The sequence below is a fragment of the Streptomyces sp. NPDC054842 genome (assembly GCF_053611025.1).
In genome coordinates, this window is sequence record NZ_JBSGZN010000005.1 from 1 (window position 1) to 57,671 (window position 57,671).

45 protein-coding genes, 2 tRNA genes and 1 pseudogene are annotated in these 57,671 nt (G+C 71.3%); 6 read left to right on the forward strand and 42 right to left on the reverse strand.

Going from position 1 to position 57,671, the window contains the following annotated elements:
* The 3 genes from ACWGIS_RS05470 to leuS form a co-directional block, all read right to left on the reverse strand.
* Nucleotides 1–846, reverse strand: coding sequence for a DegV family protein (locus tag ACWGIS_RS05470; protein ID WP_453361099.1), 846 nt, complete (start codon nucleotides 844–846; stop codon nucleotides 1–3).
* A gap of 72 nt (nucleotides 847–918) precedes the next feature.
* A complete protein-coding gene (locus ACWGIS_RS05475; protein ID WP_453361264.1) occupies nucleotides 919–1,647 on the reverse strand; it encodes a hypothetical protein in 729 nt (242 codons plus the stop codon).
* 152 nt (nucleotides 1,648–1,799) lie between these two features.
* Nucleotides 1,800–4,712 (reverse strand): leucine--tRNA ligase, encoded by a 2,913-nt coding sequence (leuS, locus tag ACWGIS_RS05480; RefSeq protein WP_453361100.1) that lies wholly within the window; start codon nucleotides 4,710–4,712, stop codon nucleotides 1,800–1,802.
* A 415-nt stretch (nucleotides 4,713–5,127) separates the two neighbouring features.
* Between leuS and ACWGIS_RS05485 the strand changes: the two genes are divergently transcribed.
* Both ACWGIS_RS05485 and ACWGIS_RS05490 read left to right on the forward strand, forming a co-directional pair.
* Nucleotides 5,128–6,426, forward strand: a complete 1,299-nt coding sequence (locus tag ACWGIS_RS05485) for a cytochrome b/b6 domain-containing protein (RefSeq protein WP_453361101.1) — start codon at nucleotides 5,128–5,130, stop codon at nucleotides 6,424–6,426.
* Entirely contained in the window at nucleotides 6,427–8,046 is a 1,620-nt protein-coding gene (locus ACWGIS_RS05490; protein WP_453361102.1) for an NADH-ubiquinone oxidoreductase-F iron-sulfur binding region domain-containing protein, read from the forward strand.
* 48 nt (nucleotides 8,047–8,094) lie between these two features.
* Here ACWGIS_RS05490 and ACWGIS_RS05495 read toward each other — a convergent pair.
* Nucleotides 8,095–8,167: transfer RNA gene (locus ACWGIS_RS05495), tRNA-Ala, on the reverse strand.
* A 113-nt stretch (nucleotides 8,168–8,280) separates the two neighbouring features.
* On the opposite strand from ACWGIS_RS05495, the pseudogene ACWGIS_RS05500 reads away from it, so the two are divergent.
* Nucleotides 8,281–9,606, forward strand: a pseudogene (locus ACWGIS_RS05500) (glycosyltransferase 87 family protein); the annotation flags it as partial.
* Here the strand turns inward: ACWGIS_RS05500 and ACWGIS_RS05505 are convergent.
* From ACWGIS_RS05505 to ACWGIS_RS05515, 3 genes are all read right to left on the reverse strand, one after another.
* Entirely contained in the window at nucleotides 9,500–9,733 is a 234-nt protein-coding gene (locus tag ACWGIS_RS05505) for a DEAD/DEAH box helicase family protein (protein WP_121403099.1), read from the reverse strand. The pseudogene ACWGIS_RS05500 and the gene ACWGIS_RS05505 sit on opposite strands and share 107 nt — an antisense overlap.
* A gap of 3 nt (nucleotides 9,734–9,736) precedes the next feature.
* Entirely contained in the window at nucleotides 9,737–9,910 is a 174-nt protein-coding gene (locus ACWGIS_RS05510) for a hypothetical protein (RefSeq protein ID WP_355779248.1), read from the reverse strand.
* Nucleotides 9,911–9,979: 69 nt separating this feature from the next.
* Nucleotides 9,980–11,449, reverse strand: coding sequence for an MFS transporter (locus tag ACWGIS_RS05515; protein WP_453361103.1), 1,470 nt, complete (start codon nucleotides 11,447–11,449; stop codon nucleotides 9,980–9,982).
* A gap of 117 nt (nucleotides 11,450–11,566) precedes the next feature.
* Between ACWGIS_RS05515 and ACWGIS_RS05520 the strand changes: the two genes are divergently transcribed.
* On the forward strand, nucleotides 11,567–12,457 hold the full coding sequence (locus ACWGIS_RS05520) for a helix-turn-helix transcriptional regulator (protein WP_453361104.1): 891 nt from the start codon (nucleotides 11,567–11,569) through the stop codon (nucleotides 12,455–12,457).
* Between the two features lie 101 nt (nucleotides 12,458–12,558).
* Here ACWGIS_RS05520 and ACWGIS_RS05525 read toward each other — a convergent pair.
* The 7 genes from ACWGIS_RS05525 to ACWGIS_RS05555 form a co-directional block, all read right to left on the reverse strand.
* Nucleotides 12,559–12,631 (reverse strand) — tRNA-Ala (locus ACWGIS_RS05525).
* A 106-nt stretch (nucleotides 12,632–12,737) separates the two neighbouring features.
* Entirely contained in the window at nucleotides 12,738–13,409 is a 672-nt protein-coding gene (locus ACWGIS_RS05530) for a histidine phosphatase family protein (protein ID WP_453361105.1), read from the reverse strand.
* Nucleotides 13,406–13,849: a ribosome silencing factor gene (gene rsfS / locus ACWGIS_RS05535; protein WP_453361106.1), complete on the reverse strand. Its 444-nt coding sequence runs from the start codon at nucleotides 13,847–13,849 to the stop codon at nucleotides 13,406–13,408. The genes ACWGIS_RS05530 and rsfS overlap by 4 nt, the downstream gene beginning before the upstream one ends.
* 174 nt (nucleotides 13,850–14,023) lie before the next feature.
* On the reverse strand, nucleotides 14,024–15,805 hold the full coding sequence (locus ACWGIS_RS05540; protein WP_453361107.1) for a LytR C-terminal domain-containing protein: 1,782 nt from the start codon (nucleotides 15,803–15,805) through the stop codon (nucleotides 14,024–14,026).
* Nucleotides 15,806–15,821: 16 nt separating this feature from the next.
* Entirely contained in the window at nucleotides 15,822–16,520 is a 699-nt protein-coding gene (nadD, locus tag ACWGIS_RS05545; RefSeq protein WP_453361108.1) for a nicotinate-nucleotide adenylyltransferase, read from the reverse strand.
* A gap of 79 nt (nucleotides 16,521–16,599) precedes the next feature.
* On the reverse strand, nucleotides 16,600–16,764 hold the full coding sequence (locus tag ACWGIS_RS05550; protein WP_192583393.1) for a hypothetical protein: 165 nt from the start codon (nucleotides 16,762–16,764) through the stop codon (nucleotides 16,600–16,602).
* A gap of 207 nt (nucleotides 16,765–16,971) precedes the next feature.
* Nucleotides 16,972–17,133 (reverse strand): hypothetical protein, encoded by a 162-nt coding sequence (locus ACWGIS_RS05555; RefSeq protein ID WP_355779266.1) that lies wholly within the window; start codon nucleotides 17,131–17,133, stop codon nucleotides 16,972–16,974.
* A 100-nt stretch (nucleotides 17,134–17,233) separates the two neighbouring features.
* On the opposite strand from ACWGIS_RS05555, the gene ACWGIS_RS05560 reads away from it, so the two are divergent.
* Nucleotides 17,234–18,361, forward strand: coding sequence for a M48 family metallopeptidase (locus ACWGIS_RS05560; RefSeq protein ID WP_453361109.1), 1,128 nt, complete (start codon nucleotides 17,234–17,236; stop codon nucleotides 18,359–18,361).
* A gap of 65 nt (nucleotides 18,362–18,426) precedes the next feature.
* On the opposite strand, the gene ACWGIS_RS05565 is transcribed toward ACWGIS_RS05560, so the two are convergent.
* The 5 genes from ACWGIS_RS05565 to proB form a co-directional block, all read right to left on the reverse strand.
* A complete protein-coding gene (locus ACWGIS_RS05565) occupies nucleotides 18,427–19,497 on the reverse strand; it encodes an SCO2583 family membrane protein (RefSeq protein ID WP_453361110.1) in 1,071 nt (356 codons plus the stop codon).
* Between the two features lie 76 nt (nucleotides 19,498–19,573).
* A complete protein-coding gene (locus ACWGIS_RS05570; protein WP_453361111.1) occupies nucleotides 19,574–20,167 on the reverse strand; it encodes an SCO2584 family spore wall biosynthesis protein in 594 nt (197 codons plus the stop codon).
* 86 nt (nucleotides 20,168–20,253) lie between these two features.
* Entirely contained in the window at nucleotides 20,254–21,540 is a 1,287-nt protein-coding gene (locus ACWGIS_RS05575) for a glutamate-5-semialdehyde dehydrogenase (protein ID WP_453361112.1), read from the reverse strand.
* Nucleotides 21,541–21,613: 73 nt separating this feature from the next.
* Complete coding sequence (locus ACWGIS_RS05580; RefSeq protein WP_453361265.1) at nucleotides 21,614–22,072, reverse strand: hypothetical protein; 459 nt, start codon at nucleotides 22,070–22,072, stop codon at nucleotides 21,614–21,616.
* A 177-nt stretch (nucleotides 22,073–22,249) separates the two neighbouring features.
* Complete coding sequence (proB, locus tag ACWGIS_RS05585) at nucleotides 22,250–23,356, reverse strand: glutamate 5-kinase (RefSeq protein ID WP_453361113.1); 1,107 nt, start codon at nucleotides 23,354–23,356, stop codon at nucleotides 22,250–22,252.
* Between the two features lie 289 nt (nucleotides 23,357–23,645).
* Between proB and ACWGIS_RS05590 the strand changes: the two genes are divergently transcribed.
* Nucleotides 23,646–25,751, forward strand: coding sequence for a hypothetical protein (locus ACWGIS_RS05590; RefSeq protein WP_453361114.1), 2,106 nt, complete (start codon nucleotides 23,646–23,648; stop codon nucleotides 25,749–25,751).
* A gap of 333 nt (nucleotides 25,752–26,084) precedes the next feature.
* Here the strand turns inward: ACWGIS_RS05590 and ACWGIS_RS05595 are convergent, their stop codons facing one another.
* The 23 genes from ACWGIS_RS05595 to ACWGIS_RS05705 form a co-directional block, all read right to left on the reverse strand.
* On the reverse strand, nucleotides 26,085–26,345 hold the full coding sequence (locus ACWGIS_RS05595) for a hypothetical protein (protein WP_453361115.1): 261 nt from the start codon (nucleotides 26,343–26,345) through the stop codon (nucleotides 26,085–26,087).
* Nucleotides 26,346–26,484: 139 nt separating this feature from the next.
* Complete coding sequence (gene obgE, locus ACWGIS_RS05600) at nucleotides 26,485–27,921, reverse strand: GTPase ObgE (RefSeq protein ID WP_453361116.1); 1,437 nt, start codon at nucleotides 27,919–27,921, stop codon at nucleotides 26,485–26,487.
* 151 nt (nucleotides 27,922–28,072) lie between these two features.
* Complete coding sequence (gene rpmA / locus ACWGIS_RS05605; RefSeq protein WP_006374707.1) at nucleotides 28,073–28,327, reverse strand: 50S ribosomal protein L27; 255 nt, start codon at nucleotides 28,325–28,327, stop codon at nucleotides 28,073–28,075.
* A 14-nt stretch (nucleotides 28,328–28,341) separates the two neighbouring features.
* Nucleotides 28,342–28,662, reverse strand: a complete 321-nt coding sequence (gene rplU, locus ACWGIS_RS05610) for a 50S ribosomal protein L21 (protein WP_119102267.1) — start codon at nucleotides 28,660–28,662, stop codon at nucleotides 28,342–28,344.
* Nucleotides 28,663–28,860: 198 nt separating this feature from the next.
* On the reverse strand, nucleotides 28,861–30,213 hold the full coding sequence (locus ACWGIS_RS05615) for a phospholipase D-like domain-containing protein (protein ID WP_453361117.1): 1,353 nt from the start codon (nucleotides 30,211–30,213) through the stop codon (nucleotides 28,861–28,863).
* Between the two features lie 298 nt (nucleotides 30,214–30,511).
* Nucleotides 30,512–34,681 carry an Rne/Rng family ribonuclease gene (locus ACWGIS_RS05620; RefSeq protein ID WP_453361118.1) on the reverse strand — a complete coding sequence of 1,390 codons (4,170 nt, stop codon included), beginning with the start codon at nucleotides 34,679–34,681 and terminating at the stop codon, nucleotides 30,512–30,514.
* Nucleotides 34,682–34,926: 245 nt separating this feature from the next.
* Nucleotides 34,927–35,760, reverse strand: coding sequence for a TIGR03936 family radical SAM-associated protein (locus tag ACWGIS_RS05625; protein ID WP_453361119.1), 834 nt, complete (start codon nucleotides 35,758–35,760; stop codon nucleotides 34,927–34,929).
* Between the two features lie 48 nt (nucleotides 35,761–35,808).
* Entirely contained in the window at nucleotides 35,809–37,119 is a 1,311-nt protein-coding gene (locus tag ACWGIS_RS05630; RefSeq protein ID WP_453361120.1) for a hypothetical protein, read from the reverse strand.
* A 131-nt stretch (nucleotides 37,120–37,250) separates the two neighbouring features.
* Nucleotides 37,251–37,736: a hypothetical protein gene (locus tag ACWGIS_RS05635; RefSeq protein WP_453361121.1), complete on the reverse strand. Its 486-nt coding sequence runs from the start codon at nucleotides 37,734–37,736 to the stop codon at nucleotides 37,251–37,253.
* 88 nt (nucleotides 37,737–37,824) lie between these two features.
* Nucleotides 37,825–39,675 carry an alpha/beta hydrolase gene (locus tag ACWGIS_RS05640; protein ID WP_453361122.1) on the reverse strand — a complete coding sequence of 617 codons (1,851 nt, stop codon included), beginning with the start codon at nucleotides 39,673–39,675 and terminating at the stop codon, nucleotides 37,825–37,827.
* A 9-nt stretch (nucleotides 39,676–39,684) separates the two neighbouring features.
* Nucleotides 39,685–40,146, reverse strand: a complete 462-nt coding sequence (locus tag ACWGIS_RS05645; protein ID WP_453361123.1) for a hypothetical protein — start codon at nucleotides 40,144–40,146, stop codon at nucleotides 39,685–39,687.
* A 442-nt stretch (nucleotides 40,147–40,588) separates the two neighbouring features.
* Nucleotides 40,589–41,116, reverse strand: a complete 528-nt coding sequence (locus ACWGIS_RS05650; RefSeq protein ID WP_453361124.1) for a lamin tail domain-containing protein — start codon at nucleotides 41,114–41,116, stop codon at nucleotides 40,589–40,591.
* 476 nt (nucleotides 41,117–41,592) lie between these two features.
* On the reverse strand, nucleotides 41,593–43,554 hold the full coding sequence (locus ACWGIS_RS05655; protein ID WP_453361125.1) for a TIGR03960 family B12-binding radical SAM protein: 1,962 nt from the start codon (nucleotides 43,552–43,554) through the stop codon (nucleotides 41,593–41,595).
* Between the two features lie 98 nt (nucleotides 43,555–43,652).
* Nucleotides 43,653–45,176, reverse strand: coding sequence for a CYTH and CHAD domain-containing protein (locus ACWGIS_RS05660; RefSeq protein ID WP_453361126.1), 1,524 nt, complete (start codon nucleotides 45,174–45,176; stop codon nucleotides 43,653–43,655).
* A gap of 104 nt (nucleotides 45,177–45,280) precedes the next feature.
* On the reverse strand, nucleotides 45,281–46,480 hold the full coding sequence (rodA, locus tag ACWGIS_RS05665; protein ID WP_453361127.1) for a rod shape-determining protein RodA: 1,200 nt from the start codon (nucleotides 46,478–46,480) through the stop codon (nucleotides 45,281–45,283).
* A 31-nt stretch (nucleotides 46,481–46,511) separates the two neighbouring features.
* Complete coding sequence (gene mrdA, locus ACWGIS_RS05670; protein ID WP_453361128.1) at nucleotides 46,512–48,776, reverse strand: penicillin-binding protein 2; 2,265 nt, start codon at nucleotides 48,774–48,776, stop codon at nucleotides 46,512–46,514.
* 119 nt (nucleotides 48,777–48,895) lie between these two features.
* On the reverse strand, nucleotides 48,896–49,564 hold the full coding sequence (gene mreD, locus ACWGIS_RS05675) for a rod shape-determining protein MreD (protein WP_453361129.1): 669 nt from the start codon (nucleotides 49,562–49,564) through the stop codon (nucleotides 48,896–48,898).
* A gap of 12 nt (nucleotides 49,565–49,576) precedes the next feature.
* The gene (mreC, locus tag ACWGIS_RS05680) at nucleotides 49,577–50,515 is read right to left on the reverse strand and encodes a rod shape-determining protein MreC (RefSeq protein ID WP_453361130.1); all 939 of its coding nucleotides are present in this window, start codon (nucleotides 50,513–50,515) and stop codon (nucleotides 49,577–49,579) included.
* Nucleotides 50,516–50,669: 154 nt separating this feature from the next.
* Nucleotides 50,670–51,689, reverse strand: coding sequence for a rod shape-determining protein (locus tag ACWGIS_RS05685; protein ID WP_037747701.1), 1,020 nt, complete (start codon nucleotides 51,687–51,689; stop codon nucleotides 50,670–50,672).
* A gap of 363 nt (nucleotides 51,690–52,052) precedes the next feature.
* Nucleotides 52,053–52,466: a nucleoside-diphosphate kinase gene (ndk, locus tag ACWGIS_RS05690; protein ID WP_453361131.1), complete on the reverse strand. Its 414-nt coding sequence runs from the start codon at nucleotides 52,464–52,466 to the stop codon at nucleotides 52,053–52,055.
* Nucleotides 52,467–52,757: 291 nt separating this feature from the next.
* Nucleotides 52,758–53,114, reverse strand: a complete 357-nt coding sequence (locus ACWGIS_RS05695; protein ID WP_453361132.1) for a DUF4233 domain-containing protein — start codon at nucleotides 53,112–53,114, stop codon at nucleotides 52,758–52,760.
* A gap of 3 nt (nucleotides 53,115–53,117) precedes the next feature.
* Nucleotides 53,118–54,638 carry a bifunctional tetrahydrofolate synthase/dihydrofolate synthase gene (gene folC / locus ACWGIS_RS05700; protein WP_453361133.1) on the reverse strand — a complete coding sequence of 507 codons (1,521 nt, stop codon included), beginning with the start codon at nucleotides 54,636–54,638 and terminating at the stop codon, nucleotides 53,118–53,120.
* A 270-nt stretch (nucleotides 54,639–54,908) separates the two neighbouring features.
* Nucleotides 54,909–57,539: a valine--tRNA ligase gene (locus ACWGIS_RS05705; RefSeq protein WP_453361134.1), complete on the reverse strand. Its 2,631-nt coding sequence runs from the start codon at nucleotides 57,537–57,539 to the stop codon at nucleotides 54,909–54,911.
* Between the last annotated feature and the right edge of the window lie 132 nt (nucleotides 57,540–57,671).

The window sequence follows — 57,671 nt, forward strand, 5'->3', positions numbered from 1 at the left end:
TCACCGAGGAGAGACAACCGCCCCCAGCAACCCGGGTCCCGTATGCGCCCCGATGACCGCTCCGACCTCGCTGACATGGAGGTCCGCGAGGCCCGGCACCCGTGTCCGCAGGCGGTCTGCCAGCGCCGACGCGCGGTCGGGGGCGGCGAGATGGTGGACCGCGATGTCCACCTGCGCGGCTCCGGCGCAGTCGGCCACGATCTCCTCGAGGCGGGCGATGGCCTTGGACGCGGTCCGCACCTTCTCCAGGAGTTCGATGCGCCCACCGTCCAGCTGGAGCAGCGGCTTCACCGCGAGGGCGGAGCCCAGCAGGGCCTGGGCGGCGCCGATCCGGCCACCTCGGCGCAGATAGTCGAGGGTGTCGACGTAGAAGAAGGCGGAGGTTCCCGCGGCCCGTTTCTCCGCCGCCGTCACCGCGTCGTCGACGGTGCCGCCCGCCTCGGCGGACGCGGCGGCGGTCAGGGCGCAGAAGCCGAGGGCCATCGCGACCATGCCGGTGTCCACCACGCGCACGGGCACCGGCGCCTCACGGGCCGCGAGGACGGCGGCGTCGTAGGTGCCGGAGAACTCGGCGGACAGATGGAGCGAGACGATGCCCCGGGCGCCCGACTCGGCGACCTTGCGGTAGGTCTCGGCGAAGACCTCGGGGCTGGGCCGGGACGTGGTGACCGACCGGCGCTTCTGCAGGGCCTGGGCGAGGGAGCGGGCCGAGATCTCGGTGCCCTCTTCGAGGGCCCGGTCGCCGAGGACGACGGTGAGGGGCACCGCCGTGATGCCGTGGCGCTCCATCGTCCCTGGCGGCAGGTAGGCCGTTGAATCGGTGACGATCGCGACATGGCGGGACATGAGCTGGAGGTTACCTGCCGGGGCGGACGAACGGCAGTCCGGCCCCGGGGGCCGTGGGCCGGGCCGACGTGATCAAGTGGTGCTCTCGGGGCGGGGCTTCTTCTGCCAGGGATAGACGGGCCGCGGTGCGGGTGGGGTGATGGCGGAGCGGGTGGGCTCCTCGTCCGCGCGGGCCTCGGGTGTCTCGGGCCAGGTCTGCCGGCCTGACGTCGCGTCCTCGGGCGTCGCCTGGGGCCAGCTGGAGGTTGCGGTCGGCTCTGTCGTCCAGTGCCGCAGCGCGCCCGCCTCCATGTCTATCTGCGTGCTCAGCGAGTCCAGGTCGTCGTCGGCGAAGCGGCGGGCCCGGTCGCGGGCCGCCCAGCGCAGGGCGTCGGCCGACCGCGTGATCTGCTCGGTGCGCTCGCGGAGCCCGGGCAGACGGGAGACGAGCGTGCCCCGGTCGGGTTCGGTTTCCAGCCGCTTGAGCTCGCCGTCCAGTTCGTGTCCGTGTCCGCTGAGCCGCTCGAAGAGGGCCAGCGACTCCTTGAGGGACTCGTCGTGCGTCACGCCCGCGTGCAGGGCGTCCTGGGTGGCGCGCATCGACGTCCGCAGCTTCAGCCGGAGCTGGGCCAGCTCGCCCGTGGGGCCCGGCTGGGCGAGGGTCCTGGCGCGCAGGGTGGTGTCCTCCACGGTGCGGCGCGCCTGGGTCAGTGTGCGGTCCACGCCCCGCTTGGCGGCGCCGACCACCTTCACGGTGGCGTACGCGCCGAGGACCACGAACAACAGGAAGAGCAGTGCCATCACTGCGACCACGGCTTCCACCACGCTCCTCCTCCGTCCGGCCCCGGCGGCTGCCGCGGCTCTTCAACGGTAAACGCCACGGGCAGGTCCGGAGTTCCAGCGGAACCCCGAACCTGCCCGTAGGGGACTACCCCGACGGCCGGACACGGACGTGCCCGGCCGGCGTCCTGCGACTACGCCGGGACGATGTTCACCAGCTTCGGCGCCCGCACGATGACCTTGCGGATGCCTGCGCCGTCCAGGGCGGCGACGACCCGCTCGTCGGCCAGCGCCACCTTCTCCAGCTCCTCGTCGGAGATCGCCGGGGAGACCTCCAGGCGCGCCTTGACCTTGCCCTTGATCTGCACCACGCAGGTCACGGCCTCGTCCACGACGTACGCGGGGTCGGCGACCGGGAAGTCCTGGTGGACGACCGAGCCGGTGCGGCCCAGCTTGCGCCACAGTTCCTCGGCGATGTGCGGGGCCAGCGGGGCGACCAGCAGCACCAGGGACTCGGCGACCGTGCGCGCCAGCGGACCGCCCGCCTTGGTCAGGTGGTTGTTCAGCTCGGTGACCTTGGCGATGGCCGTGTTGAAGCGCAGGCCCTCCAGGTCCTGGCGGACGCCGTCGATGGCCTTGTGCAGGGCACGCAGCGTGGCCTCGTCCGGCTCGGTGTCGACGACCGTGACCTCGCCCGTGGTCTCGTCGACGACGTTGCGCCACAGCCGCTGCAGCAGGCGGAACTGGCCCACCACCGCGCGCGTGTCCCACGGCCGCGACACGTCCAGGGGGCCCATCGCCATCTCGTACAGGCGCAGCGTGTCCGCCCCGTACTCGGCGCAGATCTCGTCCGGGGTCACCGCGTTCTTCAGGGACTTGCCCATCTTGCCCAGCAGCCGGGAGACCTTCTCGCCCTCGAAGTAGTAGGCGCCGTCGCGCTCCTCCACCTCGGTGGCCGGCACGGCGATCCCGCGCGCGTCCCGGTAGACGTACGCCTGGATCATGCCCTGGTTGAACAGCTTGTGGAACGGCTCGGCGGAGGAGATGTGGCCCAGGTCGTACAGGACCTTCGACCAGAAGCGGGCGTACAGCAGGTGCAGCACGGCGTGCTCGGCGCCGCCCACGTACAGGTCGACCCCGCCGTGCGGCCGGCCCTCCCGGGGGCCCATCCAGTACTGCTCGATCTCGGGGTCGACCAGCTTGCGGTCGTTGTGCGGGTCCAGGTAGCGCAGCTCGTACCAGCAGGAACCGGCCCAGTTGGGCATGGTGTTGGTCTCGCGGCGGTACTTCTTCGGCCCGTCGCCCAGGTCCAGGGTGACGTTGACCCAGTCCTCGTTGCGGGACAGCGGGGTCTCCGGGGAGGTGTCCGCGTCGTCCGGGTCGAAGGTGCGCGGCGAGTAGTCCTCGACCTCGGGCAGCTCCAGCGGCAGCATCGACTCGGGCAGCGGGTGGGCGATGCCGTCCTCGTCGTAGACGATCGGGAAGGGCTCGCCCCAGTAGCGCTGGCGGCTGAACAGCCAGTCGCGCAGCCGGAAGTTGACGGTGCCCTCGCCGATGCCCTTGCCGGACAGCCACTCGGTGATGCGCGCCTTGGCCTCGGTGACGCCCAGGCCGTCCAGGGAGACGTCCTCGCCCGCGGAGTTGACGATCTTCGCGTCGTACGAGGCGAAGGCGTCGTCCCACGTCGAGGGGTCGGTGCCCCGGTCGTCCGAGGGCTCGACGACGCAGCGCATCGGCAGTTCGAAGGCGCGCGCGAACGCGAAGTCGCGGCTGTCGTGCGCCGGTACGGCCATGATCGCGCCGGTGCCGTAGCCCATCAGGACGTAGTCGGCGATGAAGACCGGGATGCGCTCGCCGCTGACCGGGTTGGTCGCGTACACGCCGGTGAAGACGCCGGTCTTGTCCTTGGCCTCGGCCTGCCGCTCGACGTCGGACTTGGAGGCCGCCTGCGCGCGGTAGGCGGCGACGGCCTCGGCGGGGGTGGCGTGGCCGCCCGTCCAGACGTCGTGGGTGCCCTCGGGCCAGGCGTCGGGCACGAAGGTGTCGACCAGGGGGTGTTCGGGGGCCAGCACCATGTAGGTGGCGCCGAACAGGGTGTCCTGGCGGGTCGTGAAGACCGTGATCGCCTGTCCGTCGACGGGGAAGTCGACCCGGGCGCCCTCGGAGCGGCCGATCCAGTTGCGCTGCTGCAGCTTGATGGCCTCGGGCCAGTCCAGCGCGTCCAGGTCGTCCAGCAGCCGGTCGGCGTAGGCGGTGATGCGCATGTTCCACTGGCGCAGCTTGGCCTTGAAGACGGGGAAGTTGCCGCGCTCGGAGCGGCCGTCCGCGGTGACCTCCTCGTTGGCCAGCACGGTGCCCAGGCCGGGGCACCAGTTGACGGGCGCGTCGGAGGCGTACGCCAGGCGGTAGTCGCCCAGCAGGTCGGCGCGCTCCGCGGCGGTCAGGTCGCTCCACGCGCGCGTGGTGCCGTCGGTGGCCGGGACGGCACGCTCACCGGACTCGAACTGGGCGACCAGTTCGGAGACCGGGCGGGCCCTGCCGGCCTCCTCGTCGTACCAGGAGTTGAAGATCTGCAGGAAGATCCACTGGGTCCACTTGTAGTACTCCGGGTCGATCGTCGCGAACGACCGGCGCTTGTCGTGGCCCAGGCCCAGCCTGCGCAGCTGGACCTTCATGTTCTCGATGTTGGCCTCGGTGGAGACACGCGGGTGCGTGCCCGTCTGCACCGCGTACTGCTCGGCGGGCAGGCCGAAGGCGTCGAAGCCCAGGGTGTGCAGGACGTTGTGGCCCGTCATCCGCTGGAAGCGGGCGAACACGTCGGTGGCGATGTACCCCAGGGGGTGGCCGACGTGCAGTCCCGCGCCCGAGGGGTACGGGAACATGTCCATGATGAACTTCTTGGGCCTGGCGACGAGAGCGGGGTCACCGGCCAGGTCACCGGTCGGGTTCGGCGCCGCGTAGGTGCCCTCCGCGTCCCAGAAGTCCTGCCAGCGTGCCTCGATGTCCGCGGCCATGGCGGCCGTGTAGCGGTGCGGCGCTGCCACCTCGGAGGCGGCGGTGGCACCGCCCGCGCCTTCGGCAGCGGGGGAGGCATTCGTCTCGCTCATGATCCTCAAAGCTCCATCGATCGTCTCTGCCAGCGGCTGGGGAAATGAAAAAGCCCCTCGCACAGGAGGGGACGCCGCGCCGATGCCGACCACGATTCCTCAGTGGCCGGGACTGATCAGCGCGGCTCGCTAAGCAGAAGGCGTACGGCACGCATGGCGCCAGGGTACCCCAGCCCCGGCGCGCGTCGCGACGGGCTTCCGGCCACCTTCCGGCACCCCGTGCCACCTCCGGGAAGGCCTAAAAAGCTGAACAAGGTTCAAGAGTTACTTCGCGTAACGGCCACTAAGGGACAACACAAGCCTCTCGGGGCCCTTGGATAACGACGCAATAACTCAAACCTCGTATCCATAGGTATGGCTCGACTTAGAGTGCCGCTTCGGGACCGCTTCCCCGAACTCCTTGGGAGTACCCCCCATGAATCCTCGTCGCAAGAACAGTTCGCTCCCCCAACCGGGCCGCTCGGTCTATGGGGCTGCGTCGGCTGCCGCCCTGCTCCTCATACCCCTGATCGTCCTGCTCGGGGGTGACGGAGTCAGGGACTTCCTCGACTTCGGCGCCGGCGTGCTGTCGCTGGTCGCCCTCACCTGCTCCGTGGTGTGGGGGCTGGTCGCCACCGACCGGCTGTTCCTCAACGCCCGCCAGCGCCTGATCGCGCAGGCCGTGCACCGGACGACCGCCGTCTCCTCGGTCGCCTTCCTCCTGCTGCACGTCACGGTCAAGCTGGCGCTGGACCACACCACGCTGATCGCCGCCGTCGTCCCCTTCGGCCTCGGCGTCACCGGCACCGCGGGGCTCATCGGCTTCGGCTCCCTGGCCGGCCTGCTCATGATCTTCACCGCCGTCACCGGTGCGCTGCGCAGCGCGTTCGCCTCCCCCGCGCCGATCGCCGCGCGCTGGCGCGCGGTGCACATGCTGGCCTACCCCGCCTGGTGCTCGGCCCTCGTGCACGGCCTGTACGCGGGACGCCCCGCGAAGACCTACGTCACGGTGCTCTACAGCCTCTGCCTGGTCGCCGTCATGGCCGCGCTGGCCCTGCGCTCGGCCTCCGGACCCTTCAAGCGCAAGGTCGCCGACCGGATCCTGCTGATCATGGGCGAGGCCGGCGGCCCCGGCGCCCGGACACCCCGCGAGGACCGCGAGGCACCCCGTGCCTCGGACTCGCCCCTGCCCGGCTTCGCCTCCCGCCGGCCCGGGCGGTCCCCGCAGGCCACGTTCGTGCCGCCGCAGCGCATGCCGTCCGCGGCGCAGTCGCTCTACGCCACCGGGCCCCGGGCCGCCGAGGCCGCGGGCGGCGGTTTCGCCGCGGCCTACCGCGCCGTGGGCGGCAGTTCGCCCACCGGGGACCCGCTGATCGACCCCACGGAGCGCATCCAGGTCCCCCTGGACACGCAGCCCACGGAGGCCATGCCCCGCTTCGACGGCAGCACCTCCGGCAACTGGCCGATCCCGTCGCCGCCGCCCGTCGGCGAGGCCCCCCGTTCCGCGTACGACCCGCTCAACGACACGGGATACACCATCCCCGTCTATGGCAATCCGGGCGACAACGGATACGTCGCGAGTGATGTGTACGACACCGGTGAGACGAACCCCCTCCACGGCACGTACAACACCAACGACACGTACGACAGCGGTCCCACGCCTGACGTACTGCCGGGCGCCTTCGACGCTCCTGGCTCCGGTGAACCATGGAACGCCCCTTCCGGAGGCTTTTAAGTGAACGAGGCCCTGCCCGACGTCCCGGAAGTCCGCGTGGTCGGACTTCCGCAGCTCACGTCGGGCTTCGACCTGGTTGAACGACTCGACCTGCCGATGCACCTCAAGGTGCACGGACCGCTCGAACCGATGGGCGGCGAACAACTCGCGGGCCTCGCCGAGGCGATCTCCCTGAAGGGCCGCGGCGGCGCGGGGTTCCCCTTCGCCAAGAAGCTGCGTTCGGTCGCGGAGTCGGCCATCAGGAAGGGCATCCGGCCCGTCGTGGTCGTCAACGGCAGCGAGGACGAACCCGCCTGCCGCAAGGACACGGTGCTCATCAACCGCGCCCCGCACCTCATCCTGGACGGCGCCCTGCTGGCCGCCGAGGCGATGGGCGCCCGCACCCTGGTCATCGGTGTGACCCGGGCGTCGACGCAGGCCTCCATGGAGGCCGCCCTGGCCGAACGCGGACTGAGCAACCGCCGCGGATCGGCCCTCCGCGCGCGTGTGCAGCGCAACCCGGTACGGATGGTCACCGGAGCGGCCGCCTCGCTGATCCGCTCCATCGACGGCGGCCCGGCGATCCCGCCCGGCCGCAAGATCAGCGCGTCGCAGAGCGGGGTCGGCGGCGCCCCCACCCTGCTGTCCAACGCCGAGACGTTCGCCCAGCTCGCCATCGCCGCCCGCATCGGCCCCGACCGCTACCGCAACACCGGCCTGTACGACGAGCCCGGCACCGTCATGCTCACCGTCTCGGGCGCCGTCGCGCGCCCCATGGTGATCGAGGTGCCGACGGGAGTGCCCCTGCGGTACGTGCTCCAGCTGGCCGGCGCCCCGCCCCAGCCCCAGGGCGTGCTGACCGGCGGCTACCACGGCAAGTGGCTGGACGCGGCGGCGCTCGACGGGGCGATCGTCTCGCGCAACTCCCTGGACGCCGTGGGCGGTTCCCTCGGCGCCGGCGCGATCCTCCCGATCACCCAGCAGACCTGCCCGCTCGGCGAGTCGTTGCGGGTGGCCCAGTGGCTCGCCGAGGAGAGCGCGGGCCAGTGCGGCCCCTGCTACCTCGGCCTGCCCGCCGCCGCTCGTGGTCTGGAGGACATACTCAACGGCGGCGGCCCGGCCGCCCTGGAGGCCGTGAAGCAGGTCGCCAAGGCCGTGAAGCGGCGCGGTGCGTGCTCGCACCCGGACGGCTCGGCGATGTTCATCGAGTCCACGATCAAGGCCTTCACCGACGACCTCGCCGCCCACGTCCTCGGCAACGGCTGCGGCAGGCCCGTGGAGGGCGTTCTGCCGCTCTTCGAGGGCGGTCAGACCCCCACCGGCATCCCGGGCGGCCAGGGGCAGCTGGAGGCCGGTCCCAGCCGCCAGAAGATCTTCGTCGACTGGACCCTGTGCCGCGGGCACGGCCTGTGCGCGGACATCCTGCCCGAGGTCTTCGAGCTGGGCGCCGACGGCTTCCCTACCGTCGCACAGGCGCAGGTGCCCCGGTACGCGGAGGCGAAGGCCCTGCGCGCGGTCCGGCGCTGCCCCGCGCTCGCGCTGCGCATCGAGGAGGACAGCAGGTCCTCCGCCCCGGCCCGCAACAACCTGCCCGTGCTCTCCCAGGGCCGCGGCCGCCGGGCACTGGGCAGCGGACGCTGAACACGACGAAGCGGGCCACTCGAATCGAGTGGCCCGCTTCAACTGCTGTGGAGCTAAGGAGAATTGAACTCCTGACCTCCTGCATGCCATGCAGGCGCTCTACCAACTGAGCTATAGCCCCTTGCGGTGTTCCGCCCGGTTCCCCCGGCGGCGACGCCAACATTACACGCTCTCCCGGGTGCACCACCAAATCGTTTCCGTTCTGTACGGATACGGCGGATAGTGTCGGCCTTCGTGACCCCGACCGCCCCGCTCCGTGACCGCCGTGCGCGCCTCGCCCTGGGGACGTGCCTGCTGTCCTTCGCGGTGTTCTGGGCGGCGCAGCGGGCCGCGCACGTGTCGATGATCGACCTGATGGTCTACCGCGCGGAGGGCGCCACGGTCCTCGCCGGCGGCGACCTGTACGCGCTCCGCACGACCGAGGCCCGCCTGCCCAGCACGTACCCGCCCTTCGGGGCCCTGCTGTTCGTCCCGCTGACCCTGCTGGGCACGGGTGCAGCGCGCGCCCTGGCGACGGCCGGGAACCTGCTCCTCCTGGTGGCCTTCGCCGGCCTCTCGCTGCGGCTGGCGGGGCACACGCGCGCGGGAGGCGTCCGGCGGCTGGCGGGGCACGCGCGCGTGGGAGGCGTCTGGTGGCTGGCGGCTGCCGCCGTGTGGTGCGAGCCGGTGTGGACGACGCTGCGGTACGGGCAGATCAACCTGCTGATCGCCGTGCTGGTGCTGTGGGACCTGACCCGCCGGCCCGGCCACCGGTGGGCCGGGGTCGGCATCGGAATCGCGGCCGCGATCAAGCTGACGCCCGCCCTCTTCGCGGTCTTCCTGCTGGTCACCGGAGTGGCGGCACGCGCGCGCGGGAGGGACGCGGAGCCGTGGACGCGGCACGCTCGGCGGGCGGCCGCCGCCTTCACCGGTGCCACCCTGTCGGCGGCGGCCCTCCTGCCGGACGACTCCTGGCGCTTCTGGACCCGGATGGTGTTCGACGCGGGCCGGGTCGGCCGGGCGGAGGACACCGCGAACCAGTCGCTGCGCGGGATCCTGGCCCGGCTGCTGCACACGCCCGACCCGGGGCTGTGGTGGGTCGCCGCCGCGGTGGCGGTGGGCTCCGCGGGCCTCGCCGTGTCGGTCGCCGCCGAGCTGCGCGGCAGCCGGTCCGGGGCGACGGTGGCCTGTGCGGCGACGGCGCTGCTGGTCAGCCCGGTGTCCTGGTCCCACCACTGGGTGTGGTGTGTGCCGATCGCCCTGGTCCTGGCCACCGAGGGCCGGGCCGCGGCGGGGTGTTCGGTGCCGGTCTTCTGCTCGTACGCGCTGTGGTGGGTGCCGCACGGCCCCGGCCGGCACGAACTGCGTCAGAGCGGCGCCGAGTTGACGCTGTCGGCGCTCTACGGTGCGGCCGCTCTCGCCGTCCTCGCCCTGGTCGCGGCCCGGACGGGACGGTCCGGGCCCGCCCATGCGCTCAGGCCGTCGCGAACGAGTAGAACCGCTTCAGGGTGCAGTGCTCGTCGAGGAGCCGTCCGTAGATCGGCTCGCCCTCCAGCTCCCGATAGGTCTCGATCGGGTCGCCTTTTATGATCAGCGCCCGCGCGCACTCCTCGCACCAGTACTGGTAGTCGTGGTTGAGCGGCTCCATGTCGCGGACGATCGGTGTGCCGCTGCCGCACCAATCGCACTTCCGCCTGTGTGCACCCATCGATCAGCTCCAGCTGTGGCCGCAGGCCGTGCACACGTAGGAGATACCGCCGTTGTCCCCGAGGACCTGGGCGACATGGACGGAACCGCAGGACGGGCAGTCGAGGAGGGTGGCTGTCTTCCGGGTCGTCGACGCTTCGAGGAGCCGGTCGGTCTCCTCGAGGATGCTCGCAGGCATCGCTACTCCCTCCCGTCGGGCCGCGCCCCCTTCCGGCCGTCTGATTCTGCCACGGCCGGGCCGATACGGTCAGCGACGCCTGCGTACCAGTCCGGCCACGGCACCCAGCGCGGCCGTGGCCGCCAGCGCGTACGTGCACGCCAGAAGCCCGTCCGCTGAGGTATACGCCCCGGGAGCCCCAAGTGACTCAAGCCGATTCAGGAAGAGTGCGCCGAAGGCCGCGACACCGATCAGCTGACCGAGCTGGGTGACCGTCGCGAGCAGTCCGCTGACGTCCGCCGCGTCCTCGGCCCGCACCGTGGCCAGCGCCCTGGTGAGCGTCGGACTGAAGCTGAGCGCCAGCCCCATGCCCACGCCGGTGAACGCCGCGTACAGCCACAGGCCGCCGTCACCGCCGTCCCGCAGCGCCCACCCTACGCCCGCCACGCAGACCCCGGCGAGCACGAACCCCGCCGGCACGAGGGCCCGTTGCCATGTCGCGGGCCAGGTGCGCCAGGTCAGCCCGACCACGCCGAAGACCACGGCGGTGGGCGCGAAGGTCAGCCCCGCGCGGAGGGCGCTGTAGCCGAGGCCGCCCTGGATGTGGAGGGTGAGGACGAACAGGAACCCGCCGTTGACGGCCATCACGGCGGTGATCCGGAAGACGGCGAGACCGATGCCGGGCCGGCGCAGCACCCGGGGCGCGATCAGCGGGGCCCCGCCGCGGCGGGCGAGCCGGGACTCGTGGGCGCGGAAGAGGCCGAACAGGACGGCGGCCCCGGCGAACGACAGCCAGGACCACAGCGGCCAGCCCTCCTCCTGCCCGAGCACGAGCGGCACCGTGAGCAGGGAGACGGCGGCGGCCAGCAGCACCAGCCCGGGCAGGTCGAGTCCGCGGGTGCGCTCCAGCGCCCGGGTGTCGTCGCACGGCAGCACCCGGCTGCCGACGGCGAGGAGTACGACGCCCACGGGCACGTTGACGAGGAACACCGGCCGCCAGCCGGTGCCGAACAGATCGCAGCTGACGAGGATTCCGCCGAGCACCTGGCCCGCCGCGGCGCCGGTCGCGAGGACCGCGGAGTACGTGCCGAGCGCCCGCGCCCGGCCCTCGCCGGTGAAATGGCGCTGGATCAGGCTGAGCACCTGCGAGATCATCACCGCGGACCCGGCGCCCTGCACCACCCGGAAGGCGATCAACTCGCCGGTGCCCTGGGCGAGTCCGCAGGCCAGCGAGGCGGCGGTGAAGACGGCGAGTCCGGTGAGCCAGACGCGGCGGTGACCGAGCCGGTCGCCGAGGCGCGCGCCGGTGATCAGCAGGACGGCGTACGCGATGGAGTAGCCGGCGACCACGAGTTGCAGGCCGGCGCCGGACGCGTGGAGATCCGAACCGATCGTGGGCACGGCGACGTTCACGATGAAGACGTCGAGCAGTGCCATGAACTGGGTGGCGAGCACGACGGCGAGCAGCCGTCCTGAGCCGTTGTCAGTGCCTGGGTCTTTACTGGTCGCAGGACTCGGGCCCGCTTGCGGGGCGGGACCTGCGGGGCTTGTCGTCGTCATGCGCCGAGCCTGGCGACGAGCGGAACCGGGTGACGAGAGCCCGCCGATGCTGGTGCCGACAGCACCTGGCAGCGGAGCGCTCCGGCACCGACGATGGAGCGGGGGGATGTGAGGACCATGGTCACGACACAGCGCCGCAGGCCCGAGCTGGCCGCTTTCCTGCGCAGCCGGCGGGCCCGTGTGACACCGGCGGACGTGGGGATGCCACCGGGCTTCCGGCGGCGCACGCCGGGGTTGCGCCGCGAGGAGGTCGCCCAGCTCTCGGGCGTGGGCGTCACCTGGTACACCTGGCTGGAGCAGGGGCGGCCGATCAACGCGTCTCCGCAGGTCCTGGACGCGGTGTCGCGCACGCTGCGGCTCGACCGGGCCGAGCGCGAGCACCTGTACCACCTGGCGGAGGTGCCCTACGAGTCCGGTCCGGAGAGCCTCGCGCGGGCCGTCGGGCCGGACGTGCAGGACATCATCGACGCCCTCGACCCGCATCCGGCCGTGGTCTACACCTCGCGGTACGACGTGCTCGCCACCAACCCGGCCTACCGGGACCTGTTCCTGGTGCCGACGAGTGCCCGGATCGGCGTACCGAACGTGCTCTGGACGCTGTTCACTGTCTCCGAGGAGTCCGGTCCCCTGGTGCACCCGGACCGTGAGCTGCCGGTGATGGTGGCCACCCTGCGCGCGGCCTACGGAAGACACGTGGGCGAGCCGGCCTGGGAGGACTTCATCCGTGAGCTGTCCGCCGCGAGTCCCTCCTTCGTCGAGCTGTGGGCCGGTGGCGAGGTGATACCGCCGGGGCCCCGCGTGAAGACGTTCCGGCACCCGGTGGTGGGTGAGCTGCGCATGACCTCGCTGTCGCTGTCCGTCGACGGCATGCCGGAGTGCCGGATCGTGGCGTACTCACCGGAGGACGCGTCGGCGCGGGAGGGGGTGGCGCTGCTGCGGGAGTGGCGGGAGCGGCTGTGGCCGCCGTCCGACACGCTGGACGCCGGGCCGGTGGCGGCCGACGCCTGACGCACCCGCCCGGGACCGGCGGGGACACGAAAAATCCCGTCCCCTGACGGGAACGGGATCTTCATCACCGATCTTTGACAACTCAAAAGAGAGTGGTTCTGTGGAGCTAAGGAGAATTGAACTCCTGACCTCCTGCATGCCATGCAGGCGCTCTACCAACTGAGCTATAGCCCCTTGCGTTCTTCCCGCTCGGCGGGCGAACAAGAAGAACTTTAACCGGTGACCTGCCGGAAAGTGAAATCCGGGTCCGGACCCCTCGTGCGGGTGCGGAAAGGGCTGCTCAGTCGTCGTCGCCGAGCACGGGTTCGGGCAGCGTGCCGGCGTTGTGCTCGAGCAGGCGCCAGCCGCGCGCGCCCTGTCCGAGGACGGACCAGCAGCAGTTGGAGAGCCCGCCGAGGCTCTCCCAGTGCCGCGATTCGAGACCGAGGAGGCGTCCGATGGTCGTGCGGATGGTGCCCCCGTGGCTGACCACCACGAGGGTGCCGTCCTCGGGAAGCTTGTCGGCGTGCCGCAGCACGACCGGGGCGGCGCGGTCGGCGACCTCGCTCTCCAGCTCGCCGCCCCCGCGGCGGATGGGCTCGCCGCGCTTCCAGGCGGCGTACTCCTCGCCGTGCCGGGCGATGATCTCGGTGTGCGTCAGCCCCTGCCAGACGCCGGCGTAGGTCTCGCGCAGACCCTCGTCGTGCGTGACCGCCAGGCCGGTGAGCGCGGCGAGCTCAGCGGCCGTGTCGGCGGCGCGCCGGAGGTCGGAGGCGACGATGGCGTCCGGGCGCAGCGAGGCCAGCAGCCGGGCGGCGCGGCGTGCCTGGCCGACGCCGGTCTCGGTGAGTTCGACGTCCGTGGTGCCCTGGAAGCGGCGCTCCACGTTCCAGGAGGTCTGGCCGTGCCGCCACAGGATGACGCGGCGGCCCCGGCCCTTCTTCCGCTCGTCGGTTCCGGCGGGGCCGCTCACCGCAGGTCCCCGAAGTCGGCGGAGTCCTCCTCGGCCTGCAGCTTGGCGTGCTCCTCGGCCTTGCCGCGGGTCGCCTTGGCGTCGGCGGGGAGCTCCAGTTCGGGGCAGTCCTTCCAGAGGCGCTCCAGCGCGTAGAAGACGCGCTCCTCGCTGTGCTGGACGTGGACGACGATGTCGACGTAGTCGAGCAGCACCCAGCGGGCCTCGCGGTCGCCCTCGCGGCGGACCGGCTTGGCGCCGAGCTCCTTGTTCAGCCGCTCCTCGATCTCGTCGACGATCGACTTGACCTGGCGGTCGTTGGGTGCGGAGGCCAGCAGGAAGGCGTCCGTGATCGACAGCACGTCGCTGACGTCGTAGGCGATGATGTCGTGCGCGAGCTTGTCGGCGGCCGCCTGGGAGGCGGTGGTGATGAGCTCGATCGAACGGTCAGTGGCGGTCACTACGAAGCTTTCGGTCGGGAACAGGGGTCGGCTGGGTGCGGGGTCGCCCCCGCGTGTCGCAGCCCGTGGGCGGTCGGGAACCCTCAGGGGCCCCCTCAAGGGTCTCACGACGCGCCGACGACACCCCACGTGATGGCGGGATCACGCCCCGGACCTGCCGGGACGTGCCCCCCGTCACGACGAGGTGCGGTAGTTCTGCCCCAGCACGACCGACACGTCCGCGTTGGACGTGACCTTGCCCTTCTTCACCGAGCCGGTGGGCAGGCCGAGGGTCTTGGCGACCTCGACCGCGTCGTCCTTGCTCCCGGCGTCGGCGTAGGTGATCCGGGACACGCTCTCGGTGGCCGCGGCGGTGCCGCCGTCCACGAAGGTGTAGCCGCCGTTGATGAGGACCACGCGGGCCTTCTCGGTGCCTTCCTTGGTGCCGGTGGCGTTGGTGATGCCGACGCGGACGGCGTCGCCCTGCTGCGGGCTCCTGGCGGACCCGCCGAGGACGTTCTTGACGACGCTGTCGCTGGTCTTGGCGGTGAGCGTGCCGTCCGACTGGACCGGGAGCAGCGAGGTTCTATAGTCGCCGCCCTTGGCGTGATCGGCGAGCTTGGCGAGGAAGGTGCCGAGGTCCTTGTCGTTCAGCGAGGGGTCGAGGATCTGGGCGAGCGTCTGCACGGTCGTCGTCGCGGCCTGCGGGTCCGAGGTCAGCTTGCGCAGCACGCCCTGCATCACCTGGCCGAAGCGCTCCAGCTGGGCGTCCGGGGCCTCGCCGGGGGCGCGGTAGGTGGCGTAGGCGACGGCCATCTTGCCGCTGAGGGTCTGGTCCTCGCCCTTGTGCACGAGGGGGGCGGCGCCCTTCTTGGCCGACTTGGCGTCGGGGTCCGGTACGTCGGCGTCGGTGTCGATGTCGATGTTGCCGACGAGTTCGACGAGGTTGTTCAGGTAGGGGGTGTCCAGGCGCCAGGTGCCCTCGATGTCGGTGCCGAGGACCGTGTCGATCGCGTCGCGCGTGCCCGACGAGCCGTCGTCGTCCACGGACTTGGCGAGGGTGGTCGTGGTGCCGTCGTCGTCGGTGAGGGCGAGGGAGTTGGGCAGCAGGACGGTCGCGCCCCGCTTCGTGGTGGTGTTGTCGACGAGCAGCGCCGTGGAGGTGCCGCCCTTCTTGGTGTTGTGCAGGTGGACGACGATCACGTCGCGGTTCTGGGCGCCGGCGGCCGTGGTGGTACCGGTACCGCCCTCCGAGCCGGTGCCCGGCAGCTGGCCCGCGTACCAGAGGTAGCCGACGCCGCCGACGGCGACCAGCGCGAGGATGACGGCCAGGGCGACGATCCGGCTGCGGGCCCGCCGCTTGGCCTCCTCGCGCCGCTCGGTGCGGTTCTCGGTGAACTTGAGCCAGTCGATGACGTCTTCGGAGTCACCGTCCGGGTCCTCGACGAAGGCGAACTGCTCGGTGCGGTAGTCGCGGTCGGCGCGCGGTTCGTCCTCCTCGGCGGACCTCGACTGCTGCGGGATGTACGCGGTCTGCTCGGCGACGCGCGGCTGCCGGCCGGTGCCCTGGTTCTGCCCGTAGGGGTCGTACGCGGTGCCCGTGGACGCGGGGCGGCCGTAGGAGTCGTACCCGTCGTAGGAGGTCACCGGCTGCTGCCGGCCGGTGTCGTGGGGCGGGACGGGCTGCTGCGAGCCCGTGTCGTACCCGGCGCCCTGGCCGTAGGGCGGGACCGGCTGCTGCTGACCCGTGTCGTACGGGCTCACCGGCTGCTGGGTGCCCGGGTCGTACGAGGGGGCGGGCGGCTGCTGGCCGCTCGCGTAGGGGTCGTAGCCGTACCCCTGCTGCGGCTGCTGCTGCGCGTAGGGGTCGTAGCCCTGCTGCTGCGGGACCTGCCGGTACACGGGCTGGCCGAACTCGTCGTAGCCGACGAGTTCGTACTGGTCGCCGCCCGCGTATCCGTCGTATCGGTCGTTCACCGGTGCCCCTCTCGGCTCACTCGCCGCGGTACAGCTCGCGCTTGTCGATATAGCGCACCACACCGTCCGGCACCAGGTACCAGACGGGGTCGCCCTTGGCGACCCGGGCACGGCAGTCCGTGGACGAGATGGCGAGCGCGGGGACCTCGACGAGCGAGACACCGCCCTCCGGAAGACCCGGGTCGGTCAGCGTGTGGCCGGGCCGGGTGACTCCGATGAAGTGCGCGAGGGAGAACAGTTCCTCCGTGTACCGCCAGGTCAGGATCTGGCCGAGCGCGTCGGCGCCCGTGATGAAGAACAGATCGGTGTCGGGGTTCAGCGCCCGCAGGTCGCGCAGGGTGTCGGTGGTGTAGGTCGGGCCGCCGCGGTCGATGTCGATGCGGCTCACCGAGAACTGCGGGTTCTCGGCGGTCGCGATGACCGTCATCAGATAGCGGTCCTCGGCCGGTGCGACCTTGCGCGCGGTCTTCTGCCACGGCTGCCCGGTCGGCACGAACACCACCTCGTCGAGGTGGAACTGCGCGGCGACCTCGCTGGCCGCCACGAGGTGCCCGTGGTGGATCGGGTCGAACGTTCCGCCCATGACTCCGAGGCGGCGCTTGCCCGGACTCGACGGGCCGTTGTCCGTGCCCGGCACCAGGCGGCCCGCCGCGCGGTGTGCGGCGCCGCTCACCGTGTCACCCGCCGGACCGGTAGGCATGTCCTGCTCTCCCATGCGTGCAGACCCTACCGGCCCGGCCGACGGGCTTCCGCCGACAGGCCCCCCGGGCCCGCTCCGGAAGCCCGCGCGGGACTCAGCGGTCCCGGTTGAAGCGGGTGGTGATCCACAGCAGGAGCAGCAGGACGAACAACGCGCCGCCGCCGGTCAGGTACGGGCTGAGGCTCTCGTGGTTGCCGCCGTGCTCCTCGCCCTCTGCGGCAAGGGTGACCAACTGGGCAGCGGTGCTGTGGAAGCTCATCTTCGGCAGGACCTATCCGGTGTGGGCGGGATAAAGACGTCCGGGCCATCGTATGCGGGGGTCCCGGCCCTCCTCACCCCGACTCCGCCGTTGGGAAGACCGGTCTCCGGCGCGGGAGAGGGTCGCCGTCCGCCGGGCCCGGTCGTGGGCTTCAGCCGTGGGCTTCAGTTGTGGGCTCGATCGTCGGCAGCCGTGGGCTCAGGCGGGTCAGTCGTCGTCTCGCTTGTATCCGCGGAGCAGGAACCAGGCGAGCAGGACGATCCCGACCACGCAGACGATCAGCACGACCCGCAGCAGATTGCCCGGCCCCTGCTGGTCCGCCGCGCTCGCGGCCTCGGTGAGCCAGTCGGCTGCGGGGATGTGCTCCATGGGATCGCTCCTAACGGTGTGCTGCCCTGCCACCGTATCTCCGCCTAGGCTGGGCAACGCTTCGGGGGCACACAGGGCAATCAGACGCATGGGGGACCACATGTCCGACGACAGCCACGAGCGGAACGGGCACGAGAAGGTGCCGAGCAGGTCGCGCAGGCGCTTCCCGGAGATCTCCTCGCGGGCGTACGAGCACCCGGCGGACCGGTCGGCCCTGGTGGCGCTGCGCAGGCTCAGCGGCTTCGACACCGTCTTCAAGGCGCTCAGCGGCCTGCTTCCCGAGCGCAGTCTGCGGCTGCTGTTCCTGTCCGACTCGGTACGGGTCTCGGACGCGCAGTTCGCGCACCTGAACGACATGCTGCGGGACGCCTGCTACATCCTGGACCTGGAGAAGGTCCCGCCGATGTACGTCACCCAGGACCCGCGGCCGAACGCGATGTGCATCGGCCTGGACGAGCCGATCATCGTCGTCACCACCGGCCTGGTGGAGCTGCTGGACGAGGAGGAGATGCGGGCGGTGGTCGGCCACGAGGTGGGCCACGCGCTGTCCGGCCACTCCGTCTACCGCACGATCCTGCTGTTCCTGACCAGCCTGGCGCTCCGGGTCGCCTGGATCCCGCTCGGGAACCTCGCGATCATGGCGATCGTGACGGCCCTGCGCGAGTGGTTCCGCAAGTCGGAGCTCTCGGCCGACCGCGCGGGACTCCTGGTCGGCCAGGACCTGCGGGCCTCGATGCGCGGCCTGATGAAGATCGCGGGCGGCAACCACCTGCACGAGATGAACGTGGACGCGTTCCTCGCGCAGGCCGAGGAGTACGAGGCGGGCGGCGACCTGCGCGACTCCGTGCTCAAGATCCTCAACGCGCTCCCCCGGTCCCACCCGTTCACCACGGTGCGCGCGGCCGAGCTGAAGAAGTGGGCCGAGTCCCGCGACTACCAGCGGCTCATGGACGGCCACTACCCGCGGCGGACCGAGGACAAGGACACGTCGGTCTCGGATTCCTTCCGGCAGTCGGCGGCCAGCTACGCCAGTGACGTGAAGAACTCCAAGGACCCGCTGATGAAGCTGGTCAGCGACCTGGCGGGCGGCGCGGGCGATCTGGGCGGCCGGGTGCGGCGCGGCTTCGGCGGCTTCGCCTCGGGCGCCGCCCCGAAGGACCCGGCCCCGCCGCAGACACCGCCGCCGGGCGAATCACCCCGCGGCGAGGACCCGGACACGGCCCCCTGAGCACGGCCGGCCGGCACCGACCACGAGGCACTCCCCCGACCGGGCCCCCGGTGGCCCGGGGAGTGTCAGACCTTCGGCTGGGCGCTGGTGGCCAGTGAGCCGCAGAGCGCGGTGGCGCTGCCGGTGGCGTAGGGGTCGGTGCCGGCGGGGCCTCCCGCCTTCGCCGTCTGACCGGCGAGCAGCGGGCGCAGCCGGCTGGTCGAGTCCTCGGCGCAGGCGAGCGGCCCCGCCTGGACGTAGGAGACGGCCAGCTGGGTCTGGTGCATCCGCAGGTCGTCGCGGTCGAAGCGGAAGTGCAGCTCGCGCCGCACGGTGAACAGCGACACCTTCGCCTTGGCGTCGGAGCCGGCGGGCCGCAGGGCGTAGACGAGGGTGTGGTCGGCGACGACCTCCAGGGTGTTCGAGTTGAACTCGGCCGCCTGGAGGGTGCCCTGGACGCGGATCCTGCTGTCGGCGAGCCGCTCGCGGGACGGGTCGAAGCGGACCAGCCAGCCGGTGGGGGCGTGCCGTCCGTCCGCCGCCGGGTGGTCGAAGCTCTGGTCGAACTGGTCGAGCTGCTGCGGGTCGAGCAGGATCCGCACCGGACGGGTGACGCCGCCGGTGAGCACGTCGGGGTCCAGGGAGGACCTGACCAGGTAGTCCTTGGCCGTGCTGAGCGCGGCGACGACCTGGCTGTCCGAGAAGTGGGCGGTGCGCCGGGAGGCGGGCATCGTGAAGCCGTCGGCGCCGATGCGGAACTGGGCCGCGGGACTGTGCGCGTACAGGTCGTCGGCGCTGGCGGCGCCCGGCACCTTGCTCTGCGGGGCCAGCGGGATCATGGTCATCCGCAGCGGCTCGGGCGGCTGCGCGGCGGGGGTCTGGTACGGATGGCGTACGCCCATGTAGATCGCGGTGCCGAAGGCGACCGCGATGAGCAGGACGAGGATCAGCGCCTGCCGGGAGAGTCCGCCGCGGTGCAGCGGCGGGCGGCGGCGTACGGCCGGGGCGTGGTCGTCCACCCGCTCGCGGGCGGAGAACTCCTGGAGGCGGGCAGCACGGACGAACGACTCGTCGAAGACGACGGATCGGTACTCGTCCTCCCCACCTCCGGGGGCTCCCTCGGGTGCCCCCTCAGGTGGGTCTCCAGTCCCGCCCATACCTTCAGAGTAGGTCTCCGGGAGCCGCGGTAAACCCGGCCGCGCGACAACTTGCGACCGGTTCCGGGCAGCTCTGTCAGGGAGTGCGGGGCACCGCCGACACCGCCGGCCCGGGCTGGTCGGCGGACAGGGAGGGGCTGACGCCCGTGACGATGTCCGGGCCCTGTTCGAGTCCCGTGGAGGCGGGCGCGGGGACCTGGTCCTGACGGCCGGACGAGGTGCCCCGGTAGACCGCCGTGAAGGCGAGGGCGACCATGCCGACGCCCATCAGCAGGGCCAGCATCCAGGCGACGGGCCGGTGCCAGCGGCCCGGTCCGTACGTCCCGGGCGGCCCGTAGCGGCCCTCCAGGACATCGGCGGCGTCCGGATCGTCCGAATAGGGGTCGTGGCCGAAACCGGAGTGTCCATCGGGGCCGAAGCCGTCCTCGTGACGCTCGTCGTCGCCGTGGCTCCTGGTGCGGGCCCGGCGGGCCTCCTCGGAGGCCTCGGCGCGGGCCTGGGCGGCGGCGACCAGGCGTTCCACGGCGGTCGGCTCGTGGACCACGGCCGAGCGGACGAAGTCCTCGTCGAAGACCACGGAGGCGAACTCTTCGTCCATACCCCCGCGGTCGCGGTCGTCGTCGGGCTCCCAGCCGTCCGGAAACGGCGTGCCCCCCACGTCCTCCGGCACGGGTCCAGAGTAGACCTGGGGGGTCATTTTGGGCAGACCGTAAGGAAATTCATCCGCCTGGCGAGACGCCTTCCCATGGGGCGGGCTCAGCGGCGGATGTGCCCGTCCCCGGTGACGATGTACTTGGTGCTCGTCAGCTCCGGCAGCCCCATGGGGCCCCGCGCGTGGAGCTTCTGCGTGGAGATGCCGATCTCGGCGCCGAAGCCGAACTGGCCGCCGTCGGTGAAGCGCGTCGAGGCGTTCACGGCGACCGTGGTCGAGTCGACCAGCCGGGTGAACCGGCGCGCCGCCTGCTGCGAGGTGGTGACGATCGCCTCGGTGTGCCCGGAGGTCCACAGCCGGATGTGCTCGACGGCGCGGTCGAGGGAGTCGACGACGGCCGCGGCGATGTCGTAGGACAGGTACTCGGTCTCCCAGTCCTCGGCGGTGGCCTCCACGACGGTGGCCCGCGAGTCCTTCCCGTACGCCGCCACCCGCTCGTCGGCGTGCACGGTGACGCCGGCGTCCGCGAGGGCGTCCAGGGCGCGCGGCAGGAACCGCGGGGCGATGTCCTGGTGGACCAGGAGCGTCTCGGCGGAGTTGCAGACGCTGGGGCGCTGCGCCTTGGAGTTGATGAGGATGTCGATCGCCATGTCGAGGTCGGCGTCGGCGTCGACGTACACGTGGCAGTTGCCGGTGCCGGTCTCGATGACCGGGACGGTGGACTCCTGCACGACGGTGCGGATCAGGGAGGCGCCGCCGCGCGGGATCAGGACGTCGACCAGGCCGCGGGCGCGCATCAGCTCGCGGACGGAGTCACGGCCCTCGCCGGGCACGAGCTGGACGGCGTCGGCGGGCAGTCCGGCGCCGCCCACGGCGTCCCGGAGCACGCGCACGAGGGCGGTGTTCGACTCGTACGCCGAGGAGGAGCCGCGCAGCAGCACCGCGTTGCCGGACTTGAGGCACAGGGCGGCCGCGTCGACCGTCACGTTCGGGCGGGCCTCGTAGATGATGCCGACGACGCCGAGCGGGACGCGCACCTGGCGCAGGTCGATGCCGTTGGGCAGGGTCGAGCCGCGGACGACCTCGCCGACCGGGTCGGGCAGGGCCACCACGTCGCGGACGTCCGAGGCGATGGCACGCACCCGCTCGGGCGTGAGCGTGAGCCGGTCGATGACGGTCTCGCTGGTGCCGGCCTCGCGGGCACGGGCGACGTCCTTGGCGTTGGCCGCGACGATCTCGCTCGTACGGACCTCCAGCGCGTCCGCGATCGCGAGCAGCGCGTCGTCCTTCTCGGCCCGCGGGAGGGGGGCGAGATCGGCGGCGGCGGCCTTCGCACGGTAGGCGGCCTGGGTGACCGGGGACATCGAGTCGTACGGCGAGAGCGTGGTCATGACGGCAGCCTAGTGCTCCGAATGGGGCTGTTCAGCTCTTGTCCCAAACCCCGAGACACCCGGCGAAGGCGGCTCAAAAGGGATGCACGCCGACGGGAGTGGCGGGCAGCGGCCCGTACCCCTCGGCGATGCGGTGGTGGTACGTCTCCCGGTCGATGACCTCCAGGCCGACGATCTCCCAGGGCGGGAGGTTGGCGGTCTGCCGGTGCTCGCCCCACAGGCGCAGCGCGACCGCGGCCGCGTCGTGCAGGTCGCGGGCCTCCTCCCAGTACCGGATCTCCGCGTGGTCGTTCGCGTACCGGCTGGTCAGCAGGAAGGGGTGGTCGTGGGCGAGCTGCTCCAGGGCCCGCCTGACCTCCTTCAGCGGGGCCTCGCCGCCCGAGAGGCTGAGCGTGACGTGCCAGAGCCGGGGCATGTCACCGGGGTCCCCGCCCTCGTACGTGTCGCCGGCGGCGACGCTGGTGAGGGCGCGCTCCTCGCCCATCGCACGGGAGGTGCCACCACCGCGGGACGCCGCCGCCCCAGGGCGCACTCGTCTCACGGCGGCCTCCTTTACGCAATGGTCGTGCGGAATCTCCCTGCAACAAAGTTGAACAGCTGAGGCGGGATCGCGTGGCGGTTTTACGGAACGTCCCTCGCCGGAGGGCGGGAGAATCGGCCGTTCAGAACCACCGTGGCCGGTTGTCCTACGGAGTGTCCGGGACGCGTTCTACGGGTGCAGGAGCACCAGGTCGTCCCTGTGTACGACCTCCCGCTCGTACGCGGGACCCAGCTCGCGCGCCAGTTCCCTCGTCGAGCGCCCGATCAGCTGCGGGATCTCCTTGGCGTCGAAGTTCACCAGGCCGCGCGCGACGGCCTGCCCCCGGCCGTCGCGCAGCTCGACCGGGTCGCCCGCGGTGAAGTCGCCCTCGACCCCGGCGATGCCCGCGGGCAGCAGCGAGGTGCGGCGCTCCACGACCGCGCGGACCGCCCCGTCGTCCAGGACGAGCGCGCCCTGCGGGGTCGACGCGTGCTGGAGCCACAGCAGCCGGTCGGCGGAGCGCCGGCCGGTGGGGTGGAAGTAGGTGCCGGTGTCCCGGCCCGCGAGGGCGTCGGCGGCGTGCACGGCGGACGTCAGGACCACCGGGATGCCCGCCGCCGCCGCGATGCGCGCCGCCTCGACCTTGGTGACCATGCCACCGGTGCCGACCCCGGCCTTGCCGGCGCTGCCGATCTCCACGTGCGCCAGGTCCTGCGGGCCGCGCACCTCCGCTATCCGCGACGTGCCGGGCCTGCCGGGGTCGCCGTCGTACACCCCGTCCACGTCGGAGAGCAGGACCAGCAGGTCGGCGCGGACGAGGTGGGCGACGAGCGCGGCGAGCCGGTCGTTGTCACCGAAGCGGATCTCGTCCGTGGCGACCGTGTCGTTCTCGTTGACGACCGGCAGGGCGCCCATCGCGAGGAGCTTGTCGAGGGTGCGGGAGGCGTTGCGGTGGTGGGCGCGCCGGCTGGTGTCGTCGGAGGTGAGGAGCACCTGTCCGACCCGGATGCCGTGCCGGGCGCAGGAAGCGGTGTAGCGGGCCACGAGGAGCCCCTGGCCGACACTGGCGGCGGCCTGCTGGCGGGCGAGGTCCTCGGGGCGGCGGCGCAGACCCAGCGGGGCGAGCCCGGCGGCGATGGCGCCGGACGAGACGAGGACGATCTCCCGCTCCCCGCCGCTCCGGCTCTTGGCGAGGGCGTCGACGAGGGCGTCCACCCGGTCCGCGTCCAGCCCGCCGGCGGCGGTGGTCAGGGACGAGGAGCCCACCTTGACGACGATCCTGTGGGCGTCCGCCACACCTTGCCTTGCCGCTGACACGTACTTCCCCAATGTCTGTGAGGTCCGACCAGCCCGGTACGTGCAATCTACGTGAGCGCGGGCGGGGTTCGCCGCCGCGTTCCGAGGGGCGGACGGCCCCCGCGCACACGGGGCCGCGGGCAGGATGCCCGTTATCCGGTGATAGATCTCACCGCGGATTGCTAGCCGGGCGCCAGAGGTCATACGGTCAGTGGTCGGCCAGGTCATGCCTGCCCGACGTCACCCCCGGTTCGCCCATCCGCCGCATCCCTTCGCAGGAGCCCCGCCCGTGCCTTCCGCAGGCCTCGCCCCCCGCCGCATCGTGCAGCTCTCCGCGCTGTTCGCGATGTTCGCGCTCTTCACGGCACAGATCGTCTCCGCTCTGCTGCCGTACGTCCCGGTGTTCATCGCCGCGAGCGCGGCGGGACTCGCCCTCGACGTCTATCTGCAGTATCGCGATCCCGGTCTGCTCGCGCTGCTCGGCAAGGTCCGCTTCGACGTCACGGTCCGCCAGCTGCTGCGCGACATGCTGGTCCTGGTGGGCCTGCTGCGCATCGACGGCATCGACCCGGAGCGCGAGCAGGCGCCGCTGCTCGTCGCGCTCTGCCTCTTCTACGCGCTGCACTTCGCGTGCCAGGCCGTCGCCGTCCTGGTCCGCCGCACCCGTACGCTGCCGATCGTCACGCGGAACATCGACGCCTCCGCGCTGCGCCTGACGACCGCGCCGCCGCGCATCCTGGCCCGCCGCCAGGGCCACCGCCTGCTGACCTTCTCCGTGCCCGCGACGATCGGCCTCATGGTCACCGCGGCCACCGAGGACGCCCTGTGGGGCGGCATCGGCGTCGGCGTCTCCCTGCTGCTGATCGCCGGCGGCACCGTCCACCTCGGCACCTGGCTGCTCCCCCGCAAGCGCGCGAAGAGCGAGCAGAAGGTCATGGAGTGGCTGGACGCGTGGCTGGCGAAGTACCGGCCGACGGTCGCCATGTACTTCTCGGGCGGTACGACGTCGGCGTACCAGGCGAACATGTGGCTCTCCACGCTGTCCCAGATCGACGCCAAGCCGCTGATCGTGCTGCGTGAGCGCTTCATGGTCCAGAAGATCGACGCGACCGACGTCCCGATCATCTGCTTCCCGAAGGTGTCGACGATGTTCTCCCTGGAGAACTCGACGCTGAAGATGATGCTGCACCCGGCGAACGCCGCGAAGACCTCGCAGGTGCTGCGCATCCCCACGATCAAGCACGCCTTCACCAACCACGGCGAGAGCGACAAGCTGTCCTCCTGCAACCCGTACGCGAAGGCGTACGACGAGGTGTGGGTGGCCGGTCCCGCGGCCCGCGAGCGCTACCTGCTGGCCGAGGTCGGGGTCGAGGACAAGGACATCGTCGAGGTGGGCCGTCCGCAGCTGGCGCCCATCCGCCCCTACTCGGGCGCGCCGACGGGCACGTACACGACCGTCCTGTACGCCCCCACCTGGGAGGGCTGGGACGGCAACCCGGGCAACACCTCGGTGGTCCTGGCCGGCGAGAACATCGTCCGGCGGCTGCTGGCCGACGACGGTGTGCGCCTGCTCTACAAGCCGCACCCGATGACCGGCTCCGTCGACCCGCGCGCGGGTGCCGCCAACGAGCGCATCAAGGCGATGATCCGCGAGGCCAACACCAAGCGGTCGGGGGCCCGCCCGGGTCCGGAGGCTGCGGCCGAGCTGGCGCGCCGCACCGCGGAGCTGGACGAGCTGACCTCCACGGCCTTCCGTGCCAGCGCCGACGAGATGGAGCGGATGCTCCTCCAGGGCGCGCCGAAGAGTGACCGCGAGGCGGAGATCGCCCGGGCCACCAGCGCGTGGGAGTCCGCCTACTGGGCGTCGTTCCCGGAGTGGGAGCACCAGATCATCACGGACGCGCGTCCGGCGATCTTCACCTGCTTCAACCAGGCGGACCTGCTGATCAGCGACGTCTCGTCGGTCGTCTCCGACTGGCTGTCCAGCGAGAAGCCGTACGCCGTCGCCAACACCTCGGGCATGTCCGAGGCGGCGTTCCGCGCGGGCTTCCCGACGGTCTCCGCGGGTGTCGTGCTCACTCCGGCGGCGGACGGTGTGCCGGCGCTGCTGGAGTCGGTCCGCTTCCCGGAGAAGGACCTCTTCACCGCGGCCCGCGCCGAGCTCAAGGTGCACCTGCTGGGCCCCTCGGACCCGCCGTCCCTGGCCCGCTTCAACTCCGCGATCGACGCCCTGTGCACCAAGGCCGACGAGCGGCGCGTGCGCATGGAGTCGCGTCTCGCCGCGGAGATCCCCTCCCAGCGCGGTGCCGCAGAGGAGACGGCCCAGGAGTCCGACCAGGGCCTGGAGGCCGTCGAGACGGAGGACAACGGCGCGGAGGACTCGGTCACCGCGTAGGTCCCGACCCGTACGCCGGAAGGCCCCCGGAAGCTGCTGCTTCCGGGGGCCTTCCACGTGAGTGGCGCGGTTGTCGCATGAGGTGACGCCGGTGCCGGGGACTTTCGCGTGAGGTGGCGCCGGTGCCGGCCGGTCCGAACGCGTGGAGCGGTGTCAGTGCGGGCAGACGCTCGCCGGCAGCTCGGGCAGCCCGCGCCGCTCGCCGTCCGTGAGGTCGCGTCCGACGACCGCGCGCAGGCGGCGCTTCCACCGGCTCGCGTCGAGCGTGAGCAGGTCCGCCTTGCCGTCCTGGACCCTGAGCGGCGTCCGGCCGTCCCGGGTGGCGGCGAGGAATTACAGGTCCTCGGCGAAGTCGTACGTCTCGAAGCGGCTCGGGTCCGCCGCCTGCGGGAAGCGCACCGAGTTCCCGGTCGCCACGTAGAACTCCGTGCCCTTGCCGGTGAAGCCGAGGGTGAAGCCGTCGCCCGCCGGCCGTTCCGGGCGTCGAAGTGCTCGATCCGGGTGCCCGAGAGGGTCACGAGCTCGTCGCCGCGCGGGAAGAGCAGCGACGGGCTCCACGACGTCCGCCGGGCCGGGCGCGCGGCCCGCCCGCATCGTCGATCGTCACCGCGCCGGCACGGCCGGTGAGCGGGCCGCTCGGCGCGGATCGATCGGGGCCCGGGAACGCGAGAACGCCCCGGTCCTTGCGGATCGGAGCGCTCTCATGGCGACACGCTTGGTGCGCGGCCGGCGGCTAGAACGGCTCGAAGTCGTCGTACTCCTGCTCCGACTCGTCCCGCTCCGCCTGCTTGTCGCGGCGGCGCTGGGCGGCCGGGCGGGGGGCGTCGAAGCGGTGGTCCTCGCCGCGGCGGCCGAGCATCTCGGCGCCGGCCATGACCGTGGGCTCCCAGTCGAAGACGACCGCGTTCTCCTCGGGGCCGATGGCGACGCCGTCGCCCGAGCGGGCGCCCGTCTTCATCAGCTGGTCCTCGACGCCGAGGCGGGCGAGCCGGTCGGCGAGGTAGCCGACGGCCTCGTCGTTGCTGAAGTCGGTCTGCCGGACCCAGCGCTCGGGCTTCTCGCCGCGCACGCGGAACAGGCCGTCCTCCTCCTGCACCACCGTGAAGCCGGCGTCGTCGACCGCCTTCGGGCGGATGACGATGCGGGTCGCCTCTTCCTGGGGCTTGGCCGCGCGGGCCTTCGCGATCACGTCGGCGAGCGCGAAGGACAGCTCCTTCAGGCCGGTGTGGGCGACGGCCGACACCTCGAAGACACGGTAGCCGCGGGACTCCAGCTCGGGCCGGACCATCTCGGCCAGGTCCTTGCCGTCCGGTACGTCGATCTTGTTCAGGACGACCATGCGCGGACGCCGGTCGAGACCGCCGTACTGCTTCAGCTCCGCCTCGATGATGTCGAGGTCGGAGACCGGGTCGCGGTCCGATTCCAGGGTCGCCGTGTCCAGGACGTGGACGAGCACCGAGCAGCGCTCCACGTGGCGCAGGAACTCCAGGCCGAGGCCCTTGCCCTGGCTCGCGCCGGGGATGAGGCCGGGCACGTCGGCGATCGTGTAGACGGTCTCGCCCGCCGTCACCACGCCGAGGTTCGGGACCAGCGTCGTGAAGGGGTAGTCCGCGATCTTCGGCTTGGCCGCCGACATGACGGAGATCAGCGAGGACTTGCCGGCGCTCGGGTAGCCGACCAGGGCCACGTCAGCGACGGTCTTCAGCTCCAGGACGATGTCCTGGAAGTCGCCGGGCACGCCGAGCAGGGCGAAGCCGGGGGCCTTGCGGCGGGCCGAGGCCAGGGCCGCGTTGCCGAGGCCGCCGCGGCCGCCCTGGGCGGCGACGTAGGAGGTGCCGTGGCCGACCAGGTCCGCGAGGACGTTGCCCGCCCTGTCGAGGACGACCGTGCCGTCCGGGACGGGCAGGACCAGGTCCTGGCCGTCCTTGCCCGAGCGGTTGCCGCCCTCGCCGGGCTTGCCGTTGGTCGCGCTGCGGTGCGGCTTGTGGTGGTAGTCGAGCAGCGTGGTGACGGACTGGTCGACGACCAGGATCACGTCACCGCCACGGCCTCCGTTGCCGCCGTCGGGGCCGCCGAGCGGCTTGAACTTCTCCCGGTGTACGGAGGCACAGCCGTGGCCTCCGCTACCCGCGGCGACATGCAGCTCGACGCGGTCCACGAAGGTGGTCATGGTGGGGTGCCTCCAGCACTTCGGTTACTTCTCTACGTACGGAATGTCTCTTGGGTAACACGCGAAAGGCGGACCCGCCTTCCCGACCGGGAAGTGAGGTCCGCCTCGCGAATGACCTGTTCCGTGGAGCCTGCGCCCTAGGAGGACTGGATCAGGCGACCGGAACGATGTTCACGACCTTGCGGCCACGGTGGGTACCGAACTCCACCGCACCGGCGGCCAGCGCGAACAGCGTGTCGTCCTTGCCACGGCCGACGCTCGCGCCGGGGTGGAAGTGGGTGCCACGCTGGCGGACCAGGATCTCACCGGCGTTGACGACCTGACCGCCGAAGCGCTTCACGCCGAGCCGCTGAGCATTGGAGTCGCGACCGTTCCGAGTGGACGATGCGCCCTTCTTGTGTGCCATCTCTCCTCAGTCCCTTACTTCGCAGCCGCGGGGATCTCAGTGACCTTGATCGCCGTGTACTGCTGGCGGTGGCCCTGACGACGGCGGTAGCCGGTCTTGTTCTTGTAGCGAAGGATGTCGATCTTCGCGCCCTTGTGGTGGTCCACGATCTCGGCCTGGACCTTGATGCCGGCGAGGACCCAGGGGTCGCTCGTCACGGCGTCGCCGTCGACAACGAGCAGGGTCGAGAGCTCGACCGTGTCGCCAACCTTGGCAGTGGAAATCTTGTCAACCTCAACGATGTCGCCGACAGCAACCTTGTGCTGGCGACCACCGCTGCGCACGATGGCGTACACGCGGATCTCTCTCTCACTCGGATCGGGACCCCGCAGTCCAGCCGCAGGCTTGCGCGAGCGGCCTCTCCCGAAGCGCGGAGCGCCGGGAGGAAGAGGTTTACGGGGATGCGGCGTGCCAGGGGACACGCCGACGGTCAAGGTTACGGGGCCACAGCCGAAAGGGTCAAACCAGGCCGGGCCCCGTCACCGTGCCGCACGTCACGTGGTCGGCTTCTCGCCGTCGTCCGGGAGCGGCTTCACGCCCCTGCACAGGTCCGTGGCATCGGAGGCACCCGGGTACGCGACCGCGCGCACCCGGTCGAAGTGGGTGCGGTACATGTCGTGCACGGGGTCGTCGTCGACCTTGACGATCGACTCGTCGTTCTCGCGCAGGGCGGGGCCCGTGTAGTTCCCGGAGCCGGTGAAGCTCACCTTGTTCCGCACGCCGTCGTACATGCCGTCGATGAGGATGTACTTGGAGTGGATGATGAACGGTGTCGTGAGCTTCTGCCCGGGGTTCAGCGGGTCCCGGTCGTCGTTGTAGCAGCGCACCGAGGGGCCGCCGGTGGTGTGCAGCTTCTCCCAGGTGCCCTTGGTGCCGCCGGAGCTCTTGGCGCTGTCCGTCTCCGCGTACACGACGCTGACCGAGCAGCCCGCCTTCTGGAGCGAGACCAGCTTCTCGGCGATCGCCATCCGGGTCAGCTTGAAGATCGCGACCCGGACCTTGGTCTTCTGCGTGACCCCGGCGGTGTCCTTGTAGGAGCACTGCACGTTGTTGAGCACCGAGTAGACGGTGTCGGTGTCCCGGGTGTTGCCCTCGCGCGGGAAGAAGTACGCCTTGTACAGGCCGTTGCTCACCGTGCGGTAGTTCCAGGACGCCCAGTCCCGGCCGACCATCGTGTCGAAGTAGTCCGAGTAGGCGTCGTACATCGTCGGGTTGTTCGGCAGCAGCAGCGCGTCGTTGAAGAAACGCGTGTGCGCGGACGGCGTCGAGTTCGAGGTCGTCTCGACGACCACGTTCGTGGCGCCCTGGACCGCGGAGAACAGCCAGAACTTGTTGTGCATGATCGACTGCCCGAACTTCGGGTCGCCGAGGCAGGACTTGTTCGCCGGACACGTGCTGACGTACGAGCCCTTGGAGCGGTCCGTGCCGAGGCCCGCGGCCAGCGTGCTGTACGACGTGTTGGTCGGCCGGTCGCTGATGCTCGACTCGTCGAGCAGGACCTGGACGTTGACCCCGCGGTCCTTGGCGGCCACGAGGGCGTTGACGACCGACGCCTCCCAGACGTGGTAGACCGCGACCTTGATGACCGAGCCGGGCAGCGCCGCGTTGGTCAGCTCGATGAGCCGGGTGCGGATCGCGTACTGCTGGTCCGTGGTGCCCAGCGGGTCGTTGAAGATCGGGCCCTCGGTCCAGGTCGGGTTGCCCGTCGCCTGGGCCGTACCGGTGGCCGCGACCGCCTGGACCCCCGCCGCCGACAGCACCGTCGCCAGCGCGACCGCCTGGCGTCCTCCCTTGACCGGCTTCACAGCGCGGTGCCGCCCCGTGCCCGTCAGGCGCACGCGCGCCATGGAAATCCCCTCCCTGACACGAGCAAGCGGTCTCCCCACCACCGCCCGTGAGCTCCTACGTGTGACTGCATGAGTTTTACACGTAGCTTTTCGTGTTCCAAGTGGCGGGGGGTGCCGACGGGAGGGGAGAAGCCCTGAAACCCCGTCAGGACGGACAAAAAATCCGTCAGCACCTCACCGCACGCGCCCGGTTGGCGCCCCCCGCGGACACGCACGCCCCCCGCGGCGGCGGTGGTGACACCGCCGGGCAGGGGGCGTGCGGCCGGGGCGGCGGGCCCCGGCCGGCTCGGTCCTCGGCTCAGTCCTCGTCGGTGGAGGCCGTGACGGCGGACACCGTCTGCTCAGCCGCCGCGGTCTTCTTCGCCGTCGACTTGGCGGCCGTCTTCTTGGTGGTCGCCGCCTTCTTGGCCGTCGTCTTCTTGGCGGCCGTCTTCTTGGCCGCCGTCTTCTTGGTGGTGGCCGCCTTCTTCGCGGTCGCCTTCTTGGCCGTCTTGCGGGCCGTCTTCTTCGCCGGGGCCGACTCCGCCGGCTCCTCCGCCGGTGCCCCGGCCTCGGACGCCTCGGACGCCTCGGGCGCCTCGGGTGCCGACGCCTCGGGGGCGGCCGACGGGACGACCACGACGGCCGCCTCCTCGGACGCGGTGGGCGCGGTCGCCTTGCGCACGGCACGGCGGCGCGGACGGGCCGGGGCGGCGCTCTCCGCGGGCGCCTCGGCCTGCTCGGCGGCCGGCGGCTGGGCCACCGGCTCGGACGCGGGCTCCGGCGCGGCGGCGGGCTGCGCGGCGACCGCGACGGTCACCGCCTCGGTCTCGTCGGCCGCCTTCGGCGAACCGGCCGGGGCCGACACCTTGCGGGTCGCCCGACGGCGCGTACGGCCCTGCGGAGCGGCCTCCTCCGGTGCGGGGACCTCCTGCGCGGGAGCGAGCTCCACCGGGGCCTCCACGGGGGCCTCGGGCGCCTCGACGACCGGGTCCTCCATGGCGACCGGCTCCGCCTCGGCGGCGTCCCGGGACTTGGGAGCACGCTCCTCGCCGCGCGAGCGGGGAGCCCTCTCCTCGCCCCGCGGCGCACCCGCCGGAGCCGACGCCCGCCGGGTCGCCCGGCGTCGCGAACGGCCCCGGGACGCGGCGGCCTCCGCCTCGGCGGCGCTGCTGTACAGCTCCTCGTCCGGCTGGAACTCGGGAGCCGGGAGCGCGGCCGGCGCGGCGGCCTCCGCGGCCACCTCCGCCTCGGTCTCGGTCTCGGTGTCCGGCTCGACGGCCTCCGCGGTCTCGGCGGCCACCGCCTCGTGGTCGTGCTCGTGCGTGTGCTCGGCACCGCCACGGCCGCGCTTCTTGCGCTTGCCGCCGCCACCCGCGGTGGTCGGCTGCTCCATGTGCACGATGACACCGCGGCCGTTGCAGTGGACGCAGGTCTCCGAGAAGGACTCCAGCAGGCCCTGGCCGACGCGCTTGCGGGTCATCTGCACCAGACCCAGCGAGGTGACCTCGGCCACCTGGTGCTTCGTACGGTCGCGGCCCAGGCACTCCAGCAGGCGCCGCAGCACCAGGTCCCGGTTGGACTCCAGGACCATGTCGATGAAGTCGATGACGACGATGCCGCCCAGGTCGCGCAGCCGCAGCTGGCGCACGATCTCCTCGGCCGCCTCCAGGTTGTTCCTGGTGACGGTCTCCTCCAGGTTGCCGCCCTGGCCGGTGAACTTACCGGTGTTGACGTCGACCACGATCATGGCCTCGGTCTTGTCGATCACCAGCGAACCGCCGCTGGGCAGCCAGACCTTGCGGTCCAGCGCCTTCATCAGCTGCTCGTCGATCCGGTACGTCGCGAAGACGTCGACCTCGGAGGTCCACTTCGACAGCCGGTCGGTCAGGTCGGGCGCCACGTGGGAGACGTAGCCGTGGATGGTCTCCCACGCCTCGTCACCGCTGACGATGACCTTGGTGAAGTCCTCGTTGAAGATGTCGCGCACGACGCGGACGGTCATGTCCGGCTCGCCGTACAGCAGCGTCGGGGCGTTGCCGCTCTTCGCCTTCTTCTGGATGTCCTCCCACTGGCCCTGGAGGCGCTCCACGTCACGGCGCAGCTCGTCCTCGCTCGCGCCCTCGGCGGCGGTGCGCACGATGACGCCCGCGTCCTCGGGGACGATCTTCTTGAGGATGGTCTTCAGACGCGCGCGCTCGGTGTCGGGCAGCTTGCGGCTGATGCCGGTCATCGAGCCCTCGGGCACGTACACGAGGTAGCGGCCCGGGAGGGAGACCTGGCTGGTGAGGCGGGCGCCCTTGTGGCCGATCGGGTCCTTCGTCACCTGGACGAGCACCGACTGGCCGGACTTCAGCGCGGACTCGATGCGCCGCGGCCCGTTGGCCATGCCCAGCGCCTCGAAGTTGACCTCACCGGCGTACAGCACGGCGTTGCGGCCCTTGCCGATGTCGATGAACGCGGCCTCCATCGACGGCAGCACGTTCTGGACCTTGCCCAGGTAGACGTTGCCGACGTACGAGGTCGACTGCTCCTTGTTGACGTAGTGCTCGACGAGCACGTTGTCCTCGAGGACGCCGATCTGGGTGCGCTCGCCGCTCTGGCGGACGACCATCACGCGCTCGACGGCCTCACGGCGGGCCAGGAACTCGGCCTCGGTGATGATCGGGACACGCCGGCGGCCCTGCTCGCGGCCCTCGCGGCGGCGCTGCTTCTTGGCCTCCAGACGGGTCGAGCCCTTGATGGACTGCACCTCGTCCGAGCCGTCGCCGGTCCGCTCGTCCCGCTTCGGGCGCGGCTCGCGGACCTTGACGACCGTGCGCTCGGGGTCCGACTCGCCGGTCTCGGCCTCGCCGCCCGAGTCACCGGCACGACGGCGGCGACGGCGACGGCGACGGCTGCTGCTGGAGCCGGAACCGCCCTGCTCCTCGCGCTCGTCGGCGTCCTCGGCGTCTTCCTCGGTCTGCTCGGCGGTGTCCTCGGCGTCCTGCGCGGCCTGCTCGTCGGCGTACTCGTCGTCACCGGAGTCGGTGTCGGAGTCGCTGGCCTCACCGCGGCGACGGCGACGGCCACCGCGGCGGCGGCGACGGCGCGAGCCGGTCTCCTCGGTGTCGTCGCCCTCGGCGGCGTCCTCGGCGGACTCCTCCTCGTCGACGGCCTCCTCGGGCTCCGGCGCGGGCTCGGGCGCGGCCTGCTCGGCTGCGGGCTCCGGGTCGGCGCCACGGCGGCGACGGCGACGGCGCGAGCCGGCCGGCTCCTCGACGGTCTCGACCGTCTCGGTGACCTCCTCGGCGGACTCCTCCTCGGGCTCCTCCGCCTCGGCGGCAGCGGCGGCGGCAGCGGCCCGCTCGGGCGTCTGGAACATCGGCTCGGCGAAGACCGGCGCCTGGAAGACGGCCACGGCGGGGCGCGCGGGCCGTCGCGTGGACTCGCCCTCGTCGGTCCGCGGCGCGGGGGCCGAGAAGCCGGCGGCGGCCTTGCGGGTGGCGCGGCGGCGGCCGCGGCGCGGACCGGCGTCCTCCTCGGCCGGGGCGGCCTCGGCGGCGGGCCGCTCCGGGGCGGCCTCGGCCGGTACGGGCTCGCTCTCGCCGGTCACGGGCGCCTCCGCACGCTCGTCGGCGGCGGCACCCTCGGGCGCGCCGGCGGGCGTGGAGACGCGCCGGGTGGCGCGGCGCCGGGAACGGCGGGGGCCGGCGTCCTCGGCCGGCTCCACCGGCTCAGGGGACTCGGCGGGCTCGGCGGCCGGGGCCGCTTCGTCCGCCGGGGTGACGGTGTCCTCGTCGGGCGTCCCGGCCGCGGCCGTCTCGACCGTACGGACGGGCGCGGTCGCCCGGCGCCGGGTACGGCGGGCGGGGGCGGCCTCCTCGACGGGGGCGGGTGCTTCGGCGGGGGCGGGTGCTTCGGCGGGCGTCTCGGCCCGCTCGTCCGCGCTGTCGGCCTCGGCGGCCGGGGCACCGGCGGGCGCGGTCGCGCGGCGGGTGGCACGACGGCGGGAACGGCGCGGGGCTGCGTCTTCAACGGACCCGTCGGACTCGGCGGACTCGGCGGCCTGCTCGGTCACGGACGCGGCCTCGGCGGCGGGCACCGGCGCGTCGGACGCGGCGACGGCGGGGACCACGGTCTCCGCCTCGGCGTCGGTCGCGGGGCTGGCGACGGGTGCGGTCGCGCGGCGGGTGGCCCGGCGCCGGGCGCGGCGCGGGGCGGCGTCCTCGGCGGCAGCGGGCGCCTCGGCGTCGGTGGCCGTCGTCGCGTCCTCGGTCTCCTCGACCTCGGCGGGGTCCGTCACGGTGTCGTCCGTGGCGAGTTCGGCGGACGACGCGGCCGCTACGGCCGGCGCGGTGGTCTCGGCCGCGGCCTCGGAGGCGGCGGACGGAGGCCCCGCGGGACGCGAGGCGGCGCGGCGACGGCGTCGCGGCGGCAGCGTGTCGCTGGGGGAGTCGTTGTCGGCGGAGCCCGTGGTGGGCTCGGCGGATTCGGTCGGCTCGAGCATGCGGGTGGATCTCCCGTCAGGCTCCCGGGCGCCGCGCCTGGTCCGGATGAATCCGGTGACGTCCGCGGCTCGCGCGATGCGCGGTGCCGCCGTCCGGGGCGCGGGCGCCGCACGGGAGCTCTCTGTGTCCTGTCTCGCCGGTTCCGTACGCCATGTGTGCGTACGGCCTGGCGAAAGTCTTGTGGTCGGTGCGCTGCCCGACCCAGATGGCTCCCGAGTACCAGGGCGGCGCTACGACATCCGTCCTACGCGGAACCTTCCGGCACCGGCGCCTTCGCGGTGGCAGTGCCGGCGACCCCTGGGCGATCGGCCGGGGCGGCCATGGCTGCCTCGCGGTCGGGCGCGAGCGGGTCGGTCACCGTGCCGGTCTCTTCATCGAACAGCCCCTGCGCCAGCCTGGTCACCGCTGCGGCGACCGGCGGCGCCAGGTCGGCCACGGCGCGGAGACCGGACAGGACGTCGTCGGGTCGAACGGCAGGCGTCACGTGCCGAACAACCAGGCGCAGTATCGCACAGGGCTGGTCCGTCGGCCTATCGGCCTGGGGAGCGGGTACCCCGCCCGTCGCCGCGGACGCCTCGGAACGGGGGCTGTGCGCCTCCAGTCCGGCGACGGCGCCGCGGGCGTCGAAGGTGCGCATCCCGTTCTTCGCCCTGCGCTGCACCTCGACGGTCTCCGCCGCGTTGAAGGCGTCGACCGCGCGCCGGGCGTCCTCCGGGGTCACGCCGTCGAGGCGCAGCTCCCACACGGACGCGGTGAGCCGGTCGGCGAGTCCCGACGTACGGGCCTCGACCGCCTCGATGATGTCGAGCCCGTCGGGCAGCGACTCGTCGAGGAGCTCACGCAGCTTGTCCGGGTCACGCGCCTCGGTGAGCGCGATCTCCAGGTACTCCGCCTCACTGCCCGTGCCGGTGGGTGCGGCATTGGCGTACGACACCTTCGGGTGTGGCGTGAACCCCGCCGAGTACGCCATCGGCACCTCGGCACGGCGCAGCGCACGCTCGAAGGCGCGCTGGAAGTCACGGTGGCTGGTGAACCGGAGGCGGCCGCGCTTGGTGTAGCGCAGTCGGATGCGCTGCACCGCGGGTGCGGGCGGCGGGCCTTCGGGCTGTCGCTTGCCCAGTGTCGTTCAGTCCTTCGTGAGAGCGGTCGTACTGCTACCTAGAGTACGTGTCTCACCGGCCGCCGGTTCCCGCCGGGCCACCGTCTGCCGTACCGGCGGCGCTCCGAAGAGCATCCGGCGCACGTCGGCGCGGGCCTGCCGGGCGGACTCGCGGGCGGAGGCGAGCGCCTGCCGCGCCGTGCGGCGTGCGACGCGCGCCGCCTCGGCGGCGGGGCGCAGGAGCGTGTCGCGGACCGCGTGTCCCACGGGGGTGAGCACGTACCGGTACGCCCAGCGCACCGGCTCCACGAAGACCCACCGGAGGAGCCGGCCGAGAAAGCGCCCGACGGCGAGCGAGATCCGCCCTGCGACGCGCCAGGCGTGGCCGAGCGCCTCGGCGACCTCCCGGCCGACGACCACCAGGGCGCGGCCGACCGGTACGAGGACCCACCGCCACAGGGCAAGGGCGGGCAGCACGAACAGGATCCGCAGCGTCCAGTGGAGCGCGGCGCCGATCCCCACGAAGATCATCCGTACGAGCCACACGAGACCTCCGGCCGCCCAGGCGATTCCATGCCCGACCGGCGTGAGGATCCAGGTGTACAGCCACAGCGCCGGTACGACGACCAGGTGGCGCACCAGCGCCGTGAGGCCCGTCCAGACGCCGACCGCGACAGCCGCGAGGACGAGACCGATCCCCCGCACGAGCCAGGCGATCCCGTGCCCGACCGGCGTCAGCAGCCGCGCGTACAGCCACAGCGCCGGTACGACGACCAGGTGGCGCACCAGCGCCGTGAGGCCCGTCCAGACGCCGACCGCGACGGCCGCGAGGACGAGACCGGTCCCCCGCACGAGCCAGAGGACCCCGTGTCCCACGGGCGTCAGTATCCGGGCGTACATCCAGACCAGAACGGCCCAAAGCCCCCCGGAAAACCACACGAGCCCGGCCCCGACCCCGCGCACCGCCCAGACGACCGCCCGCCCGACGGGCGTCAGCACGGCCCGGTACAGCCACCCGGCGGGCACCATCAGCAGCCGGTACGCGAGCCATCCGAGCCCCCTGCCGACCGGCACCACGAGGTGACGCCACAGCGCCGACCACGGCCAGACGAACACCGCCCACGCCAGCCGTCCGAGGGCCCGCCCCACCGGCCGCAGCACGGTGTCCCGCAGGAACCTGCCGCCGACGACCAGCGCGTCCCAGACCATCCGCACCGGCACCACGAGGACGAGCACCACGATCCGCACCGGGATGCGGATGGCGACGGTCAGACACCCCTCACCACGAGACACACCCCGCTCGGCGGACGACCCGACGCCGGACTTCTCCAGATCCATACCGGGATAGACGCCGCGCGGGACCGGATGGATGCACAGCCGCCTGGCGCCGACCGGTTCAGCCGCTGACGCCCTGGCCGACCAAAGGGGCGACGATGGACACCAGGACGGCACGCCGAGGCGTGACCGCCTTACCTCTCATCGGAGATGCTCGTGCCCTCCGGCGCCCGGTAGCAGCGGGAGTTCACCTCCACGGTGATGATCTGCTTCAGGTTCCCCGAGCGTTCTTTCGCCCACTCGATCGCCACGGTGTGGTGAGTCTTCTCGTTCACGGCAACGATCTCCGGGTTCCGGGCGACCGACTTCGTCACACCGTCCTTGGTGATTTTCCAGCCGTGTGCGGGAAGCTCCGTGCGGAGATTGTCCATCGCCTGCTGAAAGGTCCCCGCCTCCAGGTCGTAGACAGACCACGGATGATGGATCGAGTAGAACCTCTTCATGTCGGGGTCGACGGCCTCGCACGTATTGACCGCAGCACCGGGCTCGGTGACCTTCCCCTTCACGCCCATCCAGTCCAGCAGTCTGCTGGAAATGTCACCAGCCTGGTCCTTCGAGGTCTGGATCTCCTGCTCCTGCGGCCGGTAGCCGAGCTTTTCCTCGTCACTCTTGGAATCCACGGATGCACAACCTGCCCATACGAGAGAAACGGCAGCAATGACGGACAGTGCCGACACCGACCTGCGCCACCGCGCTGCGGTCACCTGATCAATCCTCAACAGTCACCCCCTTGTAGTCGCCCACGATGACACGTGCCTGATTCTTCAACGCTTCGGACGGGTTGCCCGCGTTGTCGACGTCCCAGTAGGCCCCGTGGTTCCCGCCGTCCGTCCTCATGACGGTCGACCCGAAACTGTCATCGGTGGGAATAGCACCGCCGCCCCCAAGCCCGACGAGCCTGCCGCCGCCGGTGACGAAATCGTCGTTGCCGGTTCCCTGCATTGCCCACATGTGCTTCGGATCGATACCGAGGTCACCGGAGCGGGCCGCCTGCATGCCCGGACTTCCCGCTACGACCACGTCGTTCGCCGGGAACGGACCGTCCATGAACGATCCCGATTTCGCGGCGTCCCCGATCACGGTCGAGCCATAGCTGTGTCCGATGAGTGTTGTATGTCCAAGATTATTGGGACCCATCTCAGCCTGGTGGGCGATACGGACACCTTCCATGAATTCGCGCAGAGTAGGTCCCGCCTTCTCCGCGTACGAGTCATGCATGGCCTCCGGAATGGCGTCGCCCTTGTCCCCGGGGTATGCGGAACGGGGCGCATCGTAGTCGAACCAGGTGATTGTCGAAACGCTCTGCCCAGGAGCCAGAGCCGTACTGGACGACCACAGTCGCTCCCCACGAATGATGTCCTTGTCGATGCCGCCCAAGTGCGTGCCCGTCCCCGGAACGTAGACAGCGGTGTGGTCGGCGGTGTCCGGATTCCCGTTGGCCAGGATGACCTTGCCGTCCGCTCCCTTGCCGACGGGGTCGAACCCAAGGAGGTAGGCCTCAGGCATTCCGTCCACACCGGTCCGGTCAAACCGATCCTGGATGGCCTTCATGCCTTGCAGGCTGTCGACGAGCCTGTCCTTCCGGGCGCCGTACTTCTCGTTCCACGCCATCCACTCGTCCGTGTGGACCTGCACAGGCCCGCCCATGGTGCTGATCGTCGTGTATTTGTTCGCCGGCTCTGGCGGGATGGAGTCGAGCTCCAACTGGTACTTCGCGTGGGACTCGGAAAACACCGTGCGGTTGGCGTCATCCCTGGCATCGGCCGGCAGCCCATCGAGCGCGCCGACGAGACCTGGGCGCAAAGAGAGGTACACCTCTCGCTCCTCCGGGCTGAGGTCTTGCCACCACTGGGCGTTGTCCTCAGCGTCGCCGTCCTTCGGCGGATGCCTGATGCCGGCGAGGTAGTGGTCGGCGGCCTTGGACACCCCACCCGCGTCCGATGTGACGTCGACCCAGTCACGGTTGGAGACGGTGAGGTCCTCATCGGCCTTCAGGGCCCGGAGCTTGGGCGCCCACTTGCGGTCCGCCTCCGTCGCCTCGCTCAGGGCAGCGGCGATCCGGTCGGCGATGGCCAGTGCCTCGGCATGATGGGGATTGGGATCGAAGTTCGCCGACTGGCGCCCCACTGCCTGGGCAGTGGAATCGGTCGCACCGCTGACCGAACCCCCCTTCGACGGCTCCTCACCGTCGTTGACGGACGGCCCTTCCGGGTAGGTAACACTGCCGTCTGGGTTGACTGTGAACTTCCGGGCCGCCGCGTCGTCCAGCGCGGACAGGAGCTTCTTGCGAGCGGAGTTCATGTCGTGGGCGAAGCCGTTGAGGGCCACGCTGATCAAGCCGCATTCGGTCTGGGTGTAATGGAAGTTGGCGGAGAGCTTCTTCAGTTCCCCAATGGCGGCTGTCAACGCCTGGCCACGGAGGGACTTGTTCATGCCGGCGATGATTACGTCGTTGATCTCGTCCTTCGCCGCGCTGGCCATGCCGCTGGTGGCACGGTAGCCGTCGGCTGCCTCTTCGAACTCGGACGGCTTCAGATCCCTGAGTGTGGCGAGGTCCATGATCGCCTGTCACCGTCCCGAACCGTGGCCGCCGACGGCAGGCGTATCGGCGTACTTGAGATCGACATTGCCAAAAGCGGCCCGGACACCCTCGTCCGTGCGGAGCAGGTCATGCCCGACCTGCTCAAGAATCTTGTTGATGGCGCCGCAACGCTCGTTCACGGACTTCACATAACGAGCCCAAGAGGTGTACACCTCCCGCTGCGCGTCCGCAGTCAGACACCCCGCATCGTCGCTCAACCCGCTTTGCCCGTCCGACAACTTGGTCAGGGCCTTGCCGATCTCGTCCCGCAGGCCACCAACTCCTTCACCGGCCTTGTTCCAGGCGGCCTTGCTCGATTTGAGCCCGCCCGTCACACCGCTGGTGGCACTTCCGCCGCCCGGATCCGCGACCTGGTCGATGTGCATCTTCTCCGAACCACCGCGCGTCGCGACGTCTGCTTTGAGCTGCTCCCACTCGTCCCAAGCCACTCCTGCTCCCCTCCCCGTACCCGCTCTCGTACCAGGCGCTTCTCGGTCCAGCCGGCGATCGCCGTCTCCAGGCCCGTGCAGACGCTACGCCGCGTCGGCTCCCTGCCGCTTCCGTACGATCACTCAGTCCCGGGACTGAGTACCTGTACTCAGGCCGTGCCCGCGTGCTGACCGAGCCGTACGTGCGTGGCGTTGCTGCTCCGGTGTGCCGACCAGATGCAGTTGCGTTGTCGCATAAACCGGGCCCCGGGAAAGCCCGAACCGGGATAGACGCCCCGGCAGGCCGTTTGGATGCGGCGACGGCGGCCACGGTCCAGCCGGCCGCCGCTTCCGCACTCACGGAACGCAGAAAGCGGTGCCCCGGGCGGCCGTGGAAGCCGCCCGGGACACCGCTACCGGTCAAGCGGGCGTCGGGCCCCGAAGCGGGCCGCGCCGGCCGGGGTCAGCGACGGTGGTCGCCGCCGCCGTGGTGGCCGCCGCCGCCACCCTGGTGGCCACCGCCGTGGTGACCGCCACCGCCCCAGTTCCGGCCCCAGGACTCGTCGTCGATGAAGCGTCCGCGGTCGTTGCGCAGGGTGGCGGTGTCGGAGCGGTTGTCCCACACGTAGTCGCGACGGTCCTGGAACACGTCGTGCCGGTTGTCGTGGCCGGATCCGGTGTGGACGCGGACGGTGCTGCGGCCGTCCAGGCGGAAGTGACGGAACCGGTACGTGTCGCCGTCCCGCGAGCGCAGGGTCCAGCCGTCGAGGTTGACGCTGTGCCGCCCGTTGTTGGTGATGTCGACCCACTCCTTGTTCAGGGAGCGGTTGGAGTGGTTGTCGTGGCCCGGCGAGTCGTACTGCACGCCGCTGATCACCACACGGGCACGCTGATGGCCGTGGTCCGCGGTGGCCGGCACGGCTGCCGCACCGAGGGCGGCGCCCGCCGCGAGAACCGCGGCGGCGATACGGCGAGTGGAGCGAGAAGACATGAGCGTCCCCCAACTGTGGGGCCTCCCGGGCCGGCCCTGACCGGCCGAGAGAGGCGATGTGCGTTCCCGGCGAGTGCCGAGGACCCACAGCTTTGCCGCGCCCCGGGCCGGCCGACAGGTGTCCTGGTTGGTGTTGCCGTATGCGGACATTTCCGTGACCGTCACATGCAACGTTCAACCACTTCGGACCAGACCCGATCCGCGACCCCGTGGCACCCACACCCATCCCCGTAGATCACCGTGGAAGCGGTTTCCAGCTCCGCCCACGCCCCTGCCGTACACCTCGCACGCCCCGGACCATTGGCCAGAAATATGCGTAACAGTCCGTACAGTCGCATTGTCGAGCGTTCGTTCCATAACGTCGGAAAGGTTCGACTCGGGCACGTGACGACGAGGGGCGCCGCGCAGCGGAACGGCCGGTCACCCGGGCGAACGTGTCGCTCGGATGACCGGCCGTCCCGGCGGTCCCGGTGGTCTCAGTGCGTGTGGCCGCTCGACGCGGGCGCCGGCGCAGCGTTCTTGACCGTCAGCGGCAGCAGCTTCTTGCCCGTCGGGCCGATCTGGATCTGCGTGTCCATCTGAGGGCACACGCCGCAGTCGAAGCACGGGGTCCAGCGGCAGTCCTCGACCTCGGTCTCGTCGAGGGCGTCCTGCCAGTCCTCCCAGAGCCAGTCCTTGTCGAGGCCCGAGTCCAGGTGGTCCCAGGGCAGGACCTCCTCGTAGGTCTTCTCGCGCGTCGTGTACCAGTCGACGTCCACGCCGAAGGCGGGCAGCGTCTTCTCGGCGCAGGCCATCCAGCGGTCGTAGGAGAAGTGCTCGCGCCAGCCGTCGAAGCGGCCGCCGTCCTCGTAGACGGCGCGGATGACGGCGCCGATCCGGCGGTCGCCGCGGGAGAGCAGGCCCTCGACGATGCCGGGCTTGCCGTCGTGGTAGCGGAAGCCGATGGAGCGGCCGTACTTCTTGTCGCCGCGGATCTTGTCGCGGAGCTTGGTGAGGCGGGCGTCCGTCTCCTCGGCGCTCAGCTGCGGCGCCCACTGGAACGGGGTGTGCGGCTTGGGGACGAAGCCGCCGATCGAGACCGTGCACCGGATGTCGTTCTGGCCGGAGACCTTGCGGCCCTCGGCGATGACCTTCATCGCCATGTCGGCGATCTGGAGGACGTCCTCGTCGGTCTCGGTGGGCAGACCGCACATGAAGTACAGCTTCACCTGGCGCCAGCCGTTGCCGTACGCCGTGGAGACCGTGCGGATCAGGTCCTCCTCCGAGACCATCTTGTTGATGACCTTGCGCATGCGCTCGGAGCCGCCCTCGGGGGCGAACGTGAGGCCCGACCGGCGGCCGTTGCGGGTCAGCTCGTTCGCCAGGTCGACGTTGAAGGCGTCGACGCGGGTGGACGGCAGGGAGAGGCCGATCTTGTCTTCCTCGTAGCGGTCCGCGAGGCCCTTGGCGATGTCGCCGATCTCCGAGTGGTCCGCGGAGGACAGCGAGAGGAGGCCGACCTCCTCGAAGCCCGTCGCCTTGAGGCCCTTCTCGACCATGTCGCCGATGCCCGTGATGGAGCGCTCGCGCACCGGGCGGGTGATCATGCCGGCCTGGCAGAAGCGGCAGCCGCGGGTGCAGCCGCGGAAGATCTCCACCGACATGCGCTCGTGGACGGTCTCCGCGAGGGGCACCAGGGGCTGCTTCGGGTAGGGCCACTCGTCGAGGTCCATGACGGTGTGCTTGGAGACGCGCCACGGGACGCCGGACCTGTTCGGCACGACGCGGGCGATGCGGCCGTCCGGGAGGTACTCGACGTCGTAGAAGGCCGGGATGTAGACGTTGCCGGTCTTCGCGAGGCGCAGGAGGACCTCCTCGCGGCCGCCGGGGCGGCCCTCCGCCTTCCAGGCGCGGATGATGTCCGTCATGTCGAGCACGGCCTGCTCCCCGTCGCCGATGATCGCCGCGTCGATGAAGTCCGCGATCGGCTCGGGGTTGAAGGCGGCGTGGCCGCCGGCCAGGACGATCGGGTCGTCCAGCGTGCGGTCCTTGGACTCCAGGGGGATTCCCGCGAGGTCCAGGGCGGTGAGCATGTTCGTGTAGCCCAGCTCCGTGGAGAAGGACAGGCCGAACACGTCGAAGGCCTTCACCGGGCGGTGGCTGTCCACGGTGAACTGCGGGACCCGGTGCTCGCGCATCAGCGCCTCGAGGTCCGGCCACACGCTGTAGGTGCGCTCGGCGAGGACGCCCTCGCGCTCGTTCAGCACCTCGTAGAGGATCATGACGCCCTGGTTGGGGAGTCCGACCTCGTACGCGTCGGGGTACATCAGGGCCCAGCGGACGTCGCAGGCGTCCCAGGGCTTCACCGTGGAGTTGAGCTCTCCGCCGACGTACTGGATCGGCTTCTGCACATGCGGGAGCAGAGCTTCGAGCTGCGGGAAGACCGATTCGGCAGGCATCGCGAACCTTCGTGAGCTGACTGGGGGCACCCCCGGCCCGAGGCTGGGGGGAAGGGTGACCATCTAGCCTAACGCGGCCGGGAGGTGCCCCCGCACGCTCAGAGGGCCGCCTTGCGCCTCGCCTTGCGCCAGGCGTCGCGCAGCGCGTCCTCGTCGTGCGCCGCGCGCCGTTCCTCGCGGGCGTAGAGCACGCCGTACGTGAAGGAGCTCTCACCGGCGGCCTGCGCCTTCTCGGCGAGGTCCCGCAGGGCGTCGCGGGCCATGACGCTGTCCTGGTGGTCGCCGAGCAGTTTCGTGAGGGACTTCATGGCCTTGGCGGTGGCCTCGGCGGGCTTGCCCAGGGCGGGGGCGGCGGCCTCGGCGGCGTACCGCGTGCGCTTGGCCTTCTTGCGGGCCTCGTGCAGCGCGAGGTCGCGGTCGCGGCCCGGCGGCAGGCCGATCGCGCGCTCGACGAGGCCGGCGAGCTTGTCGAGGTCCTTGCGGACCGCCTCGGCGAGTACCTTCTTCGGCTTGCCGGCGGCCGCCTTGTGCAGGGGCGGATCGCTGACGAGGGCGTCGAGGGCGCCGAGCAGGTAGAGGTGGCGCCGCCCGTCGAGGGCCTCGGTCAGCCGCTGCCGGGAGCCGGAGTGGCGGTCCTGCGACCAGGTGTGCAGGCGGTCGCGCACGGGCCCGGTGCGCAGCGGTCCGGGGAGGTCGTCCGCGGCCGAGGTGAGCCGCTTGGTGATGACCTCCTGGTCGCGGTCCCCGGCCAGCTCCCCCGCGAGCCATTTCAGCTCGGTGCGGATCGGGTCGGTGACGGTGCGGTCGAGGACGTTGTCGAACGAGCGCAGGGTGTTGCGGAGGCGGCGGGTGGCGACGCGCATGCGGTGGACGGCGTCGGGCTGGTCGCGGCGGACGGCGGGGTCCAGCTCGACCAGGGCGTCGCGTTGTGCGCGTACGTAGGCGAGGACGTGGTCGCCCGCGGTGACGGGCGGCGCGGCGGCCGGGCGCGTGCCGGTGGGGCGCCGGACATCGGCTCCGGTCTCGGTGAGGGCCCGGGCCAGCTTGGAGGGCGAGGCGGACCGGTGGAGTCCCGCCTTGCGCAGTTTCTTCTCGACCTTGTCGAGGAAGGCGGGGTCGCCGTCGTCGGCGAGTTCCACCTCGATCTCGGTCCACTGGGCGGTGCCCTTGCCGCCGCTGAGCCGCTCGGCGCGCACCCGGTCGACGCTGACCTCGGCGAGCAGGGCGCCGTCGTCGTCCAGCAGGTGGCGGACGTCGCGGGAGGAGCGCAGCCGTACGAGGGGGACCAGCTCGGCGTCGCGGACGCGGCTGCGGACGAGGGAGGACAGGGCGGCCGGTACGGACTCGGCGAGGGGGGCGTGGATCTCGTCGCGCACGCCGTCGGCCACCGGGAGTTTCAGGTGCCAGCCGGCGTCGGCGCCGCCGGTGCGGTGGCGCAGGGTGATGGAGGCGGCCGCCAGGAGCTGGTCGGCCGTGTCGTAGTAGGTGGCGTCGAGTTCGTCGACACCTCTGCCGACGACGCTGCCGACGCCGGGGACGGCCGTCAGGTCGGGCAGGCCCGCACCGCCGCCGGCCGCGGGTCCCTCGTACTTCCGCTCTATCTCGCGCTTCGTGTCCGCCATGAAATGAATCTAGACGCGAATCGGGGCCGGGGGCAGTCCGCGCCCGGCCCCGCTCGGCCACCGGTGTGTTTCTCCGGCCGCTCGGGCCGGGCTGTCGTGTGGTGCTAGGCCGACATCGGCCGTTGCACCCTGATCGACTGGAGGAGTCCGACGGCGACCCAGACCGCGAACATCGACGATCCGCCGTACGAGACGAAGGGCAGGGGCAGACCGGCGACCGGCATGATGCCGAGGGTCATGCCGACGTTCTCGAAGGACTGGAACGCGAACCAGGCGATGATGCCGGCGGCGACGATGGTGCCGTAGAGCTCGGTCGTCTCGCGGGCGATGCGGCAGGCGCGCCAGAGGACGACGCCGAGGAGCAGCAGTATCAGTCCGGCGCCGACGAAGCCGAGTTCCTCGCCCGCGACGGTGAAGACGAAGTCGGTCTGCTGTTCGGGGACGAACTGGCCGGTGGTCTGCGAGCCCTTGCCGAGGCCGGTGCCGAAGAGGCCGCCGGAGCCGATGGCGATGCGTGCCTGGTTGGTGTTGTAGCCGACGCCTGCCGGGTCGAGCTCGGGGTTGGCGAAGGCCGCGAAGCGGTTGATCTGGTACTCGTCGAGGATGTGCAGCTGCCATACGGCGATGGCGCCGAGCGCGCCCGTGCCGATGAGGCCGAAGACCCAGCGGTTGGAGGCGCCGGAGGCGAGCAGGACGCCGAGCACGATGATGACCATGACCATGACCGAGCCGAGGTCCGGCATCAGCAGGACGATCAGTATCGGCACGGCGGCCAGGCCGAGGGACTGCAGCACGGTGCGGTGGTCGGGGTAGGGCTTGTCGCCCGCGTCGACGCGTGCCGCGAGCAGCATCGCCATGCCCAGGATGATCGTGATCTTCACGAATTCGGAGGGCTGGAGCGAGAAGCCGCCGCCGAGGACGATCCAGGCGTGCGCGCCGTTGACCGTGGCGCCGAGCGGGGTCAGCACGAGCAGGATGAGGAACACCGAGATGCCGTAGAGGATCGGCACGGCGGTGCGCAGGGTGCGGTGGCCGAGCCAGACGGTGCCGATCATCAGCGCGATGCCGATGCCGGTGTTCATGAGGTGGCGGATCAGGAAGTAGTACGGGTCGCCCTGGTTGATCTCGGTGCGGTTGCGGGTCGCCGAGTAGACGAGGGCCGTGCCGATCAGCGAGAGCGCGATGGCGGAGAGCAGTATCGGCCAGTCGAGCCGGCGGGCCAGCGAGTCGCGGGCGAACAGCCGCGTCCAGCCGGCGCGCTCGGGCCCGTAGCCGGACACGGAGAAGCTGTTCGTGCCGGTCATGTGAGCCTTCCCTGGTCGGTGCGCGCGCCGGTCATGCGAGGGTCCTTCGCCGCTTGCGCGGGCGGGTGGAGCGCCTGCGGGTGTCGCGGTTGGTCGGGTCGGGCGGGGCGGTGGTGCCGGCGGGCTGGTCCGGGTCGGTGCCGTCGGCCTGGCCCTCCTGGCTCGCCTCCTCGCTCGCCTGCTGGTCCTTGACCGGGTCCGGGGAGACCTTCGGGGCGTCGATCGAGCCGTCGGGCTGGATCTTCGGCAGGCTCTTCTGCGGGGTGGGGAGCAGGGCCCTCTTCTTGTCGATCGCGCCGTCCTCGGAGACGCCGTACAGCGCGTTGTAGACCTTGCGCACGGCGGGGCCGGAGGCGCCGGAGCCCGTACCGCCCTGGGAGATGGTCATGACGACCGTGTAGTCCTCGGTGTACGTGGCGAACCACGAGGTCGTCTGCTTGCCGTAGACCTCGGCCGTACCCGTCTTGGCGTGCATCGGGATCTTGTCCTGCGGCCAGCCGCCGAATCGCCAGGCGGCCGTACCGCGGGTCGCGACTCCCGCGAGGGCACCGTCTATCTCGTCGCGCGTCTTCTGCGTCATCGGCAGCTTGCCGTGCGGGGAGGGCTTGATCTCCCGCACTTCCTTGCCGTCGGCGCTCACGATGGCCTTGCCGACCGTCGGGTCGTACAGGGTGCCGCCGTTGGCGATGGCGCCGTAGATCGTGGCCATCTGGATCGGGGTGACGAGCGTGTCGCCCTGGCCGATGGAGTAGTTGACCGCGTCACCGGCACGCATCCTGTTGCCTTCGAGGCAGTTCTCGTACGCGATCTTCTGGACGTAGTCGCCGTCCTTCTTGCCGGTCTTGCACCAGGCGTCCTTGTTGGCCTTCCAGTAGCTCTGCTTCCACTGGCGGTCGGGGACGCGGCCGGTGACCTCGTTGGGAAGGTCGATGCCGGTCTCCTTGCCGAGGCCGAACTGGTGGGCGGTCTTGTAGAACCAGTCCTTGGCGTTCTTCTTCGGCTTGTTGCCGCCGTCCTTCTGCCACTCCTGGTGCGAGAGCCGGTAGAAGACGGTGTCGCAGGAGACCTCCAGGGCACGGCCGAGGCTGATCGAGCCGTACCCCTTGGACTCGAAGTTCTTGAAGACCTGGCCGCCGAGGTTGTACGAGCTGGAGCACTCGTAGTTGCCGTCGAAGGGGTAGCCGGCGTTCACGGCGGCGGTGGTCGGGATCACCTTGAAGATGGAGCCGGGCGCGGCCTGGCCCTGGATGGCGCGGTTGAGCAGCGGGTAGTTGGACTTCTTGCCGGTCAGGCGCGCGTAGTCCTTGCCGGAGATGCCGCCGACCCAGGCGTTCGGGTCGTAGCTCGGGTTGGACGCCATGGCGACGACCCGGCCGGTCTTGGCCTCCATGACGACGATCGCGCCGGCGTCCGCCTTGTAGTTCTCGCCGGTGTTCTTGTCGAATTCGGTACGGGCGGTCTTCATCGCCTCGTTGAGCTCGTACTCGGCGATGCGCTGCACCCGGGAGTCGATGCTGGTGACGACGTTCGCGCCGGGCTGGGCCGCGTCGCTCTCCGCCTTGCCGATGACCCTGCCGAGGTTGTCGACCTCGTAGCGGGTGACGCCCGCCTTGCCGCGCAGCTGCTTGTCGTACTGGCGCTCCAGGCCGGAGCGGCCGACCTGGTCGCTGCGCAGGTACGGCGAGTCGGTGTCCTTGGCCTTGGTGATCTCCTCGTCCGTGACCGGGGAGAGGTAGCCGAGCACCTGCGCGGTGTTGGCCTTGCCCGGGGCGGCGTAGCGGCGGACGGCCTCGGGCTCGGCGGTGATGCCGGGGAAGTCCTCGGAGCGCTCGCGGATCTGCAGGGCCTGCTTGGGCGTGGCCTCGTCGGTGATGGGGATCGGCTGGTAGGGCGAGCCGTTCCAGCAGGGCTGGGGCGTCTTGGCGTCGCACAGCCGGACCTTCTCGATGACGTCCTTGGGCTTCATGCCCAGGACGTCGGCGAGCTTGGTGAGGACGCCCTTGCCGTCGTCCTTCATCTTCAGCAGGTCGGTGCGCGAGGCGGAGACGACCAGGCGGGTCTCGTTGTCGGCGATCGGGACTCCGCGCGCGTCCAGGATCGAGCCGCGCACGGCGGGCTGCACGACCTGCTGGACGTGGTTGCCGGAGGCCTCCTTGGCGTACTCGTCGCCGTTGCGGATCTGGAGGTACCAGAGCCGGCCGCCGAGGGTACCGAGGAGGGAGAGTACGAGGATCTGGATGACGACGAGCCGGATCTGGACCCGTGGGGTCCGGCCGGTCTCGGGGATGTTGGTCACTGCGGCTGCCTCCCCCTCTCAGTGTGTGGACGGGTAATACGTGTACACGGCCTGCCTGTGCGTGTGGACGGCGGGCCGCCTCGTCCGTACGGGCGTCCGCTCCCCTTGCTGACGCTGTCTCACAGGCGCTTGACCCCCTTGATGCGTCCGGCGCGGGCGACGCGCGCGCGGGCCGCCTTGACCCGCAGGCCGCTGCGCTGGCTGCCGATGCGCAGTCCGGTGCCGGAGGACAGCCAGCCCGCGGAGACGTCGGCCGCCTTGGCGGCGTTGGCGTCGGCGAGCGGGTCGTTCTCGGCGCGCCGGGCGAGGGCCATCAGGCCGGGCACCACGAAGGGGGCGAGCAGCAGGTCGTACAGGGCGGCGGTGAACAGCAGGCTGCCCAGGCCGACATGGCGGGCGGCCGTGTCGCCGACGAGGGCGCCGACTCCCGCGTACAGCAGGGTCGAGCCGACCGCCGCCGCGACGACGACGGCCATGGGGCCCGTCGCCGACTTGAGCCGGCCGTTCTCCGGCTTCGCCAGTCCGGCGAGGTAGCCGATGACGCAGAGCACGAGGGCGTAGCGGCCGGCGGCGTGGTCGGCGGGCGGGGCGAGGTCGGCGAGGAGGCCGGCGCCGAAGCCGACGAGGGCGCCGCCGACATGGCCGTAGACCAGGGCGAGGGCAAGGACGGTGAGGAGCGCCAGGTCGGGGACGGCGCCGGGGAGATGCAGCCGGGCGAGGACGCTCACCTGGATCACCAGGGCGACGACCACCAGGGTGGCGGAGAGCAGCATCCGGTTGAAACGCATGGGATTCGGCTCCTACTGCTGCTGGCCGTCGACGGGCGCGTCCGCCGAGGGGGTGACCGTCACGGTCACCGTCGGCGTGGGGGTGGGCTTGGGCTTGGCCGGGAGGACCTCGTCGCGCGGGTCCTTGCGCGGGGCCTCCACGACGACCCCGACGATGTCGAGCTTCGTGAACGAGACGAAGGGCCGGACGTAGACCGTGCGGGTCAGGTCGCCGCCGGAGGGGTCGACGCGGGAGACGACGCCGACCGGGACGCCGGGCACGAACGGCTTGTCGGCCTGCGAGCCGAAGGTGACCAGCCGGTCCCCCTTGGCCACCTTGGCCTTGCCGTTGAGGAGCTGGACGCGCAGCGGGCGGTCGCCCTGCCCGTCGGCGAAGCCGAGTTCGTCGGTGGACTCCATGCGCGTGCCGACGGTGAAGTCGGGGTCGTTGGCGAGCAGCACGGTCGCCGTGTTCGGGCCGACGGTGGTGACCCGTCCGACCAGGCCGTCGCCGTTCAGGACGGTCATGTCGCGCTTGATGCCGTCGTTCGCGCCGACGTCGATGGTGACGGTCCAGGAGAAGCCCTGGGCCGCTCCTATGGCGATGACCTCGGCGCCCTTGATGCCGTACTGGCCGGCGCCGGCCGTCTTGAGCATCCTGTCGAGCTGCTTGACCCGGCTGCGGTTGCGGTCGTCGCTGCCGAGCTTCGCCTTCAGCGCCGCGTTCTCGTTCTCCAGGCGGGCGACGCGGTCGTGCCGGTCACCCGAGTCGCGTACCGCGGCGACCGCGTTGCCGACCGGGTCGACCGCGGACGACACCCCGTTCTCGATCGGGCCGAAGACGGTGGCGGCTGCCTGCCGGGCACCGTCGACCGGTGAGTCCTCCCCACCGCGGATGTCCACCGTGATCAACGCGAACGCGATGGCGATCAGCAGCACCAGGAGCAGCCGGCTCTCTTTCGTGTCCCTCACGTGCGGCGGCCGTGCCTTCCTCGTCGGAATTGTTCGGGAATTCGTTGGCGGACGCCTCGTCAGCGCCGGGCGTCCCGGGGGAGCTTATGCCTCTATATCAACGATCCGCCGTACGAGAAGGGATCATCTCGTACGGCGGAGTCGAAGTGTCGTGTCATCGGCGGGGCTGGGCGTCCAGAACCTGCTGGAGCGCCTCGAACTCCTCGACGCATTTGCCGGAACCGAGCGCCACGCTGTCCAGCGGGTCCTCGGCGATGTGGATCGGCATGCCGGTCTCCCGGCGGAGCCGCTCGTCGAGACCGCGCAGCAGGGCTCCGCCGCCGGTCAGAACGATTCCGCGGTCCATGACGTCGCCGGAGAGCTCGGGCGGGCACTTGTCGAGCGTCGTCTTCACGGCGTCGACGATCGCGTTGACCGGCTCCTCGATGGCCTTGCGGACCTCGGCGGCGGAGATGACCACGGTCTTCGGCAGGCCGGACACCAGGTCCCGGCCCCGGATCTCGGTGTGTTCGTCGTTGTCGAGGTCGTACGCGGAGCCGATCGTGATCTTGATCTGCTCGGCCGTCCGCTCACCGAGGAGGAGGCTGTACTCCTTCTTGATGTGCTGGATGATCGCGTTGTCCAGCTCGTCACCCGCGACGCGGATGGACTGGGCGGTGACGATGCCGCCGAGCGAGATGACCGCGACCTCCGTGGTGCCGCCGCCGATGTCCACCACCATGTTGCCCGTGGCCTCGTGGACCGGCAGGCCGGAGCCGATGGCCGCGGCCATGGGCTCCTCGATGATGTGCACCTGGCGGGCGCCCGCCTGGGACGACGCCTCGATGACGGCGCGGCGCTCGACGCCCGTGATGCCCGAGGGCACGCAGACGACGACGCGAGGACGAGCGAGGTAGCGCCGCTTGTGGATCTTCAGGATGAAGTAGCGGAGCATGCGCTCGGTGATCTCGAAGTCGGCGATGACGCCGTCCTTCAGCGGACGCACGGCGACGATGTTGCCCGGGGTCCGCCCGATCATCTTCTTCGCTTCCGCGCCGACCGCGAGGATGCCACCGGTGTTGGTGTTGATCGCGACGACGGACGGCTCGTTGAGAACGATCCCGCGACCCCTGACGTACACCAGCGTGTTGGCGGTCCCGAGGTCGACAGCCATGTCACGGCCGATGAACGACATTGAGTTCCCCATCAGGATTCGTCTGGCCTTCCCAAGTGGAGCTTTTGATGGCTTTTTAGGTCGGCGAGGTGGGTGCTGTGACGTGAAGGCTTCCATCGTAGACGCGCCTGCACGAACACTGCGCGAGGGTCTTCGCCAATTCTCAGCAGATGACGGGTCGCCTCGCTTCTGGAGACGGGCCATCGGGGGCATGCGTTCCCCCGATCGCCGCGCATATGCCGGAGGACGGCCGAAATAGTCCGGCCGCCACTCCCCGAATGGGCCCATCGGCTGACGTTGCGTCAGAAAAAAGATCGACTCGCGCGACGGCCCGACGGCTCCCCCGGACGGCCGCTCCGCGCCGGGCGCCCGGCGCGGCGGGACTCAGGCCCGGCCGGGGAAGAAGATCTTCAGCTCGCGCTCGGCGGACTCCTCGGAGTCGGAGGCGTGGATCAGGTTCTCCCGGACGATGACTCCGAAGTCGCCCCGGATGGAGCCGGGCGCGGCGGCGATGGGGTCGGTCGGGCCGGCCAGCGCGCGAATGCCCTCGATGACGCGCTCGCCCTCGACGACGAGCGCCACGACCGGGCCGGACGACATGAAGGCGACCAGCGGCTCGTAGAAGGGCTTGCCCTTGTGCTCGCCGTAGTGCTGCTCCAGCGTGTCCTGGTCCAGGGTCCGCAGTTCCAGCGCGGTGATCTGCCAGCCGGCCTTGCGCTCGATACGGCTGATGATCTCGCCGGTCAGGCCGCGACGGACGGCGTCCGGCTTGAGCAGGACGAGGGTGCGCTGGCTCACGGTGGTGGCTCCTTCGATCACATGGTGTGCGGGCTCAGAGGCTACAGGGCCGCCCGGAGCGGACATCACTCAGTGTCAGGCAGGGCCCCGCCCGGGACCGGCACGGGGGCCGCTGGGACCGCGGGGACTGCTGGGGACACGGCACGGCACGGCGCGGCCGCGGGGCTGCGGGCCCGCCCGCCGGTCACGCTGGGGCACCGGGCGGGCAGGGCCTCCGGGGCGTGGCGCCGCGGCGCCGGTGTCCGTACGTGACGGGCGGCCGGGAAGCCGGCGGGGCGCCGCCCGGACGGTTCAGGCGCCGGACGGGCTGCCCGTGCCGCTCTGGGCGGCGAAGCGGGCCTTCGCCTCGTCGATCTTGCGTCCGTAGTGGAGGGAGGCCCACCACAGGACCGCGAAGACCGCGCCCATGAAGAACATGGTCGGGACGACGAAGCCGGAGGCGATCAGGGCGATCTGCAGGGCCCAGCCGAGCTGGACGCCGCCGGGCCGGGTGATCACGCCGCAGAACAGGACGCACAGCGCCATGGCGATGCCGCTGACCGTCCAGACCGTGGCGACGTCGAGGTCCGGGTCCTTCATGGCGACCAGACCGGCGAAGCCGATCACGAAGAACTCGCCGATCAGAGTCGATGCACAGAGCGTACGCACGGGTCAGCCCCTCCCGAGGAGCAGTCGGGCCTCGCCGACGGTGATGACGGAACCGGTGACGAGGACGCCGCCGCCGGCGAACTCGCCCTCCTCCTCCGCGAGGGTGATCGCGGCCTCCAGGGCGTCGTCCAGGCGCGGCTCCACCTGGACGCGGTCCTCGCCGAACACCTCGACGGCGATACCGGCCAGTTCGTCCGCGTCCATCGCGCGATGGCTGGAGTTCTGGGTGACCACGACCTCGGCGAAGATCGGCTCGAAGGCCTCGAGGAGCTCGCGCACGTTCTTGTCGCCGCTCGCGCCGACCACGCCGATCAGCCGGCTGAAGTCGAAGACCTCGCTGACGGCCTCGGCCGTGGCGCGGGCGCCCGCCGGGTTGTGCGCGGCGTCCAGGACGACGGTCGGCGAACGGCGGACGATCTCCAGCCGGCCCGGCGCGGTGACCGAGGCGAACGCCTTGCGGACGGTGTCGATGTCGAGGCCCTGGGAGTGCGCGGAGCCCACCCCGAAGAACGCCTCCACCGCGGCGAGCGCCACGGCCGCGTTGTGCGCCTGGTAGGCGCCGTGCAGCGGGAGGAAGACCTCCTCGTACTCCCCGCCGAGCCCGCGCAGGGTGAGCAGCTGGCCGCCGACGGCGACCTGGCGCCCGACCACGCCGAACTCCAGGCCCTCCCGGGCCACCGTGGCGTCGACCTCGACGGCCCTCTTCAGCAGCACCTGGGCCGCGTCGACCGGCTGCTGGGCCAGGATCACGGTGGCGCCCTGCTTGACGATGCCGCCCTTCTCCTGGGCGATCTCGCCGGGCGTGGAGCCGAGCCGGTCCGTGTGGTCCAGGTCGATGGGGGTGATCACGGCGACGGCGCCGTCGATGACGTTGGTGGCGTCCCAGCTGCCGCCCATCCCCACCTCCACCACGGCCACGTCGACGGGCGCGTCGGCGAAGGCCGCGTAGGCCATGCCGGTCAGCACCTCGAAGAAGGACAGGCGGTACTCCTGCCGGGCGTCGACCATCTCGACGTAGGGCTTGATGTCCTCGTACGTCTCGATGAACCGCTCGGCGGAGACCGGCGCGCCGTCCAGGCTGATGCGCTCGGTGACGGACTGCACGTGGGGGCTGGTGTACCGGCCGGTGCGCAGCTCGAAGGCGCCGAGCAGCGCCTCGATCATGCGGGCCGTGGACGTCTTGCCGTTCGTGCCCGTGATGTGGATGGCGGGGTACGCGCGCTGCGGCTCGCCCAGGACGTCCATCAGCGCGCTGATGCGGTCGACGGACGGCTCCAGCTTCGTCTCGCCCCAGCGCGTGGCGAGCTCGGCCTCGACCTCGCGCAGCGCCTTGTCCGTCTCGGGGTCGGCCGGGCGCGCCGGTACGTCCGGCTGCGGCACGCCGCCCTGGGTGCGCAGGGTGCGGCTGCCGGCCTCGATCACCGCGAGGTCCGGGTCGCGCTCGGTCTCGTGCGCGACGATCTCGTCGAAGGAATCGAGGGGATCGGACTCGCTGCTGTCGTCGTGCGGGGGGAGCTCACTCACGGAGCCCAGTCTACGGAGCCGCACCGACAGGCGACGCGGGGGCGCACGCCGGACGGGAAGCGGCACCGCGGACTGGGGGTGGCGAGGGCCCGGGCGGAGCCCACCGCAGGAACCCGGGGGTCGGGGCGGGAGCCGGGGCGGAGTCTCCGGGGGCCGGGGCGGAGCGCCCGAGGGGCCGGGCGGTGCCCACCGTCAGGGGGCGGGGGTCGGACAGGGGAAGGCCCCCGGTGCCGTGACGGCATCGGGGGCCCTTCTCGGGGGGTGGGGCGGTTACGCCTGGGGGAGCCGGTCCAGCTGGGTCCCGATGCGGGCGATGTCCTCGTCCGCCTTGGCGAGGCGGGTGCGGATCTTCTCGACCACGTTGTCCGGGGCCTTGGCGAGGAACGCCTCGTTGCCGAGCTTGGCGGTCGCCTGGGCCTTCTCCTTCTCGGCGGCGGCGAGGTCCTTGGCCAGCCGCTTGCGCTCCGCGGCGACGTCGATCGTGCCGGAGAGGTCGAGCGCGACCTGCGCTCCCCCGACCGGCAGGGTCGCCGTGGCCGTGAACTCCTCGCCCTCCGGCTGGAGGCGCAGCAGCTGGCGGATGGCCGCCTCGTGCGGGGCCAGTGCGGTCCCGTCGAGGGTCAGCCGGGCCGGGACGCGCTGGCCGGGCTGGAGACCCTGGTCGGCGCGGAAGCGGCGGACCTCGGTGATGACCTGCTGGAGCGTCTCGATCTCCCGCTCGGCGGCGTCGTCGCGGAAGCCGCTGTCCTTCGGCCAGTCGGCGATCACGACGGACTCACCGCCGGTGAGGGTCGTCCACAGGGTCTCCGTGACGAACGGGACGACCGGGTGGAGCAGCCGCAGCGTGACGTCCAGGACCTCGCCGAGAACCCGTCCGGAGACCTTGGCCGCCTCGCCGCCGCCCATGAACGTAGTCTTGGACAGCTCGACGTACCAGTCGAACACCTCGTCCCACGCGTAGTGGTAGAGGGCGTCGGAGAGCTTCGCGAACTGGAAGTCCTCGTAGAGCGCGTCGACTTCGGCGACCGTCTTGTTCAGCCGGGACAGGATCCAGCGGTCCGTCGCGGACATCTGCGAGGCGTCGGGCAGCGGGCCCTCGACCGTCGCGCCGTTCATCAGGGCGAACCGCGTGGCGTTCCAGATCTTGTTGGCGAAGTTGCGGGAGGCCTGGACCCAGTCCTCGCCGATCGGCACGTCCGTACCGGGGTTGGCGCCGCGGGCCAGGGTGAAGCGGACGGCGTCGGAGCCGTACGCGTCCATCCAGTCGAGCGGGTCCACCACGTTGCCGAAGGACTTCGACATCTTCTTGCCGCGCTCGTCGCGGACCAGGCCGGTGAGCGCGATGGTCTTGAAGGGGACCTCGCCGTCCATCGCGTACAGGCCGAACATCATCATCCGGGCGACCCAGAAGAAGATGATGTCGTGTCCTGTGAGCAGGACGTCGGTGGAGTAGAACTTCTCCAGGTCCGGGGTGCGCTCCGGCCAGCCGAGCGTGGAGAACGGCCACAGGCCCGAGGAGAACCAGGTGTCCAGGACGTCGGTGTCCTGGGTCCAGCCCTCGGCCTCCGTGCCGGGCGGCTCCTCGTCGGGGCCGACGCAGACGACCTCGCCCTCGGGCCCGTACCAGACGGGGATGCGGTGGCCCCACCACAACTGCCGTGAGATGCACCAGTCGTGCATGTTGTCGACCCAGTCGAAGTAGCGCTTCGACATGTCGGCGGGGTGGATCGCGACGCGCCCGTCCCGGACGGCGTCGCCGGCCGCCTTCGCGAGCGGGGCGACCTTGACCCACCACTGCATGGACAGGCGCGGCTCGACGGTCGTCCGGCAGCGCGAGCAGTGGCCCACCGAGTGGACGTACGGGCGCTTCTCGGCGACGATCCGGCCCTGCGAGCGCAGCGCGCCGACGATGGCGGAACGGGCCTCGTAGCGGTCGAGTCCCTGGAACGGGCCGTGGACGGTGATGACCGCCCGCTCGTCCATGACCGTGATCGACTCCAGGCCGTGGCGCTGGCCGATCGCGAAGTCGTTCGGGTCGTGGGCGGGGGTCACCTTCACGGCGCCGGTGCCGAACTCGGGGTCGACGTGCGTGTCCGCGACGACGGGGATGGTGCGGTCGGTCAGCGGCAGCTTGATCCGCTTGCCGACGAGGTGACGGTAGCGCTCGTCGTCGGGGTGGACGGCGACGGCGGTGTCGCCGAGCATCGTCTCGGCGCGGGTGGTGGCGACCACGAGCGTCTCGTCGCCCTCGCCGTACCGGATGGAGACGAGCTCGCCGTCGTCCTCCTGGTACTCGACCTCGATGTCGGAGATCGCGGTGAGGCAGCGCGGGCACCAGTTGATGATGCGCTCGGCGCGGTAGATCAGCTCGTCGTCGAACAGCCGCTTGAAGATGGTCTGGACGGCCTCGGACAGGCCCTCGTCCATGGTGAACCGCTCACGCGACCAGTCCACGCCGTCGCCGAGCCGGCGCATCTGCCCGAGGATCTTGCCGCCGTACTCCTCCTTCCACTGCCAGACGCGCTCGACGAACTCCTCGCGCCCCAGGTCTTGGCGGGACTTGCCCTCCTCGGCGAGCTGCTGCTCGACCTTGTTCTGGGTGGCGATACCGGCGTGGTCCATGCCGGGCAGCCACAGCGCCTCGAATCCCTGCATGCGCTTACGGCGCGTCAGGGCGTCCATGAGCGTGTGCTGGAAGGCGTGGCCCAGGTGCAGGGAGCCGGTCACGTTCGGCGGCGGGATGACGATGGTGTACGGAGGCTTGTCGCTCTTGGCGTCCGCGGTGAAATAGCCCCGCTCCACCCAGCGCTCGTACAGCTTCCCCTCTACCTCGGCCGGCGCGTACTGGGTCGGCAGTTCGGGAGTGGATGCTGGCGGCTGCTGCTGAGCGTTGTCGGTCACGGAGCCAGTTTAGAGGTGTCACGGGCCCGTCCCGAAACGGGATTCTTCAGTAACGGTGAGGCCCCCGGCGCCCTTCCGCGTACGACCTTGCGCCAGGATGTTCGGAACAGATGAGTATCCGGAGGGGAACCC

Coding starts and splice junctions, on each gene's coding strand:
- ACWGIS_RS05470 (WP_453361099.1), bottom strand. CDS start 846: ATGTCCCGCCATGTCGCGATCGTCACCGATTCAACGGCCTACCTGCCG.
- leuS (WP_453361100.1), bottom strand. CDS start 4,712: ATGAGCGAGACGAATGCCTCCCCCGCTGCCGAAGGCGCGGGCGGTGCC.
- ACWGIS_RS05485 (WP_453361101.1), top strand. CDS start 5,128: ATGAATCCTCGTCGCAAGAACAGTTCGCTCCCCCAACCGGGCCGCTCG.
- ACWGIS_RS05505 (WP_121403099.1), bottom strand. CDS start 9,733: ATGGGTGCACACAGGCGGAAGTGCGATTGGTGCGGCAGCGGCACACCG.
- ACWGIS_RS05510 (WP_355779248.1), bottom strand. CDS start 9,910: ATGCCTGCGAGCATCCTCGAGGAGACCGACCGGCTCCTCGAAGCGTCG.
- ACWGIS_RS05515 (WP_453361103.1), bottom strand. CDS start 11,449: ATGACGACGACAAGCCCCGCAGGTCCCGCCCCGCAAGCGGGCCCGAGT.
- ACWGIS_RS05520 (WP_453361104.1), top strand. CDS start 11,567: ATGGTCACGACACAGCGCCGCAGGCCCGAGCTGGCCGCTTTCCTGCGC.
- nadD (WP_453361108.1), bottom strand. CDS start 16,520: ATGGGAGAGCAGGACATGCCTACCGGTCCGGCGGGTGACACGGTGAGC.
- ACWGIS_RS05550 (WP_192583393.1), bottom strand. CDS start 16,764: ATGAGCTTCCACAGCACCGCTGCCCAGTTGGTCACCCTTGCCGCAGAG.
- ACWGIS_RS05555 (WP_355779266.1), bottom strand. CDS start 17,133: ATGGAGCACATCCCCGCAGCCGACTGGCTCACCGAGGCCGCGAGCGCG.
- ACWGIS_RS05560 (WP_453361109.1), top strand. CDS start 17,234: ATGTCCGACGACAGCCACGAGCGGAACGGGCACGAGAAGGTGCCGAGC.
- ACWGIS_RS05565 (WP_453361110.1), bottom strand. CDS start 19,497: ATGGGCGGGACTGGAGACCCACCTGAGGGGGCACCCGAGGGAGCCCCC.
- ACWGIS_RS05575 (WP_453361112.1), bottom strand. CDS start 21,540: ATGACCACGCTCTCGCCGTACGACTCGATGTCCCCGGTCACCCAGGCC.
- ACWGIS_RS05595 (WP_453361115.1), bottom strand. CDS start 26,345: ATGCGGGCGGGCCGCGCGCCCGGCCCGGCGGACGTCGTGGAGCCCGTC.
- obgE (WP_453361116.1), bottom strand. CDS start 27,921: ATGACCACCTTCGTGGACCGCGTCGAGCTGCATGTCGCCGCGGGTAGC.
- rpmA (WP_006374707.1), bottom strand. CDS start 28,327: ATGGCACACAAGAAGGGCGCATCGTCCACTCGGAACGGTCGCGACTCC.
- ACWGIS_RS05615 (WP_453361117.1), bottom strand. CDS start 30,213: ATGGCGCGCGTGCGCCTGACGGGCACGGGGCGGCACCGCGCTGTGAAG.
- ACWGIS_RS05620 (WP_453361118.1), bottom strand. CDS start 34,681: ATGCTCGAGCCGACCGAATCCGCCGAGCCCACCACGGGCTCCGCCGAC.
- ACWGIS_RS05630 (WP_453361120.1), bottom strand. CDS start 37,119: ATGGATCTGGAGAAGTCCGGCGTCGGGTCGTCCGCCGAGCGGGGTGTG.
- ACWGIS_RS05640 (WP_453361122.1), bottom strand. CDS start 39,675: ATGGACCTCGCCACACTCAGGGATCTGAAGCCGTCCGAGTTCGAAGAG.
- ACWGIS_RS05650 (WP_453361124.1), bottom strand. CDS start 41,116: ATGTCTTCTCGCTCCACTCGCCGTATCGCCGCCGCGGTTCTCGCGGCG.
- ACWGIS_RS05655 (WP_453361125.1), bottom strand. CDS start 43,554: ATGCCTGCCGAATCGGTCTTCCCGCAGCTCGAAGCTCTGCTCCCGCAT.
- ACWGIS_RS05660 (WP_453361126.1), bottom strand. CDS start 45,176: ATGGCGGACACGAAGCGCGAGATAGAGCGGAAGTACGAGGGACCCGCG.
- rodA (WP_453361127.1), bottom strand. CDS start 46,480: ATGACCGGCACGAACAGCTTCTCCGTGTCCGGCTACGGGCCCGAGCGC.
- mreD (WP_453361129.1), bottom strand. CDS start 49,564: ATGCGTTTCAACCGGATGCTGCTCTCCGCCACCCTGGTGGTCGTCGCC.
- ACWGIS_RS05685 (WP_037747701.1), bottom strand. CDS start 51,689: ATGTCGTTCATCGGCCGTGACATGGCTGTCGACCTCGGGACCGCCAAC.